The organism is Terrabacter lapilli (assembly GCF_039531305.1).
Classification (GTDB): domain Bacteria; phylum Actinomycetota; class Actinomycetes; order Actinomycetales; family Dermatophilaceae; genus Terrabacter; species Terrabacter lapilli.
This window is the reverse complement of sequence record NZ_BAAAPU010000003.1, coordinates 97311-154981: the sequence shown is the minus strand read 5'-3', so window position 1 is coordinate 154981 and position 57671 is coordinate 97311. Positions and strand designations below refer to the sequence as shown.

Sequence of the window (57671 nt, the reverse complement as noted above, 5' to 3'; positions counted from 1 at the left end):
CTGCGGCTTGATCTGGGTCTTCGTGATGCCGGGCACGCGGGCGAGGCCCGCCATGTCGATCTCGTTGTCGAAGTGGCCGATGTTGGCCACGATCGCCTTGTTCTTCATCTTCGTCATGTGCTCGGCGGTGATGACGTCGTAGCAGCCGGTCGTGGTGATGAAGATGTCGGCGGTCTCGACGACGTCCTCCATGCGGGCGACCTGGAAGCCCTCCATCGCGGCCTGCAGCGCACAGATCGGGTCGATCTCGGTGACGATGACGCGCGCGCCCTGGCCGCGGAGCGACTCGGCGCAGCCCTTGCCCACGTCGCCGTAGCCGGCGACGACCGCGACTTTGCCGCCGATGAGGACGTCGGTGGCGCGGTTGAGGCCGTCGATGAGCGAGTGGCGGCAGCCATAGGTGTTGTCGAACTTGCTCTTGGTGACCGCGTCGTTGACGTTGATCGCCGGGAAGAGCAGCTCGCCGGCCTCGGCCAGCTGGTAGAGGCGGTGGACGCCGGTGGTGGTCTCCTCGGTGACGCCCTTGATACCGGCGGCGACCGTGGTCCACTTCTGCGGGTCGGTCGCCATGGTCTGGCGCACGAGCTCCTTGAAGACGCCGAACTCCTCGGAGTCCTCCTCGGTGGTGGGCGGCACCTGGCCGGCCTTCTCCCACTCGAGGCCCTTGTGCACGAGCATCGTGGCGTCGCCGCCGTCGTCGAGGATCATGTTCGGACCCTCGCCGCCCGGCCAGGTGAGGATCTGGTCGGTGCACCACCAGTACTCCGGCAGCGTCTCGCCCTTCCAGGCGAAGACCGGGACGCCCTGGAGGTCGTCCGGGGTGCCGTCGGGGCCCACGACGACGGCCGCGGCGGCCTCGTCCTGCGTGGAGTAGATGTTGCAGGAGGCCCAGCGGACCTCGGCGCCGAGCGCGGTGAGCGTCTCGATGAGCACGGCGGTCTGCACGGTCATGTGCAGCGAGCCGGCGATGCGCGCGCCCTTGAGCGGCTGTGCCTCGGCGTACTCCTCACGGATCGCCATGAGGCCGGGCATCTCGTGCTCGGCGAGTCGGAGCTGGTGTCGGCCGGCCTCGGCAAGGCTCAGGTCGGCAACCTTGTAGTCGAAGGACATGAGTGATCGCTTCCTTTGATCGTCGGTGTGCAGACCCGGCGCGCCCCTCTGGGCTGTAGTGGCGGGTCATCACCCACGCCGGCAGTGGCCCAGTCTAGCGGCGGGCCCCGCTCGGGCTCGAATGCGGCGTCGAACCCCGACGTCGGGTCAGTGCGCCGCCGCGGCCTCGTCGTGCTTCTTGCGGCGCGGCACGACGTGCAGGACGGCGACGATGACGGCGCCGACCACGAGACCGACGAGCGCGGACGCCAGCGTGTTGACGACCCAGGCGAGCAGGCCGCCGACGCCGGCCACCGCGTGCACCGCGTCCTCGAGGTGGTGCACCTGGGCATAGGGCCAGTGCCAGCCGAGCTCGTCGACCCCGACCAGCAGGATGTGGCCACCGACCCACAGCATGGCGGCGATCCCGACCGTGGAGAGCACCGAGAGCAGCCGCGGCATCCCCTTGACGAGGGCGTGCCCGACCCGCTGCGAGGTGCCCGACTCGCGCCTGGCGAGCGACAGCCCGACGTCGTCCATCTTCACGATCAGGCCCACCACGCCGTAGACCAGCACGGTGATGAGCACGGCGACGATGGCCAGCACGACCAGGCGCGAGAGGAAGGGCTCGCTGTCGACCTCGTTCAGCGCGATCACCATGATCTCCGCCGAGAGGATGAAGTCGGTGCGCACGGCGCCCGAGACGACCGCGTCCTCGTCGACCTCGCCCGTCCCGGCCTGCTCCTCACGGTGCCCCGAGAGGATCTCCCAGACCTTCTCGGCACCCTCGTAGGCGAGGTAGGCGCCGCCGACCATGAGGATCGGCGTGAGCAGCCACGGGAGGAACTGGCTCAGCACCATGATCACCGGGAGGATGACCAGGAGCTTGTTGCGCAGCGAGCCGACCGCGATGCGCCGGATGATCGGCAGCTCGCGCTCGGGGGCCAGCCCCTCGACGTAGCGGGGCGTGACGGCCGTGTCGTCGACGACGACTCCGGTCGCCTTGGCGCTGGCCTTGGCGGCGGCGGCGCCCACGTCGTCGACGGACGCGGCGGCGAGCTTCACGAGGGCCGCGATGTCGTCGAGGAGCGCTACGAGTCCGCCTGCCATGGCGTCATCCTAGGGTGGTCTGGGAGTCACCTGAGAACGCGGGCGCGTCGAGGCGCAGGCCCAGCAGGGCGTTCTCGACCACCTCGGCGAGGGCCGGGTGGATCCAGTACTGACCCCTCGCGAGGTGCTGGACCGTGGTGCCGAACGCCATCCCCTGCACGAGCGGCTGGATGAGGGTGGTGGCCTGCGGCCCCATCAGGTGGGCGCCCAGCAGCAGGCCGGTGGACGGGTCGGCGATGAGCTTGCACACGCTGGTCGTGTCCTCCATGGCCCAGCCGTATGCCGTGTCGCCGTACGCCTGCACGTACGTGACGTGGGCGAGTCCCTGCTCGACGCACTCCTCCTCGGTGAGCCCGACCGTCGCGATCTGGGGATGGCTGAAGACGCCCGAGGGGACCCGCCGGTGGGGCAGCGGCCGCAGGTCGTCGTGGTGGACGAGGTTGTGGGCGATCGTCCTCGCCTCGGCGTTCGCGACGTGCTTGAGCTGGTAGGGCGCGCTGACGTCGCCGAGGGCCCAGACGCCCGGTGCACTGGTGCGGCCGAACTCGTCGACCTCGATCCGCCCGTCCTCGAGCAGCCGCAGGCCGCCGGCGTCGGTCCCGAGCTCGGCCGTGTTGGCGCGCCGGCCGGTGGCGACGAGGAGCAGGTCCGCGTCGACGACCGCGGCGCTGTCGAGCCGCAGGCGCACGCCCGCTCCCCCGGCGCCGCGCTCGACCCCTACGACGTTGGTGCCGGTGCGCACGTCCCACTGCTCGCGCGCGAGGTCGGTGAACCGCTGGGCGATGCCGGTGTCGAGGTGGCGCAGCAGGTGGGAGGCTCGCGCCAGGACGGTGACGTGCACGCCGAAGGAGGCGAAGACGTGGGCCATCTCGGCCGCGATGAACCCGCCGCCGAGGATGGCGAGGCGTCGGGGCAGCTCGTCGATCCGCATGATGGTGTCGGAGGTGTGGAACGGCACCCCTGACTCGGTGACCACGTCCGGCACGACCGGGTGTGCCCCGGCCGCCACGACGACCTGGTCTGCGGTCAGGGTCTCCTCGCGGCCGTCCGGCAGGGCGACGGTGAGCCGCCGCTCGCCGGTGAAGCGGGCGTGGCCGAGGTAGGCGGTCGTGTTGGGCCCGTCCTGGCGGTACTTCCTCCCACCCTCCGAGATCGGGTCGATGCGCCCGAAGATGCGGTCGCGCACGTCGATCCAGCGCACCCCCTCGAGGGTGGCGTCGACCCCGTAGCGGTGCGCGTCCCGGACGTCGCGCGCGAGGTCCGCCGCGTAGACGAACATCTTGGTCGGGATGCAGCCGACGTTGAGGCAGGTGCCGCCGAACGTGCCGCCCTCGATGACGGCGACGCGCTTGTCGTCGAAGTCGGGCGTCACGAGTGCGTTGCCCGAGCCGCTGCCGATGATGGCGAGGTCGTAGTGCGGGTCCACCGGGGCAGCCTATGTGGCGGCACGGGCCCGGGCGGGCCTCCGGGGGCCGACCCACACGCGTACGCCGTCGGTGGACCCGCTCGGGGAGGCGACGCGTACGCCCCCGGTGGCCCGGGCGCAAGGGTGCCCCGGGCCCGCCGGCCTCGTCAGGCTCGACGGCCCTCGGAGCCGCGGGCACCACGGAGCAGGCGCACGTGCGGCGAGGTGGCGGGGTCGAAACCGAAGCCGAGCGCGAGGTAGGTCGCGGCGAAGTCGGTGACGGCCACGTGGTGGGCGAGCCGCAGCAGCGGCTCCGGTGCCACCGCGTCCACGAGCGAGACGCGCACGCCGGCGTCCTGCGCCACCGACACGACGGTGTCGACGAGCTCGTGCCCGACGCCCGGCGAGGTGTCGCGCAGCATCACGAGGCGCAGCGGTGGCCGGCTGGGGCCGTCCAGGAAGGGGTCGGCGAAGATGTCGTCGCTGCCGCCACCGCCCGACTGGCCCGGCGCCAGGGGACCGTCGAAGCAGGCGACGATCTGGCTCGCGGCGTCGGGCAGGCAGCCGTGGGCGACCGGGACGCGACCCGTGCGCCCGAACATGGCGGCCGCCCGGCGCGCGGTGACCTCCCCGAAGGTCCCCTCTCCTAGCACGATCGGCGTGGACTCGGCGAGGTCGGCGGCAAGGAGCTTGGCCGGGTTGACGAACGACTCGGACGCGGGGCCGGCCTCGAGGGCCGTGCGGTCGAGGACGTCGGCGAGGCTGCCCAGCGTCTCCTGGCTGACGGAGGCCAGTCCCATGGCGTCGGCGGCCAGCAGCGCGGGCGTGGCCTGCGCCCAGACCGAGGTGCGCGAGGACGAGCCGGTCATCGCGATGGGCACGTGCACCCCGTGCGCACGGGCGCACACGTCCGCCAGCGGTGAGTCGGGGGCGCCGACCGTCACGAGGAAGGCGCCTCGGCGAGAGGCCTCTGCGGCGAGGGCGAGCGTCCCTGCGGCGCGGCCGGACTGGGACACCGCGAGGACCACGTCGAGCGCCCCCACCCACCCGGGCAGCGACCCGGACGAGCAGCTCTGGACGGGAAGGGCGGACGCTCCGCGCGAGAGCGCCTCGAAGATGTCGGCGACGGCGACCGAACCGCCGGCGGCGGCGACCACGACCCCGCGGGGGCCGACGTCACGCAGCCGGTCGAGACCGGCCTCCCCGGCGGCCGCCATGGTGCTCCGGACCTGGGCACCGGCGCCCGCGAGCACGCGGAGGGTCTCGCTGGAGTCGAGGGACGCCAGGGCGCCCTCGTCGTCGAGGCGCGCCTCGTCGAACACCGCGCCCACGGTGTTCAGCTGTCGGTGCTGCGGGCGAGCTCGGCGAGCAGGACGGGGACGCCGCCCTCGACGGGATAGGCGAGTCGGCAGGTGTCGCAACGCAGCTCGGCGACCTGCGAGTCGCCGTCACCGTGGAGCGCGTCGGTGAGCTCGCCCTTGCACTGGGGGCATCGGATGATGCCGCGCAGCCACGGCTCGATGGTCTGCTGGCTCTGGCTCACGAAGCATCTCCTGCGGCGGGGTCGGACGTGGTGTGCGACGGGTCGTCGCTCGTGCTGGTGGCCGGGTCGGCCGGTGCGGCGGCGGGTCCCGACCGGATGAGGGCGAGCAGCTCGTCGCGCACGTGCTGCATCGTCTCACGGTCGGCGGCCTCGACGTTGAGCCGCAGCAGCGGCTCGGTGTTGGAGGCCCTGACGTTGAACCACCACGACGGCTGCTGGCCTTCGGGGCAGCTGACCGTGAGCCCGTCGAGCTCGTCGGTGCGCGCACCGCGCACCTGGGCCCAGGCCCGGACCTGCTCCACCACGGCGGGCTGGTCCTCGACCGTGGAGTTGATCTCGCCCGAGGCGACGTAGCGCTCGTACTCGGCGCACAGCTCGGACAGGGGCCGGTCCTGCTCGCCGAGGGCGGCGAGGACGTGCATCGCGGCCAGCATTCCGGTGTCGGCGTACCAGAAGTCGCGGAAGTAGTAGTGGGCGGAGTGCTCGCCGCCGAAGACTGCGCCGGCGCGGGCCATCTCGGCCTTGATGAAGGAGTGGCCCACCCGCGTGCGCACCGGCCGGGCGCCCTGCTCCGCGACGATCTCGGCGACGGCCGCGCTGGAGATGACGTTGTGCACGACCGCCACCTCGGCGTCGCCGCCGGCGCGCGCCCGGGTGATCTCGCGCACCGCCACGAGCCCGGTGACCGCGCTGGGTGACACCGGCTCGCCGTCGGCGTCGACGACGAAGCAGCGGTCCGCATCTCCGTCGAAGGCGAGACCGATGTCGGCTCCGTGCTCTCGCACCGCAGCCTGAAGGTCGACGAGGTTGGCCGGGTCGAGCGGGTTGGCCTCGTGGTTGGGGAAGGTCCCGTCGAGCTCGAAGTAGAGCGGCACGATCTCGAGCGGCAGCCCGGGGAGCCCGGCGCTCGTGCCGAGGACGGCCGGGACAGTGTGGCCGCCCATGCCGTTGCCCGCGTCGACGACGACCTTGAGCGGTCGGGACGCGGAGAGGTCGACGAGGCCACGCAGGAAGGCGGCGTAGTCGCCGAGGAGGTCACGGGTCGTCACCGAGCCAGGTCCGCCGGCCGGCCGTGCCAGCCCGCTCCCGCCGCCGATCATCCACTGCGCGAGGTCGCGGATCTCGGCCAGGCCGGAGTCCTGGCCGACCGGCCTCGCGGCGGAGCGGCACAGCTTGATGCCGTTGTAGCGAGCCGGGTTGTGGCTCGCGGTGAACATCGCCCCGGGCAGGTCGAGCGCGCCGCTGGCGTAGTAGAGCCCGTCCGTCGAGCACAGGCCGATGACGGTGACGTCGACTCCTCGCGAGGTGACGCCGGCAGCGAAGGCGGCCGACAGCTCAGGGGAGCTCGGGCGCATGTCGTGCCCGATGACGACGCCACGCGCGCCGTCCGGCACGGCGACGACCTCGGCGAAGGCTGCTCCGAGCGCCTCGGCCACCTCCGGGGAGAGCTGGTCGGGCACGATCCCACGTACGTCGTAGGCCTTGACGAAGTCTGCGAGGTGCGGCACGCCGAACAGACTAGTGCTCAGGAGTCCTTGAGGATTCGCAGGTGTCCACGACGGCCGGACTCGACGGCGCCGGAGTCGGCCTCGGCGTTCGCCTGCCCGCGCGACGACGCGGTGCGCGCCTCAGACGGCCGAGCCGAACGGGGGCGCCCCGCCTCCCGCACCGCGTCGGCGAGCGCCAGCAGGTCGTCGGTCGCGAGCGTCGGCTCGGGGAACTCCCCGCCCACGCGCACGACGTCCCAGCCGCGGGGCGCGGTCATGCGCTCGGCGTGCTCGAGGCACAGGTCGTAGGTGTGCGGCTCGGCATACGTCGCCAGCGGCCCCACGACGACTGCGCGGTCGGCGTACGCGTAGGTCAGGGTGGCGACGGCAGGACGGGCGCATCCCGTCTTCGAGCAACCACGTGTCAGACCCACGAACGGGGACTCTAGCCCGACCTCGCGGAGACGACGAATCACCACGCCGTCCGCGCCACGATCAGAGGACGTATGCCGCCGGGCGGGGTGAGACCTCGGCACGGGGCGTCGGAGTCGGCAGCGACGCCCGCCGATCTAGAGTGGAGGCGTGGACACTGCCGATCCCCGCACCTCCGGGCATCGCCGACGCGACCGGCACGGTCGTGGCCGGCGCGGGCCGCTGGCGTGGCCACCGGTGCCGGCGATGGCCTCGCGCCGCGACGAGTTCGACGACTTCGTGCTGGACGCTGCCGCCCGACTCGAGGCGACGTGTGGGCGCGCTTTCCCCGCAGTGGAGTTCGCCGTCGAGGACGTCCCGCGTGGCCCGGCGCCATGGGACCACCGCGAGGTGCCGCTGGGACGGCTCTACCCGGCGACGAGCGCGCGCCCGGCGCGCATCGTGGTCTACCGACGGCCGGTCGAGACCCGCGTCACCGACCGCCGTGACGTCGCTGCGCTCGTCGCCGACATCGTGACGGAGCAGGTCGCCGGCCTCCTCGGCGTGTCTCCGGAAGAGCTGGACCCCGGCTTCGGCGAGTGACCGGTCGGGGCCCTGCTAGTTGCGCACCTGGCGCACGGGCACCGACTGCGCCCGCACGGGCGCCTCGCTGAGCGAGGCGACGGAGAAGAACGGCACGCCCCCGTCAGCGCCGGCGACGGAGACGGCGCCGCGCACCGTTCCGGTGGTCGGCACCACCCATACGGCGTCTGCGTTCCCCGCGTCGACGACCGCGGTCGAGTCGGCAGCGACCGGCACCGTGGACACCCGCGCGTCGTCGCCCGAGCCGAGCCGCACCCGCACGGTGGCCGGGGCCGAGCCCGCGGTGAGGAGAAGCCGTTTGGTGGTTCCCTGCAGGCCGGGCAGCACGACCCCGGCGACGCCCCGCAGTTCCGGCGTGGCAGGGGTCCAGGCGAAGTCACCCATCCGGTCGGCGGTCGTGGCGCGCCGCTCGGTCCAGGCGGCGGCCACCAGCGCGTGGTCGGACCGGATGCCGAGACCCATCGGGCCGGCGTTGCGCGGGACGGGGACGTCGACGGTGCCACCGGCGGGCACTCGCACGGCCCGCAGGTCGTCAGGTTGGACCGGCCCCTTGCCGGTGAGGAGGCGAACCCGGGCCAGGGCCTCCGTGTCACCGGGGTTGGCCAGCCGCAGCCACACCGCCCCGCCGGTCTCGACGCCCGGCACGACGAGATCGGTGCCGGGAGAGGCGGCACGCGTGGCGTCGTCGATCCCCCGGCCGGTGGCTCCGTCGATCCACTGCTCGTCGAGGACGGCGGAGACGACCCCTCCCGTCGCACTGACGTGCACCACCGGGGACGGCTCGTCGGGCGCGACCGCGTCGAGTGAGAGGACCTCGCGCGACAGGGGTGCCACCGAGACCGTGCGGCCGGAGGCAGCGTCGATGCGCCCGGTACGGCCGAGGACCTCCAAGGAGACGGAGACTGCGTTGGCACCGGGGTTGGTGACGATGACGCGCTCGGTGCGGGACGCGCCGGCGCCGCCGCCCACCAGCCACGCGTCGGAGGACGGCAGCTGGCAGGGGGTGACAGCCAGGCCGCGGTCGTCGTCGCCGCCGTGGCGCCAGACCTGGGTGGCGACAAGCCCGGGAGCCAGGGCGCCGCGGGCACGCACGAGCACGGAGGCCGGCGCGGTCGAGCCGGCCGACACCACGGCGCCACGCTCGGAGGTCTGGCCGAGGCCGTCGGACGACGGTCCCCCGAACAGCTGCACGGTGCCGGAGGCCGTGGCGGGCGCGCCGGCCACGACCCCGGGCGCCGGTGAGGCGGCGGCCACGGTGACCGTGCCCTTGACGTCTCGCAGGCCGCTCGCGCCGAGACGCTGCTGGCCCGGGCACACCAGCGAGGCCTGGTCGACCAGGACGCTCGAGGTCTCGGCGAGGCCGGCCCGCCCGCCCGCGGCAGCAAGCTGCAGCGAGCCACCGACGCGGGTTGCGCCCACGGCGAGGCCGGCGGCGGCCAGCGCCACCACCCCGGCTCGGACGATCCCGGTCACGTTGGTCACGAGCGTCTCCTGGAACGTCGGTTGCCGAAGGGCACGGCCATGAACACCACGAACCCGAGCAGGACTGCCTGCCCGAGCCGCCACCAGGGCCGTGCAGCGGCCAGGTCGACCGCGAGCGTCCCGGCCGTGGGCGGCACGGCATACGTGGGCTGGGCGGCTCCGGCCACGGGCTCGAGCTCCCGGCCGTCGAAGGTCACGAGCGCCTGCTGGGACCACTCCGCGGGCTCGGCGAGCACGAGGAAGCGCGGGGCCGCGCCTGCCGGCAGGGTGGCGTCCACCGCGGCGTGGGGCCCGGAGGTGGGCACGACCTGCAGCAGCCCCCCGTCGGCGTCCACGAGACGCGCACGGGAGGGAGCCGTGGTGGGAGCGGCCCCGGGTGCGGCCGGCAGCGGCTGCACCTTCCACAGCGTGCCCCGCTCGCTGGTGCCGAGCCGGCTCAGCCCCTGGGCGGAGTCGAGGCGGCGCGCGAGCGGCGAGTCGGCGCTGCCACGGACCTGGACGAAGCCGATCCCGAGGCGGGCGAGGGCCCGGGAGTCGAGCGAGTCGGCGGAGCGTCCACCCACGATGTCGGCGACGGCGTTCACGAGGGGCGTCTCGTCGGCGTCCGGCGCCCGGTCCAGATCGCGGAGCAGCTCACCCGGCTCCTGGCCGGCGAGCACGAAGTCGACGACCTCGTCGGAGGGACGCAGCAGCAGCAGCCGGTTGCCCAGGGCGCCGCTGCCCTGCTCGACGGCCACCGCAGGCAGCGTGGCCTGGCCGACCGAGAGCGTGCGCCCGATCCCGTCGACGCCCCACACGGCCGCGCCGCCGACGAGGGGGACGACCGCGAGCACGACTGCCGCGGTCGCCGCGACGAAGCCCCACCGGCGACGCGGACCGCCGAGCGTGGCCAGCACAAGACGGCTGCCGGCGAGGAGGCCGACGACCAGGCCGGCGAGCCACAGCTGCACGCCGAGGCCCGACCACAGGTGCGCGGGGGCAGATTGGCCGACACCGGTCTCGGCCGACCCCAGGACCACGTGCGCGGATGCGAGCGCGCCGGCAAGCCCGACCAGGGCCAGCAGGCCACCGACGGCCAGACCGAGGGACTCGGCCCGGTTGCGTCCGCGGGTCGCGAGGCCGAGCACTCCGAGGACCACGAGCGGCGCCCCGAGCCAGACGGTCCAGCCGGCCGCGCCCGGCTCGCCCAGGACGAGGGAGAGCACCCCGGGGACACCGCGGTCGTCGGTGGTCGAGAGCAGGCCGGGCCCCGACAGCAGCAGGCGAGGGTCGTCGACGAAGCGCGCCACCCACGGCCCGAGCAGCGCGGCGGGGACGACGAGCAGGACCAGGGCCCGGACGCGCCGCAGCCCGGGGCCGAGCACGAGCAGGAGCAGGGCCGCGACCAGCGAGAGCGCCAGCAGGGGCGGGGCGAAGGCGCCGAGCACCGCGGTCGCGAGAGCCGTCGCGAAGGTGGCGGTGAAGGTGCCGTCGCGCCGGGCGGCCAGGCAGAAGCCGGCGAGGACGAACGGCAGCAGGATGTGCACGACCGACACGGTGACGCGGCCCTGGGCCAGAGCGGTGGCCGCCACTCCCGCGGTGCCCCAGGCCAGGGCGGCGACGGCACGGGCGGTGCGCGAGGAGGTCACCACGCGCCCGGCGAGGTACGCCGACCAGGTGGCGAGCACCGGGGTGAGGAAGAGCAGCCACGCGACGGTGACCCCTGCGCTCGACCGGCTCTCGGCCACGCCCGGCAGCCGCTCGGCGAACCAGGTGAGCGCCGAGAGCACCGCGAGGTGGGGCCCGGACTCGGCACCGGTACCGAAGCCGGCGCCGTGCCAGGCGTCGCGGAAGGCGTGCCAGAGGCCGTAGGCGTTGGTGGTGACCGGCCGCAGCTCGCCTCCGGCGACTCCGGCGTTGGTCGGGGACAGTGCACCCGCACGCAGGGGGTCGCGCCAGGCGGCCACGGTGGCGACCAGCACGGCCACGACCGCAAGGAAGCCGGGGTGGGTGACGATCCGCCGCGGGAGGGACGCGGGCAGGTTGTCGAGCGACTCCGACTCGTCGGCGACCGGTCCGGTCTCGGCGCTGGTCGCGAGCACCTCGTGCCGGGCGCGCGTGCGCTCCGGCGTGATGGCGTCCTGGATGTGGTCGAGGGTGGTGCGCGCCGCGACGGTCGGCGGCACGAAGAGCGTGCCGAGGTGGTCCCGTCGCAGCCGCTTGGTCGAGCGGCCGCGCCAGCGCGCCCCGAAGGTGGCGAAGGGGTGCAGCAGTGCGGTCACGTCGGTCAGCTCGCGCCAGGCCTGGCGTGGGCGCTTGGCGACGAGCAGCGTCACGGACGCCACGACGGCGGACAGCGCCATCCAGACGGCCAGGAAGGGTGCTGCGAGTGGCGAGCACCGGGCCAGGGTGACCTGTCGGGCGGCCCGCCGGCCGCGGCGCTCGAGCTCGCGCGGTCTGGCCACGCCCGGCCGCTCGCCGTCGAGGCCCGCGGAGGCCTCGCGGACGACGGCTGCGGGGACGACCACGACGCGGTGACCGGCCAGCTGGGCCCGCCAGCCGAAGTCCAGGTCGGCTCCGTGCTCGACGAAGGCGGGGTCGAACCCGCGCAGGTCCTCCCACACCGACCGACGGACCAGCATGCCGCTCGTGCTCACGGCGAGCACGTCGGCGCGGTTGTCGTACTGCCCCTGGTCGGCCTCGCCACGCGCCGGGGACGCGAGTCGGCGTCCGGTGCGGGTGATCTGGATGCCCATCTCGACGAGGCGCCGGGGGTCTTCCCAGCTGACGATCTTCGGGCCGGCCACGCCCACCGACTTCGAGCGGAGCCCGGCCTGGAGCAGCTGGGCCAGGGCGTTGGCCCGGGGCACCGTGTCGTCGTGCAGCACCCACACCCAGCGCGCCGAGGAGTCCCCGTCGACGGCGTGGGCCTCGACCCCGCGCTGAACCGCTTCGCCGACGGCCACCCGTTTCTCGAGGTGCAGGACCTCGACCGACGGGATGGCCCGCCGCACGCCCGAGTGGGCGTGGGCGATGGCTGCGGAGGTGTCGGTGCTCGCAACGTCGACGATGACGAGCCGGGCGGGCGCCAGCGTCTGGGCGGCCAGGCCGTCGAGACACTGCGCCAGCCACGCGGCTCCGTTGTGCACCACGACGACCGCGTCGACCGTCCCGTTCGTGCGCGGCCCGGTGGAGGGAGGGGCGGACGGCGACACGTACGACGCACCACCCGTCGTGGCAGGGGTGCTCAGGTCTCGGGCGAGCTCGTCGGGCACAGCGGGAGCCTTCACCCGGACGCCGGGAACGGGCCGGGCTTGCACGTCACGGTCAGACCGCGCGCTTCTTCAGCTTGCGGCGCTCCCGCTCGGACAGTCCGCCCCAGATGCCGAACCGCTCGTCGTTGGACAGGGCGTACTCGAGGCACTCGGACCGCACCTCGCACCCGACGCAGACCTTCTTGGCCTCGCGCGTGGAGCCGCCCTTCTCCGGGAAGAACGCCTCCGGGTCGGTCTGGGCACAGAGCGAGCGCTCCTGCCAGGAGAGCTCACCCTCCTGCTCGCCCGTGTCCGACCAAACCACCATCAGCTCGTGCATGACCCCTCCTCGACCCTGACTGCACCTTTGTGTCAGCACTTGCATCGAGCGGCACCGCCATCCGGGAGGTTGGGACAAGACGATCCCCAGCTCCCAGCCACGTGACCCCGACCGATAACAACAATGGAATTACATGCGTGTCATACCCATCCCGTCAAGCGAGTTGGTGATATTCGCCCCACGACTTTGTGAACGGACACCCGGGCGGCCCCCGGCGAACGGCGTGCTGAGAGGATCGACGCATGCGCATCACCGCCCTGGCCGGAGGAGTCGGCGGCGCCCGGTTCCTCCGCGGCCTGCTCCACCACGCCCGACAGACCGCCGCGGCCGCCGAGGGCCGCGGTGCCGCCGACCACCTCGAGCTGACGGTCATCGGCAACACCGGTGATGACATCACCCTCTTCGGGCTGCGCGTGTGCCCCGACATCGACACGCTGCTCTACACGCTCGGCGGCGGCATCCACGAGGGGCAGGGCTGGGGACGAGCGGACGAGACGCACCACCTGGCCGAGGAGCTCGCGGCCCTCGGCGCCGAGCCGCAGTGGTTCACGCTGGGCGACAAGGACTTCGCGACCCACGTCTACCGCTCGCAGCTGCTCGGCCAGGGCATGCCGCTGAGCGCAGTCGTCGAGCGGCTCTCCGCCCGCTGGGGGCTCGGTGAGCTCGGCGTGCGACTGCTGCCGATGACCGACACCCCTGTCGAGACCCACGTCGTCGTGGACGACGGCGGCGACCAGCGCGCCATCCACTTCCAGGAGTGGTGGGTGCGCCACCGGGCCGCGCTGCCGGCCGAGCGCTTCGTCGTCGCCGGGCTCGACCGGGCGACCCCTGCCCCTGGCGTGCTCGACGCCATCCGCGAGGCCGACCTCGTCGTCCTGCCGCCCAGCAACCCCGTCGTCTCGATCGGCATCATCCTCGGGGTCCCCGGCGTGCGTGACGCCCTGCGCGGCACCCGCGCCCCCGTCGTCGGCGTCTCGCCCCTCGTCGGAGGCCGTCCGGTCCGCGGCCACGCCGACGTGTGCCTGCGGACCATCGGTGTCGAGGAGTCCAGCGCCGGGGTCGCCGGCCTCTACTCGGACTTCCTCGACGGCTGGCTGGTCGACGAGGACGACGCGATGCCGGACAGGCGCGGGCTCGAGGTGGTCCGCCGCCCGCTGCTGATGAGCTCGGTCGAGGCCGCCGCGGACATGGCCGGCGCAACCGTCGACCTCGGCATGCGGCTGCGTGCCGCGCGGGCCACCGCGTGACCACGCCCGTCGTCGTCACGCCACTGACCGGCATACCCGAGGTCCGCGAGGGCGACGACCTCGCCGACGTGCTCCAGGTCGGGCTCGACCACTCGGGGGTGCGGCTCGCCGACGGCGACGTCGTGGTCGTCTCGAGCAAGGTCGCGAGCAAGGCCCTCGGCCTGGTGACGCACGACAGCGACAAGGACGAGGTGGTCCGCGGCGAGAGCGAGTACGTCGTCGCCGAGCGCGCGGTCGGTGACCGGGTGACCCGCGTGGTGCGGGCCAAGGCGGGGCCGGTCATGGCCGCGGCCGGCGTCGACGGCTCCAACACCGGGGACCGTGGCGGCTGGCTGGTCCTCCCCCACGACCCCGACGACGTCTGCCGGCAGCTCCACGAGGCCCTGCTGGCGCGGCACGGCGTGCGCGTCGGCGTCGTGCTGAGCGACACGGCCGGACGGCCCTGGCGCGTCGGCCAGGTCGACTTCGCGATCGGAGCGCACGGGCTGCACGTCCTCGACGACCTGCGCGGCGGGGCCGATGCCGACGGCCGGCCGCTCGAGGTGACGGCTCGGGCCGTGGCCGACGAGCTCGCCGCTGCGGCCGACCTCGTCAAGGGCAAGGTCTCCGCCGTTCCTGCCGCCGTGGTCCGCGGAGTGGCCGGCGTCCTCGTGGACGACCCGGGCGAGGAGCACCCGGGCGCGCGGGACCTCGTGCGCACCGGGCCGGGTGACTGGTTCGGCTACGGGCGCGTGGAGGCCGTGCGGGCTGCGCTCGGCGTCGAGCCCGGCAGCCGTGAGGCCGCCTCCGTGGGCATCGCCCAGGCCGGCCCCGAGAGCCGGCGCGAGGCGCTGTCACGGGCGGTCCGCACGGCCCTGCACGGCTTCGAGTCCGGCACCGCCGACGTCGGCCAGCTGTCCGTGACCCTCGGGGCCGAGAGCTCCTACGAGCTGGGCCGGCTCGTGGCCCGGCTCCAGGCGGCGCTGTGGTGCGAGTGGCTCGTCGGGACGGCCGGGCCCCCCGCGGCCGACGGGCTCTCGACCGTCGTGCACGTCTCGGCCGCGCCGCTGCCCTGAGCCTGCCCTGAGCCCGCCCTGAGCCCCCTTGAGCCGGGAGGCGCTTCGGGCTCACCCGACGGTGAAGACCACCTTGCCGAAGACGTCGCCGTCGACCATGCGAGCGAACCCGTCGCGGGCCTGCTCGAGCGGCATCACCGAGTCGACGACCGGCTCGATGCCGCGCTGCTCCACGAACCGGGCGAGCTGCCCCAGCTCCTCGCGGCTGCCCATGGTGGAGCCGACCACCCGCAGCTGCTTGAAGAAGATCTTCGTCAGCTCCGCCTTGGCCGGGGCGTCGCCCGACGTCGCGCCGGAGATGACGATGGTGCCGCCCGGGCGCAGCGAGTTCACGGAGTGTGACCAGGTCGCCGCCCCGACGGTCTCCATGACGGCGTCGACGCGCTCCGGGAGGCGCTCGCCCGACCCGAACACGCGGTCGGCGCCGATCTCCAGGGCTCGCTTCCCGCGGGCCTCGTCGCGAGAGGTGGCCCACATGCGGTAGCCCGCGGCCGCCCCCAGCTGGATGAGCGCGGTCGCGACCCCGCCGCCGGCACCCTGGACCAGCACGGTGCCGCCGGGCTGCACTCCCGAGTTGGTGAAGAGCATGCGGTATGCCGTGAGCCACGCGGTCGAGAGGCACGCGGCGGTCTCCCAGGCCATCGACGCAGGCTTGGGCACGACGTTGCCGGCCGGGATGAGGACCTTCTGCGCCAGGGTGCCGTCGTGCAGCTCGGAGAGCAGGGTGCGACGCGGGTCGAGGGTCTCGTCGCCGCGCCAGCCGTCCGACGGGATGACGGCGTGGACGATCACCTCGTTGCCGTCGGCGTCCACGCCGGCGCCGTCGCAGCCGAGGACCATGGGCAGCCGGTCGGCCGGGAGACCCACGCCGCGCAGTGACCAGACGTCGTGGTGGTTGAGAGCGGCCGCGCGCAGGTCGACCACCTCCCACCCCGGGCGCGCCTCGGGATCCGGCCGCTCCCCGACCACGAGGCCGGAGAGCGGGTCGGAGGCGGACTGACTGGCGGCGTAGGCAGCGAGCATTCCTGCACCATAGTGACCGGGACCTCGGAGAGGCCCGGGTAGGGTCCTGCCCGTGACTGACAACACCCCTGTGCGCAGCGCGGACCCGCACCTGCCGTCGATGACGCGGGGCAGCGACCTCGAGGCCGCCACCCCCGTCGCCACGGACCGCCGAGGCGTCGACGCACAGGCCGTCTCCCTCGTCGCGGTCTTCACGGCGCTGCTCGTCGCTGCGGCCGTCGTGCCGGGCATCCCGGTCGGTGGGCTGGGGGTGCCGATCACCCTGCAGACGCTGGCGGTGATGCTGACGGGTCTCGTGCTGGGGCCGGTGCGCGCCGGCCTCGCGGTCCTGCTCTACCTGCTCCTCGGGTTCGTCGGCCTGCCGGTCTTCAGCCGCGGGCAGTCCGGCCTGCAGGTCCTGAGCGGACCGACGGCCGGCTACCTCGTCTCCTTCCTGCTCGCGGCGCTGGTCGTCGGGCTGGCGGCCCGCCTCGTCCTGCGTCGCACGCGGCGGACCCTGTGGGTGCCGCTGCTCGTGACCGCCTCCTTCGTCACCACCGTGGTCGTGGTCCACGCCCTGGGCGTGGTGGGCCTGATGGTCAACCTGCGGCTGCCCCTGCAGGCTGCCATCACTGCCGACCTGCCGTTCCTTCCCGGCGACCTGCTCAAGGACGTCGTCGCCGTGGTCGCCGCGGTCGCGGTGCACCGCGCCTTCCCGGACGTGCTGGTCCGCCAGGCCCGGCGGGCATCGACGCGCCGGTGAGCACGACCCGGTCGATCGACCCGGCGGCGTCGCGGCTGCTGGCAGCGTGACCCGGGTCAGCCTCGAGGGGGCCACGGTGGCCGTGCCTGTCGACGGGCCGCCCGGCCACCGCACGCGTACGATCCTGGGGCCGGTCGACCTGGTGCTCACGGAGGCTCGCGTCAGCGTCATCGGCGCCAACGGCTCGGGCAAGTCGACGCTGCTGCGCCTGCTCAACGGGCTCGTCAGCCCGACGTCCGGCGCCGTGTCGGTCGACGGGCTGGACACCGTCCGGCACGGGTCCCGGGTCCGGCGCCGGGTGGCGTTCGCGTTCACCGACCCCATCTCGCAGCTCGTCATGCCGACGGGTCGTGAGGACGTCGAGCTCTCGCTGCGCCGGCTGCACCCCTCTCGGAGGGAGCGCCAGCTCGCGGCCGAGGGGGTGCTGGACCGCTTCGGCCTCACGGCGCTGGCCGACCAGAGCGTCCACGACCTGTCCGGCGGCGAGCGCCAGCTGATGGCGCTCGCGGTGGTCCTCGCCACCGAGCCCGCACTGCTCGTCCTGGACGAACCGACCACCCTCCTCGACCGCCGCAACACCCAGCGACTGCGCGCGCTGCTCGACGGCCTCCCCCAGTCGGTCGTGCTCGCGACGCACGACCTCGAGCTCGCTCTGGGTGCCGACCGCACGCTGGTCGTCGATGCCGGGCGCATCGTCTTCGACGGCTCCCCCACCGAGGCGGTGCGCCACTACCTCGCGCTCGTGGACCAGCCGTGAGCACCGCGGGGCTGTTCACCGCCCATGTCCCGGGGTCATCCCCGGTGCACCGGGCGCCCCTGTGGCTCAAGCTCGTCGGCGTCCTCGCGGTCGGAGTGGTGCCGTGGCTGACCACGTCGCTGGGCGCGATGCTCGTCGTGACCGCCGTCGTCCTCGGGATCGCGGTGCTGGCCCGGCTGCCGGCGGACCGACTGCTGCGGTCGCTGCGGGGGCTGCTGCCGGTGCTCGTGCTGCTGCTCGCCTTCCAGTGGTGGGCGAACGGGCCGACGTATGCGGTTCGCGTCGTCCTCGGGATCGTCAACGCATACCTCGCGGCGGGCGTGCTCACAGCCACGACGCCGGTCACCGACCTGCTCGACGGGGTCGTCCGGGCGGCCCGGCCGCTGCGGCGGGTCATCGACCCAGAGGTCGTGGCTCTCACCCTCGGGATCGTGGTGCGGTCAATCCCGTGGGTGGCCGGGTCCTTCTCGAGCGTGCGGCAGTCGGCGCGCGCCAGGGGGCTCGAGCGCAGCCCGCGGGCTGTCGTGGTGCCCACCGTGGTGCACGTCGTCGCGTTCGCTCGCGCGACCGGCGAGGCGCTGGCAGCCCGCGGCCTCACCGATCCGCCCGAAGCCGTGCCGGGCCCCGCCCGGCACGACGGTCCCCCCGGCCCTGACCGGCCCGGGGGGCACCGACTGCCCTGACGCCCTGGCTAGCTCACGCCGTCGCGGTCGACCAGGGCCGACACCGCCTCGGCGACGGCCGGCGCCACTCTCTCGTCGAAGACGCTCGGCACGACGCGGTCGGGCGTCGGTTCCTCCACGAGCCGAGCGATCGCGCGAGCGGCCGCGAGCTTCATCTCCTCGGTGATGCGTCGGGCGCCCGAGTCCAGCGCTCCGCGGAAGATGCCGGGGAAGGCCAGCACGTTGTTGATCTGGTTGGGGAAGTCGGACCGCCCCGTGGCGACGACCTCGGCGAACCGGGCCGCTGTCGCCGGGTGCACCTCGGGATCCGGGTTGGCGAGCGCGAAGATCACGGCCCGCGGAGCCATCCGCATCAGGTCGCGCTCGGGGACCGTGCCGCCGGACACGCCGATCAGCACGTCGGCGCCTGACAGCGCATCCCCCAACGTCCCGGTGACGCCCCGCGGGTTGGTCACCATCCGCAGCTGCTCCTTGTGCGTGGGGAGGTCGAGCCGGTCGGGGCCGAGCACACCGCGCGAGTCGACGACGACGACGTCGCGCACGCCGGCCGAGACCAGGATGCGGCTGACAGCGACTCCGGCTGCGCCGGCTCCCGACACCACGACGGTCAGCTCACCGAGGGCCTTGCCGACGACCCGCGCCGCGTTGAGCAGCGCCGCGAGGGTCACGATGGCCGTGCCGTGCTGGTCATCGTGGAAGACCGGGATGTCGAGCCGGTCCTGGAGGCGGCGTTCGATCTCGAAGCACCGCGGGGCGGAGATGTCCTCGAGGTTGATGCCGCCGTAGGTGGGAGCGATCCGCACGACCGCCTCGACGATCTCCTCGACGGTGCCGGTCTGCATGCACACCGGCACGGCGTCGACGTCCGCGAAGTGCTTGAAGAGGACCGCCTTGCCCTCCATGACCGGCATGGCCGCGAGCGGGCCGACCGCTCCCAGGCCGAGCACGGCGGTGCCGTCGCTGACCACGGCGACGGTGTTGCGGCGACTCGTGTAGAGCGCCGCCAGGGCCGGGTCTGCCGCGATGGCGCGGGACACCTGGGCGACACCGGGCGTGTAGAGGAGGGCGAGGTCGGACGCGTCTCGCAGCTCCGACGTGGCGTGTACCCCGAGCTTTCCGCCCAGGTGGGCCCGGAACACCGGGTCACTGGGGTCGAAGAGCTGGTGGGCGGGCAACGCACTCATGCTGGAACACCTCGTTCGCATGGAGAGAAGAGGGCAGGAGGCCCTCACTGGTGGAGACAGTGCCGGGGTCTGGCCTGCAAGCTCGTTCTCGCGACGGGGGTTGCCCGAGGTCGCCATGATGGCATGCGGCAACGCCTCGACCCAAGGTCCGGACGCCGGGTGTGACGGCTCTCTCAGACCGCGATGGCGTCGTCGAGCGACTTGAGCAGCGCGTCGACGACCCGGGGGTCGTACTCGTAGCCGAGCCCGAGGTAGATCCGCTCGATCGCCGCCTCCCGGGCGCGCAGGGTCCGAGCACCGGCGGTGAGGTCCTCGTAGGCGTTGGCGACCTTGATGATGCGGCTGCTCAGAGGGATCTCCTCCCCGAGCTCACGCACCTGGCGATACGGCGTCGTCTGGTGCTCCAGGATCTGGGCGGCACCCTCGAAGACACCCGTCTCACGGACGATGGCGACGGTGTCGGCCTCGATGCGGCGCTGGTCTGCCGGCGCGGCGAGCACCGTCGCGCCACCGGGGATCGGCTCGACGAGTGCCACCTGCCCGATGTCGTGCAGCAGCGCGGCGTACTCGAGGTCGAGCAGCTCCCGTTCCGAGAGCCCGAGCTCCCGGCCCAGGCGCACGGCCAGCTCGGCCACGCGCTCGGAGTGTCCCGCGGGGGTGTAGCCGGCGGCGTCGGTCAGGCGCGACAGGGTGCGGATGCTCTGCAGGTAGGTGGCGCGGATGCTGACGTAGCGGCGGAACGCGAAGAGGGTCAGCACGAGCGGGATGAGGAAGAGCGGCAGGGCCGCGATGCCGAGGGGCGGAGCCGCCAGGGCGATGAGCACGCCCGTGACCGCGACCGCCGCCGAGAGCGCGAAGGAGGAACGGAATTCCGCGACGAAGGTGCGACCGACGTTGACCCCCGCGGACAGCCCCCGCACGACTGAGGTGAACAAAGCGTCCGCCACCAGCGCCACAAGACAGATGGCGAGCAACAGCACTGCCTGCTGCCACGGGACGGCTGTCATCATTCCCAGCGGCGAGGCCGGCGTCTGCGCCATGACCGCGCAGCGGTACACCAAGGTGACCACGGCGATGGCGACGAAACGACCGGCGGTGTCCACCAGGCTCGTGTCCCGTCGCGCAGCGACGCGAACGGTCGTCCCCAGCGCCATCGAGACAGCCGTCACGGCGAGGACGGACGGAGCGCCGTAGGAGAGCTGGATACCACCGGGGAGCTCGGTGGCCAGGGCGAGTCCGAAGGCGGCAGCCATGGCGATCGGGGCGGCGCCGCGGAAGCCCGGTGCGGAGATGTGAAACCACTCGCCGACGACGATGGTCACAGCGAAGGCCGCGACGAACCAGACGGTGAGCCCGTCACTCAGCACACGGATCCCGTCCGAGTTGACGGCGACCAGGACCGACGTGATGAGACACAGCACTCCGAACGCCCCAGCCAGCGGCTCGCGGCGTAGCGCGCCGTTCACGAGGGGACCTCCACGGGCGCGGACGCCGGCCAGCCGTGCTTGTCGAGGGCCGCGACCGCGGCCTCGACGACCTCGGGGTCGAAGCGTCCGGGGTCGGAGCGCAGCACCCCGAAGGCGTGGTCCATCGACACGTCGGCCTCCTCGGGCTGGTCACGGAGGGCGTCGTCCACCCCGGCCGCCACCGCGACGATGCGCGCGGCCACCGGGATGTCATGACCCGCCAGCCCGTCCGGGCGGCCGCTGCCGTCGAACCGCTCGCACTGGTGGCGGATGCCGGACCGCGCGCTCTCCAGGAAGTCGATGCCCTCGATCATCCGCGCGCCGACGACGCACTGACCGTCGATGAGCCTTTGCTCAGCGGGGCTGAGGGACGCTCGCGGCCGACGCAGCAGCCGGGTGGGCACTCCGAGGTGGCCGATCTCGTGGAGGGTCGCCGCGTACCGCACGGTCCCGATCTGGCCGGGTGGCAGGCCGAGCTCCTCGGCGATCCACTCCCCCAGGTTGGCCACGCGGCGGCTGCGCGCGACCGCCGCGGGCTCCTTGGTGCCAAGGGCCGTCACCAGCGTGTCCACGGTTCTTTCGTGGGAACGCAGCTCCTCGCCGTACTGGATGAACGCCCACCGGGCCGCGAGCAACGGCGCGAGAACGAGTAGAGCGCTGAAGGCGCCGAGACCCGCCGGGAACCAGAGGACGACGAAGAGCAGGCCGATGACGCCATAGCCGACGTACGCCACGCCGGAACCACTGAGGACGCGGCGCAGCTGCACCGCGAAAGAGATACCTCTGGCCAGGTGCAACACGCCCGAGAGCAAGATGGCATTGAGGAGGCAGGCCACCACGTCCGCCGCCAGGAGGGGTATGCCGACGTGCCGCCCCAGGTCGTAGGTGCTCATCCCTGACAGGCCAGCGCCCTGGACGCCGCCCAGAAGACGGTAGCTAAGGGCAGCCGCTGCACCGACGACGGCGCTCATCGCGGCGTTGAACACGGTGACGATTCGGCCGGGCCGCTGCCGGTCGACCAGCATGGACACGCCCCCGACGAGCCAGGCACCGAAGATTCCGACTACGGCGGCCGACGCCACCAAGATGATCGAGAGGAACGAGAATGCGATGCGGAGGCCGGCTTCGGGCTCTCGGATCTGATAGGCGACAACGCCCATGAGGCAGAGCAGGACTATGGGCCCGAGCTCGGGCCGGGGCAAGGCAAACCAGGACATGACGCCCACGGTCAGCGCAACCGCCACGACGAGCCCCAGGTAGGCAGGCAGCCAGCGCGATGGAGCGGTCGGCGTGGCTGTCGATGGCACGGGACTCACCGTAGTCAAACGTCGTCGGATCCCGGTACGGGACCCGACGACGTTTGAGTGTCGCGTTATGCTCAGCCGCCGTTCCAGCTCCAGATGTTGGCCAGGGAGGTGAGCGCGTTCATGGTGAAGTCGGGGGTTGACGCGAGGGCCGAGAGCAGGGCAGCGAACATGTGGGGGCTCCTTGTTGCATAGATGTTCCGGATGCGTGCGCCATGGAGGGGCGTTGCTCGCGGCAGCACAGAACACTGAGTTTTACCTCAGTAGTCAGGATGCCAACGTAGGCCAGGCGCACGGAAGCAGATCCGACCCTTTGGGGCGGATCTATACCAAGATTTTACGGTTCGGACCGTATCTGCGGGCGCGAATTGGCCACTTCGGCCGGGTGTGGAAGAATCGGCGCTTCGGTGTCCGAACGGGAACCGAGCAAGAGTACGACCCAAGGAGAGCCGACGATGAGCAAGCGCGCCCGCAAGCGCCGCTCCCGCAAGGGCAACGCCGCCAACCACGGCCGCAAGCCCAACGCCTGAGCCGCAGACGTCAAAGGCCCGCACCCGATTGCTCGGGGCGGGCCTTCGTCGTGTCCGGGCAGAACGCCGGCGACGGGGTCGGGTCAGCCGCGGTCGACCTGGATCATGGTCATGGAGATCCGCGACATGATCGTCAGGCGCAGCGCCTCGGGCGCACGCTCCGAGCCGCACGACCGCTTGATGAGCGACTTGAGCGTCGTGTCGAGGTCGTACTCCTTGAGGCAGGGCCCGCACTCGTCGAGGTGCGCCTGGATCTTGGCGACCTCCTCGGGACCGAGCTCGCCGTCGAGGTACTCGTAGACCCGCAGCAGCGCCTCGGAGCAGTCGGTGTGCGTGTCCGCGCCCTGCGTGGGGGTGGTGGTGTCCGGCCTGTCGGTCGTCTCGTCACTCACGACCGGCCTCCTTTCGAGCTCGCACCGGTGTCCGCCCCGGCGGAGGCCCCGGCCGCGACGAAACCGCGCTCGGCGGCATACTCCGAGAGCAGGTCGCGCAGCTGGCGTCGCCCGCGGTGCAGGCGGCTCATGACGGTGCCGATGGGCGTGTCCATGATCTCGGCGATCTCCTTGTAGGAGTAGCCCTCGACGTCGGCGAAGTAGACCGCGAGGCGGAACTCCTCGGGGATCGCCTGGAGGGCACGCTTGACGTCGCTGTCCGGAAGGTGGTCGAGCGCCTCGGCCTCGGCCGAGCGCAGACCCACGGAGGTGTGCGACTCGGCCCGCGCCAGCTGGTAGTCCTCGATCTCGGCGGAGTCGGACTCGAGCGGCTGGCGCTGCTTCTTCCGGTAGCTGTTGATGTAGGTGTTGGTGAGGATGCGGTACATCCACGCCTTGAGGTTGGTGCCCGGCTTGTACTGGTGGAAGGCGGCGTACGCCTTCGCGAACGTCTCCTGGACCAGGTCCTCGGCGTCGCTCGGGTTGCGGGTGGTGCGCAGCGCCGCGCTGTAGAGCTGGTCGAGCAGCGGCATCGCCTCGCGCTCGAAGCGCTCGCGGCGGTCGGGCTCGCTCTCGGTCGCGACGTCGACGGTGGCGTCACCGCGCGTCGGCTCGTCGGCGTCGCCGACCACCGCTGCGAGGCTCGCCCCGTCCCGCGACACGTCGCCTTGCGACACGCCGCCTCGCGTGGCGCTGTCCCGCGTGGCGCGGTCGCTGCGCGGCTCGGCCACCTGCACGGCGGCGCTCGGGTCGGTCTTCTTGTCCTTTGCCATCGCCCCCCAGCCTAGACCGGTGGGCGGCGCGAACCGGTCGTGCACGACCTGCACGACGGACTCGGTGGTCCCGCTCTCGGGGGCTCGGGTGGGGCAGCTGACCATGCCCGGTGCAACGACACCTAACCGGGCAGCATTCCCACCACGCTCGTGAGGGCGCTCGTGAGCGCGCTCCGCGAGCCCTTCGGGAAGCTGTGGCCACCGGGGACCTCGAGCAGGGTCGCCCCGGCCGGGAGGTGGGCCCGCACCTCCTCGGGGGTGCCGAAGGCGTCGACCTGGCCCTGCACGACCCAGCTCGGGTCGGGCGCGAGGGCGAGCTCGTGGGCGCGCAGCTTCTCCGGCTGGCCGGGCGGGTGGAGCGGGAAGCTGAGCAGCAGCGCCGCGTCCGCCTCGAGCGGCCCTACGGTGCGACAGGCGACGCGGGCTCCGGCGCTGCGCCCGCCGAGGACGAGGGGACGCGGCAGCTTCCCGCGCCCGGTGGCGAGCGCCTCGACGATCGGGACCCAGGCGGCGTCGAGCGTCGGCGGTCGGCCTGCCACGCGGCGACCTGCGACGAGCCACGGCTGCTCCACGAGTGCGACGGCCCACCCGGCCCCGACGAGCACCTCGCGAGCGATGGCGAGGTCGATGGCACCGAGCCCTCCCCCGGCACCGTGCCCGAGCACGACGGTGCCCCGCGCGCGGGCGGGGCGGTCGACGTGCGCACGGCCAGGACCCCCGGGCGTCTCGATCTCACGCACGTCGCGGCGGATCGAACCGGTCACCCGGCGAGCACCTCCCCGGTCATCGGGTCGACGACTCCCTCGAGCTCCGACGCGGGGACCGGCTCGACCAGCTCGGGCCCGTTGTTGCGGGTGGCGCCGACGGCGCGGCTGACCGGGTACGCCTCGAACCGGCCGGTCCGGGCGAAGTCGAGGACCTCTTGGACGAACTCGGGGTCCTTCTCGTCCGGGTCGAGCCACCGCGGCCACTGCTCGCGCTCGAGGACGAGCGGCTGGCGGTCGTGGATGCGGTCCATTCCGGGGTCGGCCGCCGTGGTGATGATCGTGAAGGTCGTCAGCCACGCACCCGGGTCGCCATCGGGCAGGCTGCGGTCGCGCCAGAACTCGTAGAGCCCGGCGAACCCCACCTTGTCCCCGTCGGCCCGGTGGATGAAGAACGGCTGCTTGCGCGGCTTGCCCTTGGCATCGACGGCAGTCGGCGAGACCTGCCACTCGTACCACCCGTCGGCCGGCACGATGCAGCGCCGCGAGAGCGCCGCCTTGGCGAAGGCGCCCTTGCCCAGCACCGACTCGGCGCGCGCGTTGGTCATGCGCAGGCCCATGCTCACGTCCTTGGCCCATGACGGGACGAGCCCCCAGGTGAGCAGCCGGAGCTGGCGGGTCGCTGCCGGCTCCGCCTCGTCGTCGCCGCGCGGGTGGCGCGTCAGCACGACGGGAGCCTGCTTCGACGGGGCCATGTTCCAGTCGGGCTGGCCGGGAGGCGGCGTCTGGGGGTTCTTGAGGATGCTGCGCGCGGGGTCGCCCGTGTGGTCCTCGTCGACGTCGAACGCCTCGACCAGCTCGTCGGGCCGCGCGCTCGCGGCATACCTCCCGCACATGCGCCACAGCGTATGCCGCCGGGTGGCAACCGGGCGGACGTCCGACGGACCTCCGGGTGGTGTCCGCGGGCGCGGCCGGCATCCCGCGCGGCGGGGGTATGTCGATACCGTATGTGTCCACCAGGTCCACGATGGCTGCGGCGCGCTCCGGCGGGCTGGCGGCCACAGGAGGAAATCGCATGATCGTCCGCCGTCTCGCCCGTCCGCTGCTCGCGTCCGTCTTCGTCGCCGCAGGGGTCGAGGCCCTGCGCAACCCGGCCGCGCGCACCGACCAGGCCGCCCACCTCCTCGAGAAGGTGCCCGGGCAGGTGCCGGGAGCAGAGGCCGCGGCCAAGGACCCGGACCTGTTCGTGCGCGTCAACGGGGCTGCGCTCCTCGGCGGCGGGCTGCTCCTCGCGACCGGCCGCCTGCCGCGCCTGGCCTCCACGGTCCTCGCGGCATCGGTCGTCCCCACCACGGCGATCGAGCACGCCTTCTGGGAGGAGACCGACCCCTCCCGCAAGGCGCAGGCCCGCAGCCTCTTCTTCAAGAACGTGGGCCTCCTCGGTGGGCTGCTGCTCGCCGCTGTCGACACCGAGGGTCGCCCCGGCCTGGCGTGGCGTGCCCAGCACGCCACGAAGACGACGCGCCGCCAGGCGCGGCACGCCCAGCGGACCGCCAAGCGGGAGGCCCGCATCCTCGCCCACCGAGCCCAGGACGTCGTGAGCTGACTTGAGTCCCGCCGACCATTCCCCTCCCTCCCCGTCCGCTCCGTCCACCGGGCTCCACCGTCAGACCCTGACGGTGGAGCCGGACTGGGCGGCCCCCGTCGCCCGCGGCCCCCTCGACGCGACGGTGGTGCTCCCGGGCAGCAAGTCCCTGACCAACCGCTACCTCGTGCTGGCGGCCCTCGCGAGCGACCGCTCGCGGCTGCGTGCCCCGCTGCGCTCGCGCGACACGCTCCTGATGGCCGACGCGCTGCGCTCGCTCGGGGTGCGCATCGACGACGTGACCGCCGACGGTGACACGGCGGACTCCGCGGTGCCGGACTGGGTCGTCACGCCACCAGAGCGGCTGCGCGGTGACGTCTCCGTCGACTGCGGCCTGGCCGGGACGGTGATGCGCTTCCTGCCCCCCGTCGCCGCCCTCGCCGACGGCCCCGTGCGCCTCGACGGGGACCCGCAGGCACGCGTACGCCCCATGCGGCCCGTCATCGAGGCGCTCCGAGCGCTCGGCGTGGCTGTCGACGACGACGACGGGCACCTGCCGCTGACGGTGAGCGGGCGCGGGCAGGTGCGCGGAGGGACTGTCACCCTGGACGCCTCCGCATCCTCCCAGTTCATCTCCGCGCTCCTGCTCGCCGGTGCGCGTTACGGCGAGGGCCTCACGGTGCACCACGCCGGCGAGCCGGTGCCGAGTGAGCCCCACATCCTCATGACGGTCGAGACGCTGCGCGACGCGGGCGCCATCGTCGACGACAGCGAGCCCAACACGTGGCGCGTCGAGCCGTCCGAGATCAACGCCCTCGACGTGACCGTCGAGCCGGACCTGTCCAACGCAGGGCCGTTCGTCGCGGCCGCGCTCGTGGCCGGTGGCACCGTGCGCGTGCCCGGCTGGCCGCAGCACACCACCCAGGCCGGTGACCTGCTGCGCGAGATCCTCGACACGATGGGCGCCGACGTGCGCCTCGACCGCACGGGGCTGACCGTCACCGGCAGCGGCGAGCTCGTCGGCATCGACATCGATTTGCACGACGCGGCAGAGCTGACGCCCACGGTCGCCGCCCTCGCGGCGCTCGCCTCCACGCCGACGTGGATCCGGGGCGTCGCCCACATCCGCGGGCACGAGACCGACCGGCTCGCCGCCCTGACCGCCGAGCTCGGCGGTCTCGGCTCTGGCGTCACCGAGACCGCCGACGGGCTGCGCATCTCGCCGGCACGCCTGCACGGCGGGCGTTTCCGCAGCTACCACGACCACCGCATGGCGACGGCCGGTGCCATCATCGGCCTGCGCGTGCCCGGCGTCGAGGTCGAGGACATCACCACCACCCGCAAGACCCTGCCCGACTTCGTCGGCCTCTGGCAGGGCATGCTCGACAGCTCGGCCCAGGCGGTACTCCCCCGATGAGCTGGCGCGACCTCGACGAGGGGGACGTCCGGGTCCGCCCGAGCCGCAAGGGATCCCGCCCACGCACCAAGGAGCGGCCGGCGCACGCCGACGCCGTGGTCGCGATGGTCATCGGCGTCGACCGCGGGCGCTACACCTGCCTCATCCCCAAGGGCGCGCTCGGCAAGAAGGAGCCCGAGCGCGTGGTCACGGCCATGAAGGCCCGCGAGATCGGCCGCACCCGTGTCGTCGTCGGCGACGACGTCGCGCTCGTCGGCGACCTGGCCGGGGGCCCCGACGCCCTCGCCCGGATCGTGCGGATCGAGGAGCGTCGGTCGGTGCTCCGACGCACGGCCGACGACACCGACCCCTACGAGCGCATCATCGTGGCCAACGCCGACCAGCTCGTCATCGTCACCGCGCTGGCCGATCCCGAACCGCGACCGCGCATGGTGGACCGCTGCCTGGTCGCCGCCTACGACGCCGACCTCGAGCCGTTGCTCGCGCTCACCAAGGCCGACCTCGTCGACCCGAGCGAGTTCCTCGCGAACTACACGCCGCTCGAGGTGGAGCACGTCGTGACCTCGTGGCGTGACGGCGAGTTCTCCGGCCTCGAGGAGCTGCGGGCCCGCCTCTCCGGGAAGGTGTCCGTGCTGGTCGGACACTCCGGCGTCGGCAAGAGCACCCTCGTCAACGGCCTCGTGCCCGGGGCGCTGCGCGCGACCGGCGTGGTCAACGACACGACCGGCCGCGGCCGCCACACGTCGACCAACGCCGTCGCACTGCGGCTGCACCGCCCCGACGGCTCCGACGACGGCTGGGTCATCGACACCCCGGGCATCCGCTCCTTCGGCCTGGCCCACATCGACGTCGACCGCATCATCGACCACTTCCCCGACCTCGCCGCCGGGACGAAGGACTGCCCCCGCGGCTGCACCCACGACGAGGAGGAGTGCGCGCTGGACGCCTGGGTCGCAGGGGGCCACGCCGGCCCGGCCGGCGCCTCCCGGCTCGCGTCGCTGCGCCGGCTGCTCGCGAGCCGCGCGGGCGAGGAGCACTGAGCCCCGCGGCATACGGCCTGCGGCGTGGCGCGGACGCGTCTTCCCGCTAGGTTGACCCGGTGACCTCCTACGACGACGACCTCAGGCTCGCCCACGTCCTCGCCGATGCCGTCGAGCGCGTGACCATGACGCGCTTCCGTGCCGCGGACCTCGTCGTGGAGAGCAAGCCCGACCTCACACCGGTCACCGACGCCGACCGGGGCGCCGAGGAGCTGGTCCGGTCGCAGCTGAAGCGGACGCGCCCTCGTGACGCCGTGGAGGGCGAGGAGTTCGACACGACGGGGCACGGTTCCCGCCGGTGGATCATCGACCCGATCGACGGGACCAAGAACTTCGTGCGCGGCGTGCCGGTGTGGGCGACCCTCATCGGCCTGGTCGTCGACGCCAAACCGGTCCTCGGGCTCGTGGCCGCGCCTGCCCTGCAACGCCGCTGGTGGGCCGCCACCGGCTCCGGCGCCTGGACCGGCCGCTCGATCTCCTCGGCGCGGCGCATCTCGGTCTCGCAGGTGGGCAGGCTGGGCGACGCCTCGCTGTCCTACTCCTCGCTGTCCGGCTGGCGGGTGCGCGGCCGCCGCGACGACTTCCTCGACCTCATGGACGACTGCTGGCGCACCCGCGCCTACGGCGACTTCTGGTCCTACATGCTCGTCGCCGAGGGCGCCGCCGACATCGCGGCCGAACCCGAGCTCGCCGTCCACGACATGGCCGCGCTCGTCCCCATCGTCGAGGAGGCGGGAGGGCGCTTCACGGGGCTGGACGGCAAGGACGGGTGCTGGAGCGGCAACGCCGTGGCCACGAACGGCCTGCTCCACGACGAGGTGCTCTCCCGCATCGGCATGTCGTCCGACTGACGCCCGCGTGGTGGCACCCCGCTCGGCGGACTCCGCTGCGTCCTCTAGCCTTCCGGCATGAGCGCCGCCGCTGACCGTCCCGATCCATCGGCCGGGTCCGTCGAACCGGCTTCCGTCCGCGCTGCCGACGTCCGCGCTGCCGACGCCCGGGACGCCGGGACCCTGGCCGCTGTCGCGGCCGTGACGTTCGAGCTCGCCTGCCCGCCGTCCATGACGCGGGAGCGCATCGACGCGTTCGTGTCCGAGGTCCTCTCCCCCGCACGATTCGCCGAGTACCTGGCTGACCCCGCCCGCCACCTGCTGCTCGCCGAGCGGGACGCGACGGCGCTCGGCTACGCGATGCTCGTCACCGGCGAGCCGCAGGACGCCGACGTGCGCGCCGCGATCCGGGCCCGGCCCACCGTCGAGCTGTCGAAGATCTACGTCCTCCCCCGCGCCCACGGGACGGGCGCCGCGTCGCTGCTGATGTCCCGGGCGCTCGAGTGGGCAGCCGGCGCGGGGGCGTCAGGAGTGTGGTTGGGCGTCAACCAGCAGAACGAGCGGGCTCAGCGCTTCTACGCCAAGAGCGGCTTCGAGCGCGTCGGCACCAAGCGCTTCCTCGTCGGCGGCGCGTTCGAGGACGACTTCGTGATGGAGCGCCGGCTCCCGCCACTCCCCTGACCGAACGCGCCGACCGAACGCCGCCTCAGGGGTCGGTCACGACGGTGACGTCACCGAGCCCCAGCGCCTCGAGGTCCTTCAGGTGCGCCCCGGCGTCGCCGGCCATCACGATCGTCCACCCGGCCCCGGGAGCCCCGTCCCCGATTCCCGCCCCGCGGGCGAAGCGGTCGTATGCCGCCTGCACGCGGTCGCGGTCGACGGTGGCGAGGTCGCGGAGGTTGGCCGTCGTGAACTCCGTCGTGCGCCCGTCGAGCGCCATGCTGACCGCCTCGTCCGCGATGGCGTCGGCGGTCGCGTAGCGACCGGGCGCCGTCTTGGAGATGAAGTCCACGCCCGAGCGGACCTCCGTGTCGCGAAAGCCGTCCCGGCCGCTCTCGAGGATCTCGACGAGCAGGCGCAGGGACTCCGCGGTCGAGTCGGCCCGCACGGACCCCGACGTCAGGAACACGCCGCCGCGCCGACGGGGCCGGAAGCTCGACCGGATCCCGTAGGTGTAGCCCTTCTCCTCGCGCAGGACGGCGTCGATGCGGGCGTTGGGCGAGCCGCCGAGGACGAAGCCGAGCACCGGGTAGGGAGCCCAGCCGCCCTCGACGGACCGGTCGGGCCCGGGGGCGCCGATGACGAACTCCGTCTGCACGGAGCCGGGGCGCGACACCAGCACGATCCGACTGCGGTCCGGGGCGAGGGCGGCGGCGTGCTGCAGGTGGGTCTCCCGGTCGCCGGGGCCCCTGTCCCAGCCGCCGAGGGCCCGCTCGACGAGCGTGGGCACGTCGAGGCCCTCGAGGTCACCCGCCACGACGACGGTGACGCCGGCCGCGACGACGTGGCGGGCGTGGAAGGCCGCCACGTCCTCTCGGGTGATGGCCGACACCGTCTCGCGGGTGCCCCCCGTGGGCCGCGAGGAGCGGTCGTCGGGGGCGTAGAAGGTCCGGACGAACTCGAGTCCGGCACGGTGGGCGGCCACCGAGCGCTCCTGCTCGATCTCGGCGATGCGGGTGCGCATCTGCCGGGCCACCTCGGCCTGCGGGAAGACCGGCTCGGTGAGGATCTGGCGCAGCAGGTCGAGGGCCGGCTCGAGGTTGCCCTTGACGACGTCGAGGTCGACGGACAGGCCGGAGTCGGCCATACCGGCACCGAAGCTGACCCCCTTGCGCTCGAGCAGCCGCGCGAACTCCTCGGCCGAGTGGTCGGCCGTGCCCTCGTCGAGGGTGCGCGCCATGATCGAGGCGACGCCTTCGAGCTCGCGGGGCTCGTCGCGCAGCGAGACCGGAAGCCCCAGTCGGACGGAGACGACGTACTGGCCGGGCACGTCGTAGGTGACGAGGCGCAGGCCGTTGGACAGCTCGTGCGTCGTGCCTGTCGGGAAGTCCCACGGCTCCGGCGGAGCGACGACGGGGCGGGCGACGGCGGTCATGCGGCCTCCTCCGGGTCCTTCTCGGTGCGCTCGCCGCCCTCGGCGCGGTCTGCGGTGTCCTGCTCCTCGGCGTCGGCGTCCGTGCCGGCCAGGTAGCGCACGACGGCCCGTGACTGCGGGTCGAGCCAGGCCTGCGCGGCGACCCGCGCCTGCTCCGCGGTGACAGCACGGATGCGGTCCACGAAGCTGTTGACGTAGCCGGCGTCACCGGTGAGCAGCGCGTGGTGGCTGATGTGGTCGGCGCGCTCATCGATGCTGGCCAGGGCGCTGAGCCAGGAGCGTTCGGTGTCGGCGATGACCGACTCGAGCTCGGCGGCATCCGGGCCCTCCTCGAGGAACCGGCGGATCTCCTCGCACACGGCCGCCTCGATGTCGTCGACGTCGGCGCCGGCGGCGACGTCGACGGTGATGGTCGCGAGCCCCGACCCGTCGACGAGCCCCATGGTCCAGCCGCCCACGGCCACCGCCGTCTCGTCGCCCCGGACGAGCCGGCGCACGAGCCGCGAGCTCGCGAGCCCGCCGAGGACGTCGACGGCGACCTGGCAGGCGAGGTAGTCGGGGGTGGTGTCGACGGGGAGGCGGAAGGAGATGTAGAGGCGGTCGTTGGGCACGTCCCCGACGCGGTCGAGGTGGACCGGCTCGGCCAGCGGCGGCAGCTGCGGGTGGCGCTCGCGGTGGTTCAGCTCGATCGGCGCCAGCGGCCCGAAGTACTTCTCCGCGGCGGCGAAACCCTCCTCGGGGGTCACGTCACCCACGAGCGTCAGCACGGTGTTGTTCGGCCCGTAGTGGGCCCGGAAGAAGTCGTGCACGTCGTCGAGGGTCGCGGCGTCGAGGTCCTCCATCGACCCGATGGTCGGGTGGTGGTACGGGTGCCCCTCGGGGAAGACGGTGGCGTAGATGTCGATGAGGGCCGAGCCGTACGGCACGTTGTCGTAGCGCTGGCGCTTCTCCTCCTTCACGACGTCGCGCTGGTTGTCGAGGTTCTCTTGCGTGACGGCATCGAGCAGGTGGCCGTGCCGGTCGGCCTCCAGCCACAGGGCCAGCTCCAGCGCCCCGGTGGGCACGGTCTCGAAGTAGTTCGTGCGGTCGAACCACGTCGTCGCGTTGAGCCGGGCGCCCTCGTCCATGAGCGCCGAGAAGTGCTCACCGGACGCGACGTTGCGGCTGCCCTGGAACATCAGGTGCTCGAAGAGGTGGGCGAAGCCGGTTCGGCCCGGGGCCTCGTGCCGGGACCCGACGCCGACCCACAGGTTCACCGCGACGTTGGGGACCGTGTGGTCCTCGCTGACGATGACCCGCAGGCCGTTGGCCAGGGTGCGCTCCGCGAGGGGATAGGAGATCGCTGTCACGGGCCGACCCTATGCGACGAAGCCGAAGACGTGACGGCTCCCGGCCATCCGGCCACCCCCGGGACGTATGCCGCATGGCCGACTTATCGGTAACGCTTGGTTATGCTGATAGCGCCGTCCATTAGATATCGCTATGCTGCGGGCCATGGGAGGCGCACCAGAACAGGACCTGCTGGCCACGATCCGTGCGAGCGTCATCGGGGAGGACCAGGTCATGTACGGCCCGTACGGCCCACGCCGGGTGACCTACGCCGACTACACCGCCTCCGGTCGCGGCCTCGGCTTCATCGAGGACTTCATCCGCGACGAGGTGCTCCCCCGCTACGCCAACACCCACACGGAGAGCTCCGGCACGGGGCTGCAGACCACGCGCCTTCGGGAGGACGCCCGCCGGGTGATCCGCGACTCGGTGGGGGGCGACGACGAGACGGTTGTCGTCTTCGCCGGGTCGGGCTGCACCGGCGCCATCGACAAGCTCGTCGGCATCCTCGGCCTGCGCATCCCCTCGAACTTCGAGGACCGTTGGCACGCCAGCCGGCTCGTCCCGGCGGACCAGCGGCCGGTCGTCTTCATCGGTCCCTACGAGCACCACTCCAACGAGGTCATGTGGCGTGAGTGCGTCGCCGACGTCGTCGTCATCCCCCAGGACCTGGACGGCCACGTCGACATCGAGGTGCTGCGGGAGCGGCTCGTCGAGCACTCCGACCGACCGCTGCTCATCGGCTCCTTCTCCGCCGCCAGCAACGTGACCGGCATCGTTACCGACACCGACGCCATCTCCTCGCTGCTGCACGCCCACGGGGCGCTGGCCTTCTGGGACTACGCCGCAGCGGCGCCGTACGTCGACATCGAGATGTACGGCCGCGGCGGTCGCGGCGTGGCCGACCCGACGGCATACAAGGACGCCGTGTTCCTCAGCCCGCACAAGTTCATCGGCGGCCCGAGCACCCCCGGAGTGCTCGTCGTGCGCCGCGAGCTCATGACCAACAGGGTGCCCGACGTGCCCGGTGGCGGCACCGTCGCCTACGTCAACCCGGATGACCACGACTACCTCGCCGACCCGGCCCACCGCGAGGAGGGCGGCACGCCGGCCATCATCGAGTCGATCCGCGCCGGGCTCGTCTTCAAGCTCAAGGAGGCGGTCGGCACCTCGACCATCCGGGCCCGCGAGGCGTACTTCCTCGAGCGGGCCGTCTCGGCGTGGCACGAGGAGCCCGCGATCGAGATCCTGGGCAACCTCGACGCCGAGCGCCTCTCGATCGTCTCGTTCGTCGTGCACGGCCGCGACGGCCGCTACCTGCACCACAACTTCGTCGTCGCGGTCCTCAACGACCTCTTCGGCATCCAGGCACGGGGCGGCTGCTCGTGTGCCGGGCCCTACGGCCACCGGCTGCTCGGCATCGACCTCGAGCGCTCGCACGAGTTCGAGCGCGAGATCGGCCGTGGCTGCGAGGGCATCAAGCCCGGCTGGGTGCGCGTCAACTTCAACTACTTCATCTCCGACGTGGTCGCCGACTACGTCATCGAGGCGGTGCGGCTCGTGGCCCGCGACGGCTGGCGCCTGCTCGGCGACTACGACTTCGACCCCGCCACCGGCCTCTGGCGCCACCACGACGGCCCGGTCGAGCCACCGCTCCGGCTGCACCAGGTCACCTTCGAGCAGGGACGCCTCACCTACCCCGCGCAGCACGAGCGCGCCGGTGAGGAGGCGCTCGCCGGCCACCTCGAGCAGGCCCGCGAGATCCTCGCGGCAGCCACCCCCGAGCCGTCCGACGAGGCCCACGTCAACGTCGACTTCGACCACCTGCGCTGGTTCGAGCTGCCGGTGCAGTCCCTGTCACGCTGACCCGGCGCCGGCGCGCCGGGCGGCGGCCGGCGGCGGACCGGCGCGCGTCAGCCCTTGACGCCGCCCTCGTTGGCGCCCCGGATGAAGTAGCGCTGCAGCGCGAAGAAGAGCAGCGCCACCGGGATCGTCGTCAGCAGGGCCGTCCCGAGCTTGAGCGGGTACTGGGTGCCGGCGCCGAGCTGGCCGCTCGTCAGGCTGGCGAGGCCCGTGACGAGGGTCTGGTGCTCAGGCGTGCCTCGCGTCACCACGAGGAAGTGCGAGAACTCGTTCCAGGAGCCCTGGAACGACAGGATCGTCAGCGTGATGAGGGCCGGCCTGGCCATCGGCAGCACGACCGACCAGAAGGTGCGGAAGATGCCCGCCCCGTCCATCCGGGCCGCCTCCTCGATGGAGACCGGCACCGAGTCGAAGAACTGCTTCATGATGAAGACGCCGGCGGCGTCGACGATGAGCGGCAGGATCATCGCGGCATACGTGTCGTAGATGCCGAGGTAGTTGACCATGAGGAACTTCGGGATGAGCAGGGCCACGCCGGGCACGGCCATCACCGCGAGCACTCCAGCGAACACCGCTCTGCGGCCGCGGAACTGCAGTCGTGACAGGGCGTAGCCGGCGAGGGAGTCGAGGAAGACGCGCCCGGCCGTGACGACGACGGTCACGAGAACCGAGTTGCGGACCCACGTCGTGACCGGGACCGCATCGTCGCCGCCCTGGCCGAAGATCCGCTGCCACACCTGCGCGGTGAACGGGTTGGGCACGAGGGAGAGCGGGTTGTTCGCCGCATCCGGGTCGGTCTTGAACGACGTCGCGATCTGGATGAGGAAGGGGTAGACGAACAGCACGGCGAAGGCGAGCACCGCGACGTAGAGCACGATCGTCTTGACCGGGTGGGACCTGCAGGCGTTCACTTCCGACCTCCCAGTCCGAAGAGGGGCTTGCGCTCGTCCTTGTCGGTCAGCACGTACCGCTGGACCCGGGTCAGGACGATGATGATGAGGAAGACGACGAAGGCCATCGCGGCACCGGAGCCGTAGCGGAAGTTGCCGAAGCTCTGCTGGTACGACAGGAAGGCCGGGCTGAGCGTGGTGCCGGCCGGCGCGCCCTTGCCCATGACGTAGATCTGGTCGAAGACCTGCCACGTGCCGATGAGGCCGAGGGTGATGACGAGGAACAGTGCCGGCCTGATCATCGGCAGCGTCACGTGCCGCAGCTTCTGCCACCCCGTCGTGCCGTCGAGGGCGGCGGCCTCCTCGACCTCGACGGGAAGGTCCTGCAGGGCCGCGATGAACATCAGCATGAAGGTGCCGGACGTCGTCCAGATGACGAGGAAGATGACGACGAACATCGCGACGGACGGGCCCGAGAGCCAGTCCCACAGGCTGCGCCCGAGGATCTGGCCCTGCGCCCAGTCGGGGTTGTCGACGCCGACGGCGTTGAACGCCAGGTGCAGCAGCCCGCGGCTGTCGTTGAACCACTGCGGACCGTCGATGCCGAAGAAGCCGAGGAACGCGTTGACGACGCCGGTGTTGGAGAAGAGGAAGAGGAACACGGTCGCGATGGCGATCGAGCTCGTCACCGACGGGAAGTAGAACGCGGTCCGGAAGAAGCCCCGGCCCCTGAGCCGCGCGCTGTTGACGAGCAGGGCGAGGGCGAGGGCCAGGACCGTCTGCAGCGGCACGACGAGCAGCACGTAGTAGAAGGTGTTGCCGATCGACTGCATGAAGTTGTCACGCGTCAGCCCGTCTCGGGCGAAGAGGTCGGTGTAGTTCTTCAGGCCCACGACATCGGTGCCCTGACCGACGGCGAAGGGGTTGGAGTTCCCTTGCCAGTTGGTGAAGCTCACCCACAGCGCCATCCCGATGGGGATGACGAGGAAGAGTCCCAGGATGATCACCATCGGGGCCACGAACAGCCATCCGGCCGTGCCTTCCCGACCCCGTATGCCGCCCCGGCTGCGGGTGCGCAGCCCACCGGGTGCGCCGGCCTGCCCGGTGGGAGTGCCGGCGGAGGTGGCTGCCACCTGTCCGGTCTGTGCTCCAGCCGGGGTGACGACGTCCTCGGCCGGACCTCGTGCGTCGATGCGCGCCATGGGACTCCTCTGAGCTTTCGGGACTGAGCTTTTCGGGGACTGAGCTTTCGGGGACTGAGCTTTCGGGGACTGAGCGTTCGGTGACGGGTGGGGCGTGGTGCCCGCCCCACCCGGAGGGACCGGGCGGCGCGGGCACCAGCCCGACGGGTCAGCCCGCCAGGGCGGCCGTGCCGTTCTTCTGCAGCTCCTCGAGCCAGGCGTTGGGGTTGCCACCCTTGCCCAGCGTCGCGAGCTGGGAGTTGAACTTCGCCATCACGTCGTCGAAGCCGGGGAGGTTGACCGGGCCCTGCGCGTACTGGCCGCCGGCGACGAAGGCCTGCGACTCGGGGTACTTCTGCGCGAAGGCCTTGGCCCCCTCCTGGGTGGAGGGCATGACGCCGAAGGCGTCGGCGAAGGCCATCTGCTGGTCCGTCGTGATGAGCGACTTGACCAGCTCGACGGCCTGGGCCTGGTGCTGCGACTTGGCCGCGATCCCCCAGCAGTTGCTGAAGAGCAGCGTCCCCTTGCCGGCCGGCCCCGCGGGCAGCTCGACGACCTTGTACTTGAGGTTGGGGTAGTCCTTCTTGGCGCCGCTGATCCAGTTGCCCTCGATCGTCATGGCCGCCACGCCCTTGCCCAGCGCCTCGCCGCCCCAGCCGGTGGCCGGGGAGGTGTCGGAGCTGAACTTCAGGACGCCCTCCTTCATCAGCTTCTGGACCTCCGCGAGGCCTTCCTTGGCCGGGGCGCTGGTGGCCGTCATCGTCTTGCCGTCCGGCGAGACGATCCAGCCGCCGGCCTGCTTGATGAAGGCACCGCTGCGGTTGACGTCGTTGCCCATGACGAGCCCGGTGACCTTGCCGGAGGTCAGCTTCTTGGCCACCGTCTCGAGGCCCGCCCAGTCCTTCGGGATGTCGGCGTCCGTGAGGCCCGCCTTGCTCCAGAGCTCGGGGTTGATCACGAGGGCGAGCGTCGAGTAGTCCTTGGGCGCGCAGTAGAACTTGTTGTCGTAGGTGAACGTCTGGACCAGGGCGGGCAGGAAGTTCGCGTCCTTGACCTGGTCGCCGTAGGCGTAGAGGTTGCCGGCCTTGGCGAAGGTGCCGACCTTGGACGCGTCGGTGTAGAAGACGTCGGGCGGCGTCGTCGAGGCGAAGGCCTGGCCGAGCTGCTGGCCGAGGTCGGAGGCCGCGATGACCTCGACCGTGTTGCCGGACTTCTTGGCCCAGGCATCGGTGGCCTTCTTGACCGCGGCGGTCTCGGCGTCGCCGGAGCTGCCGATCATGACGGTCAGCTTGACCGGGCCCTTGGCGCTGCTCTGCGGTGCGTTGTTGCTCGTGCCACTGCTGAACCCTCCGCCGCCGCAGGCGCTCAGGGCGAGCGCCCCGGTGGTGGCGAGGGCGAGGACGGCTGCACCGCGCGTGGTGCGTGCTCTCATGTCACTTCTCTTTCGGTGTGGTGCGGTCGCCCGCAGGATTCGAGCTCGACCGGACGACGAGCTCTGGGGGGAGGAGCAGACCGCCCGCTGGGTCGCGGGAGGCGGAACGGGTGCCGAGCACGTGGAGCACGCGGTCGGCCACCTGGGCGAGGGGCTGATGGAGGCTGCTCAGGTCGAGCGCCTGGGCGATGTCCGTGTCGTCGAAGCACACGAGGCCGAGGTCGGCACCGGGGGTGAGGCCGCGCTCGGCCAGGACGCGCCAGGCGCCCAGCGCGAGCCCGTCGGAAGCGCAGACAAGGGCTCCCCCACGGCCGAGCGCGTCGATGAGGCCGGCTGCCGCCCACGAGGCCGGCTCGAGGGCTTGCGGGCTCACGGCCTGCCACTCCGGGTTGGCCAGACCCAGCTCTGTCGTGGCGCGCACCCATCCCGAGCGACGGTCGTCGCCGACGGGTGAGCCCTCCGGCCAGCCGAGGTAGCCGATGCGCTCGTAGCCCTGGGCGGCCAGGTGGTGGACCGCTGCCTCGATGCCGGACGCGCCGTCCACGTCGACCCACGCGGTGATGCTCGGGTCGTCCCAGAGGCGGCCGAATGCGGCATACGGGATGTCGTGCGCGTCCAGCCAGGCCGGCCGGGGGTCGCCGCGGCGGGTGTCGGTCAGGACGAAGCCGTCGACGACCCGGCTCGCGACCAGGCGCTCGTACGAGTCGGTCGGCGCCTCGGGGTCGGTCGCCGTGAAGGGGACGACGTGGGAACCGTCGACGGCCGCCCGTGCCGTCAGCTCGACGAGGAAGGTGTCGAGGATCGCGCCGAGCCGCCCGAAGCCCAGGGGGCTGAGCTCGAGTCCCCACGCACCCGCCCGCTCCTGCTTGAGGTTCCGTGCCGCGCGACTCGGCTGGAACCCGAGGCGTCGGATCTCGGTCTGGACCCGCTCCAGCGTGCTCGGGGCGACGCGCTCGGGGCTGTTGACGACGTTGCTGACGGTCTGGCGGGAGACCTGCGCGGCACGCGCGACATCGACGATCGTGGCCCGTCGCGCGGGAGAAGAGCTCGTGGTCACCCTTGACGCCGTCTCTTGTGAGTGGAACGTTCAAATCGCACGATTTGAGCGCATAAATGACGAAACGGATACTGTGCTGTCGGCGCGGGAGTGTCAAGAGGGGCAGCTAACCCTCCTGGTCGTCGTCGCACGAGCAAACCCGAGCAGGAGGGCCAGTGGCAGGGCACACGAACGAGAACGCCGGCGGCGCAGCGGCATCGGGGGCCGACCCGTCCTCGGGTCAGCAGCCGTGGCTGCACGACCTCGCGATCTGCGTCGACGGCAACGGCACGGCCCTGAGCGACGCCGACGGCGCGATGACCGGCCGGGGCGCGCACGGCTTCTTCGTCGACGACCAGCGCGTCGTCTCCCGCTTCACGGTCTCCCTCGGAGCGTCCCGGCCGGTGAAGGTCGCGCACTCGAGCCGCGGGCCCGGCAGCGAGTTCTTCACCTCCGTGCGAGGTCTCGGCGACCCCGGGCCCGATCCCACCGTGGAGCTGCACCGCCGACGGCGCGTGCGCGGGGGCTCGATGGACGAGCACATCGTGCTGGCCTCCCGTGCCTCCCGCACCGTCGAGGTCCCCCTCGTGGTCACGATCGGAGGTGACGGGTCGGACATCGGTCCGGTCAAGGCGGGTGTGGCGACCGGAGAGCTCCTGGAGCCCCACGTCGGGCCCTCGGCCGACGAGGTCGCGGTCGGCTCGAGCCAGCCCCCCGTCGCGACCGTTCACTGGCAGACCGACACGCTGCGGACCGTGGTGACCTTCTCCCCCGCTCCGGAGAGCCTCGAGGTGGGCCCCGACGGAGCCGTCGCGACGTTTCCGCTCTCCGTCGCCGCGGGGGCCCAGGCGCAGGTCGACGTCCACGTGCGGACCGAGCGCCGCCTCGCCGGCCACTTCGCGGCGGACCGCGGCTCGGACGCCGTCGACTGGCCGGAGGCCCTCCGGGTCGACGCGAGCGACCCGCGTCTCCGGAGGCTCGTCGACGCGTCGCTGGCCGACCTGCGCAGCCTCCTGCTGCGTGATCCCGCCGACCCCGGCGACGTGTTCGCTGCGGCCGGAACCCCTTGGTATCTCACGCTTTTCGGCCGGGACTCCATCTGGACGGCGAGGATGATGCTGCCCCTCGGAACCACCCTGGCGGCCGGAACCCTGCGCGCCCTCGCGCGTCGGCAGGGCACTGCCTGGGACGCGGAGACGGCGGAGGCACCCGGCAAGATCCCGCACGAGCTGCGCCGGACGACCTACGAGGACGCGACGGTCGACTTCACCCTGCCGACGGTCTACTGGGGCACGGTGGACGCCACGGCCCTGTGGATCTGCCTGCTGCACGACGCCTGGCGCTGGGGGATGCCGGCCGAGGAGGTGCGGGACCTGCTCCCCCACCTGCGGGCGGCCGCCTCGTGGCTCACCGACCACGCCATGCCGGACCAGGACGGCCTCATCAAGTACGTCGACGAGACCGGACGTGGACTGGCCAACCAGGGCTGGAAGGACTCCGGCGACTCGATGCGCTTCCGGGACGGTTCGCTCGCCGTCTCGCCCATCGCTCTCATCGAGGCCCAGGCGTATGCCGTCGAGGCCGCTCGCGCAGCGGCGACCCTGCTGCGCGAGCTGGGTGAGGCGACTCCGGCCGGCGTGCTGCCCGACGCGGCGCCCGACGCGGCGCCCCAGTCGGACGCTGCGCGTGCCGCCCAGCTGGAGGAGTGGGCGGCCACGCTGCGGGAGCGCATCCGAGCGCGGTTCTGGGTCGGCCCACCGGAGGGCCGCTACCTCGCCATGGCCATCGACAGCTCGTCCCGGCCGGTGGACGGGGTCGGGTCCAACATGGGTCATGCACTGGGCACCGGAGCCCTCACACCCGTCGAGGCGCGGCGTGTCACCGACCTGCTGGTCGGTGACACGATGCTCGGCGACTTCGGCATCGCCACCCTCGCGACCGACAACGGCGGCTTCAACCCGATCGGCTACCACACGGGCTCGGTCTGGGTCCACGACACCGCCATCTGCGCCCTCGGCATGTCCCGCGAGGGCCATGGTGCACAGGCCGCCACCGTGGTGCAGAAGCTCCTCGACGTCGGGGAGGCCTTCGACTACCGCTTCCCCGAGCTGTTCGCCGACTCGGCGACGATCGGGCAGTGGGCCCCCTACCCGGCCTCGTGCCGCCCGCAGGCCTGGGCCGCGGCGTCAGCGGTGGCGATGCTCACCGTCGCGCTCGGGATCACCGTCGACGCCCCTGCTCGTCGGGTGACCGTGCGGCCCTCGTCACCGCAGCCGTTCGGAGCCCTCACGGTCACCGGCCTGCGGATCGGCGACGCGACGGTGTCCGTCGCGGTGGACGCCTCGGGCGAGGTGACGGTGGAGGGCCTCCCTGCGGACTTCGCGCTGGTCGTGCTCGACAGCGAGCGCGACGACGCGCTGGTGACCAGCGCCTGAGCGTGCCGAGATCGGCGGCCGTCACTCGTCAGTGCAGGAACGACTTGGCGACGACCATCAGCACGCCCAGCAGCGCGGCGGCCAGGGACTCCCGAAAGGCGGCGGCTCGGCTGCTGCCGACATACCGGCCGGCGATGTAGGCCACCCCTCCCAGCTCGACGACCGTCAGCCACAGCGCCAGGTCGACGGCAAGCGAGGCCTTGACGCCCACGAGGGACGTGACGACGAGGAGCACCAGGGCAGGCACCCCACCCAGAAGCACCCGGGACTCGTGACCGGCCGCCGCCCGCAGCCGGTGTGACAGCGGTGAGCGCCCGTCGCGGAACGGGCCGGCGAAGACCCGGACGTAGATGTCGGCGAGCCAGTAGACGGCCACCACGAAGAGGCAGGGTCCGATGACACCGTAGGCGGTGGCGACATGGCCGGCCGTCGCGCTCATGACGGCGCCCGTGAGGATGGCCCCGTAGAGCAGCCCTGCCGGGTTGCCCTCCGCCATGCGCCGTGCGACCCGGCGCGACACCGTCTCGCCGGCCATGTGCGCCTCCTCGGCCCCGGATGCGAACGTCAGGACGGCCAGCATCTCGCGACATGCGGCCCTCGTCACCCTCTTGGCCGATCTCGGGATAACCCGTCGCCGATCTCATCTCCGAGGGGTGATCCGCTGCGCCGGCCCGTGCTGTGCCATGGGGAAAACACCGATCGGAGGCTCTCATGTGTCGTTGGCTCGCCTACTCAGGTTCCTCAGTGCTGCTGGAGGATCTTCTCTACAAGCCGGAACACTCCTTGATCGTCCAGAGCATGAGCTCCACGATGGGCGCCGAGCCCGTCAACGGTGACGGTTTCGGAGTCGGGTGGTACGGAGAGCGGGACACGCCCGGGGTGTTCCGGAGCATCGAGCCGGCCTGGAACGACCGCAACCTGCGCGACCTGTCGGCCCACGTCCGGTCGCCCCGCGTCTTCGCCCACATCCGCGCCGCCATCGGTTCGCCGGTGCAGCAGACGAACTGCCACCCCTTCCGCCGGGGACGGTGGCTGTGGATGCACAACGGCTTCGTCGACGGGTTCCACGCGATGAAGCGCGACCTCGCGATGGCCCTCGACCCCGACCTCTTCGCCGACCTCGAGGGCACCACCGACTCGGAGATGCTCTTCTTCCTCGCGCTGACCCACGGCCTGAACGACGACGCCCCCGCAGCGGTCGCCCGGACGGTCGGCCTGGTGGAGGAGTCCGCCCGGCACCACGGCATCGCCTTCCCGATGCAGGGGACCATCGCCACGACGGACGGCGAGACCACGTGGGCGTTCCGCTACTCCAGCGAGGGCCGGTCGCGCTCGCTCTTCCACAGCACCGACGTGTCGACGTTGCGGAAGCAGTACCCGGATATGCCGGAGCTGCACCTGCTGTCGGACGACGCCCGCCTCGTCGTCTCCGAGCCCCTGCGCGACCTGCGCGGCGCGTGGCAGGAGGTCCCGGAGGCCAGCTACGTCGCCATCCGTGGCGGCGAGGAGACGATCCGCCCGTTCAAGCCGCTCGTGCCGGCCGGCACCGCCTGAGCTCCAGGCGGAGGGCCCCGGGGCTGCTGCCCCGGGGCCCTCCGCTGCCCCTTCCCTCGCCCGCCGAGTAGTCCTGCACGGGCACCGCACCGTCGGTCGGACTCCCCGTCACGCACATCCCCTGGTGAGGATGGGTGCCGCGCCCGAGCCGGCTCAGCGGCCGGCCGACACCGGGACAGCGGGCTCGGCAGCCGTGGCGGCCGCGGGGAGCGCCGGGGGTGGAGGCGCCATCCCCCGCGCCGGCACGGAGGGATGCTCCGCCGGCATACCTCTCTCCCGTCGGTCCAGCTGGGCATCGAGGGTGATGGCCGCGTCGATGAGGGCCAGGTGCGTGAAGGCCTGCGGGAAGTTGCCGATCTGCTCACCCGTGAGCGCGATCTCCTCCGAGAACAGGCCCAGGTGGTTGGCGTACGTCAGCATCTTCTCGAACGTCACCCGGGCCTTGCTCAGCTCACCGGCGCGCGCCAGCGACTCGACGTAGGCGAAGGTGCACAGCGAGAAGGTGCCCTCGGACCCGCGCAGGCCGTCGGGAGAGGCCTCGGGGTTGTAGCGGTAGACGAGGCTGTCGGTGACGAGCTCGCCGTCCATGGCCTGCAGGGTCGAGATCCACCTCGGGTCGTTCGGCGTGATGAAGCCGACCGTCGACATGCGCAGCAGTGCGGAGTCCAGGACCTGGGTGTCGTAGTGCTGGACGAAGGCCTGGCGATCGGCGCTCCAGCCCCGCTCCATGATCTGGTTGTAGATCGCGTCGCGCTCGGCGCGCCATCTATCCACCGGGGCCGGGCGTCCGTGACTGGTGGCGAGCCGGATGCCCCGGTCGAGCGCCACCCAGTTCATCAGCCGGCCATAGGTGAAGTCCTGTCGGCCGCCACGGGTCTCCCAGATCCCCTCCTCCGGCTGGTCCCAGTTCTCGGCGACCCAGTTGAGCGCCTCGCAGATGCGGAGCCAGCCGTCGTGACCGGCGGTGAGCCCGCGCTGGTCCATGAAGTAGATGCTGTCGAGGGCCTCCCCGTAGATGTCGAGCTGGAGCTGGTCCGCTGCACCGTTGCCGATCCGGACGGGGCTGGAGCCGCGGTAGCCCTCCCAGTGCTCGAGGACCTCCTCGCTCAGGTCCGAGGAGCCGTCGATGCGGTACATGATCTTCAGTGGACCGCCACCGCCCCCTTGGTACTGCTCGTCCAGGCGGCGGCGAAGCCACTGGCCGAGGGCTGCCGCCTCCTCGGTGAAGCCCATGCCGAGCAGCGCGTAGACGGAGAAGGAGGCGTCGCGCACCCACGTGTAGCGGTAGTCCCAGTTGCGTTCCCCACCCACCTGCTCGGGCAGGCCCGCCGTCGGTGCGGCCACCAGGCCGCCGGTCGGCGCGTACGTCATCAGCTTCAGGGTGATCGCCGAGCGGTTGAGCGCCTCTCGCCATCGACCGGTGTAGGTCGACTGCGCCAGCCACGCCTCCCAGAAACGCACGGTGTCGTCGTGCAGCTGCCAGGCCTCTGCCACGCGGACCTGCCGGGCCGGTCCGGCCGTGCCGGTCTCGAGCAGCATGCCGCGCGTCTGTCCGTGGGTCAGCCTGACCTGGGCGTGGAGGTCACCCTGGTCGTCGACCTCGAAACGGCCGAGCCGCTCGTCGTCCGGCTCCTTGATGAGGTGGACCGTCATCGAGGTGTGCGGTCCCTGGAACACGACGCCGTGCTCGGCCACGTGGGTCTCGTGAGCCTCGCGGCCGTAGTCGAAGCGAGGGGCGATGTCGACGGCGAAGGTCATCTCGCCCCGGACGCAGCGCACGATGCGGACGACCCGGTGGATGTCGGTCGCCACCTTGCTGCTGGTGGTCGGCATGAAGTCGACGACCTCCCCCACGCCCTCCTCGGTCATGAAGCGGGTCACCAGCACGGCGGTGTCGGGGAAGTAGAGCTGCTTGCTCGTGAAGGCCTCGACGGTGGGGCGCACCCGGAAGTGGCCGCCCTTCTCGTGGTCCAGCAGCGCCCCGAAGATGCTCGGGGAGTCGAAGCGCGGCGCACAGAACCAGTCGATGGAACCTTCCGTGCTCACCAGCGCGCTCGTCTGGAGGTCACCGATGAGGCCGTGGTCGGCGATGAGTGGGTAGTCGGGCATCTGGTCAGTCCTCTTGCTTGCGTCCTCTTGCGGATGTGGATCGGCCGCCTGTGCCCTCTGCGGGCAAGGCGGCCGTCCGGTTGCGCGCCGCCGCCTCCGGTACGGGGGCGTCGGCGCGCTGACTCACCGACTCCTGCGAAGGCGGCGTTCTCGGCGGACTCAGCGTCGGTCGCGGCGGTCCTCGCGTCGGTCTTCGCGACGGTCGTGCCGTCGGTTCACTCCGTGCGCGACGACGACTGCGCCACCCACGGCTGCTGCGGTCCTGCGCCTGCGTCGGGCTGCCAGGGGCATGTCAGACTCCTTCCTTCGCGTCGGCCTCGATGGCCGCCAGCACGGCCTGCGTCGGGATGCGGCCACTCGCGACCAGCTGCCCGCCGGCGTGACGCACAGCCGATCCGAACGGCGCCGCCCACGTGTTCTCCCACACGAGCACCACGGCCGAGTTGCCGGGCTCGATGGTCTCCGCGAGGTCGCTGACGTCCTGCTCCGAGAGCACCATGGCGAGCTCTGCCTCGGAGGCGCGCAGCTCGCCCAGCTCGCTGTCATCGAGGTCCGAGATCTCGCCCATCTCGAGCGTCCCGTCCTCGTCCTTCCTCAGGAACACGAGGTCGAGCACCCGCACCAGTCCCCGCTCCACGAGGTCCTGCAGGTGTGGGGCGACCTGGCCCCTGCCGTAGTCGGTCCCGGGAAACTGCACCACCATCCAGTCCACCGGACCGAGCTCGTCCATTGAATCCGTCATCTGCTGACCTCCGCTGTGTCCTTGGTCGTTCGGGCTCCTCCACAGTCGCCGCAGCGCGCGGCTGCCCGCATCACTCGTGCGGAGTGAGGTGTCACCACAGCCGGGGAGATCGGCACGGGGCCCACCCGGGTGCGCGTGGATCGACCGGGTCGGCTTGCAGGGGCGTCCGGCTGCGGCATTCGGCGGCGGCATTCGGCTGCGGCATTCGCCGGCGTCATGCGGCGGCGGCATCCGGCTGCTCAGCCAGCCGGATGACGGGACCCGGGAACACGACAGAGGCCGCTCACGGATCTCTCCGTGAACGGCCTCTGTCGTGTTCCTACTGTGTAGCGGGGGCAGGATTTGAACCTGCGACCTCCGGGTTATGAGCCCGGCGAGCTACCGAGCTGCTCCACCCCGCGTCGGCAAGAGCAACGTTACGCGAAAGCCCGCACAGGACCAAATCGGGCCGACCCGGCTCCCCTCCCGGGACCCCCGAGACGACGAAACCCGCTGGTGCAGCGCAGTGTTCGCGCTGCACCAGCGGGCTTCCGACGTGGCCGCGTCAGGGCTTGGTCGTCGGCACCGACTGCGGTGACGCCTGGACCGCGCGCTTCAGCGCGTCCTTGAGCTTGCTCTGGGCCTCGCCGTATGCCGCGAAGTCGCCCCGCTTGAGCGCGGCCTCGCCCTGGGCGTACGCCGTCTGCGCGTCCTTGAGCGCCTGGGTGAGCGCTGCCGCGTTCGGGGTCCCGGACGGGCTGGTGGCGGTGCTGCCCGGGCTCGGGGTGCTGCCCGGTGCCGGGGTCGGCGGCAGCGACGGAGTCGTGCCGTTGTCGCCTGCCGCGGCGCCGGACGACCCGCCGAAGAGGTCGTTGAGCGCCAGGTCGAGCGAGGTGGCCCAGGCGATCTTGCTGCCGAAGGCGACGGCGACCGCGACGAGTCGCGGGTAGGAGCCCGACTGCGAGCGTGCCTGCGAGTAGATCGGCTGGACATAGAGCAGCCCGCCGCCCACCGGAAGGGTCAGCTGGTTGCCGAAGATGACGGCGTTGCCGTTGGAGTTGGTCGTGCCGATGTACTGGGCCAGGGTCGTCGGCAGCTGCGGGTCCTTGGACGACACGGCCGAGCTGCGCATCTCGTTGTAGACCTGGCCGGGCCCGCTCACCGGACCACCGCCCATCTCGAGCAGCCGCATCGTGCCGTAGCCCGGTGACTTCTTGCCGTCCTGCGACCCCGCGTCGCCGTCGACGGCGAGGAAGCCCGAGAGCACGTTCCGGTCACCGGTCGGCATGAACGTCGACGTCAGCGAGAAGGCCGGCTTGGCCTGGTCCGGCATCGCGAGCGAGAGGTAGTACGGCGGCTGCGGCAGGGCCTCCGCCTGCGTCGGGTCGTCGGGCACCCGCCAGAAGTTGTTGCCGCCGTAGAAGGAGCCTGGATTGGTGTCGTGGTACTTCTCCAGCAGCTTGCGCTGGACCTTGAAGAGGTCCTCCGGGTAGCGCAGGTGCGACATGAGCGAGCCCTTGATGTCGCTGAGCGGCTTGACGGTGCCCGGGAAGATCGACATCCACGCCTTGAGGACGGGGTCCTGCTCGTCCCACTGGTAGAGCGTCACCGTCCCGTCGTAGGCGTCGACGGTGGCCTTGACGGAGTTGCGGACGTAGTTGACCTGGCCGCCCTGCACCGCTCGCACGGAGTTGCGCGTGCTCGTGACGGCGTCCTCGGTGGCCTGGTCCAGCGTCGTGTTCTCGGAGTAGGGGTAGTCCGAGGAGGTCGTGTAGCCGTCGAGGATCCACAGGACCCGGCCGTCGACCACCGCGGGGTAGGCGTTGCCGTCCAGGGTGAGCCACGGCGCGACGCGCTGCACGCGCTCGCGCGGCGTGCGGTGGTCGAGGATGCGGGAGTCGCCGGTCACCGCGTCCGAGAGGAGGAAGTTGATCTCGCGGTACTTCACGGCATACGCCAGCCGCTTGAGGCCGTCGAGCGGTACGCCGCCGGTCCCTGCGTACGTGTAGTTGATCTGTCCCGTGCCCTTCGGGTCGGGGTAGTCGAACTCCTGCTTGTTGCCGCCCACCAGGGAGTACTCGGGGGAGCTCTCGCCGAAGTAGATGCGGGGTTCGTACTTGCCGAGCGCTCCCTGCGTGCCGATCTGCGACTCGAGGAAGTCGGGGCTGCCGTCGCTCTCGCGGGTGTTGCCCTTGGCTGCCACGACGCCGTAGCCGTGGGTGTAGACGGTGTGGTCGTTGAGCCAGTTGCGCTGGCCCTCGGGCACGCCGCGCAGGTCGAGCTCGCGGGCGGCGATCACGGTGTCCTGACGCTTGCCGTCGATGACGTAGCGGTCGACGTCGAGCACGTCGGCGAACTGGTAGTAGCCCTTGCTCGCCTGCAGCTGCTTGAACGTGGGACTCACGACGTTGGGGTCGATGAGGCGGATCCCGGGAACCGTGTCGGCGTCGCTGCGCAGCGCGTTCGGCTGGGCCACGGTCTTCGTGTCGTAGGAGGAGACGTCGATGCTGTTGAAGCCGTACGCCGCCCTCGTGGCCGCGATGTTGCGCTCGATGTACGGGATCTCGAGGGACTTCTCGGACGGACGCACCTTCAGCGACTGCACGAGCGCCGGGTAGATGCCGCCGACCGCGACGACGATGACGGCCAGGACGGCCACACCGACGAGCGGCAGCCGCCACGAACGGGTCCAGATCGTCGTGAGGAACATGATCGCGCACATCACGGCGGCGACCGCGAGGATGCCCTTGGTGGGGATGTCCGCGTGGGCCTGGGTGTACTGGATGCCGGTGATCTTCGTCGACTCGGCCGTGGCGAGGTTGTAGCGGTCGACCCAGAAGCCGACGGCGCGCACCAGCACGAGCGCAGCCGCGATGACCGACAGGTGCACGCGGGCTGCCTGCGTCGAGCGCATCTTGCTGCCGGCCACGATGCCGCCGTAGAGGTAGTGCGTGAAGGCGGCGGTGATGAAGCCGATGACGAGGACCATCGTCAGGAACGCGATGACGAAGTTGATCCACGGCAGGTCGAAGACGAAGAAGCCGATGTCGAGCCCGAACTCGGGGTCCTTGCTGCCGAACGGGTTCGAGTTGCGCCACAGCAGGAAGGTGTCCCACTGGGTCGCGGCCGAGAGCCCCGCGAAGAGGCCCACGGCCAGCGGCGCCGCGACGGTCGCCGTGCGGCGCATCGGCTCCACGAGCTCGCGGTAGTGCTCCATCGCCTGGGTGTCGGGCGACGGGGCGTAGATGGGGCGGCTGCGGTAGGCGAAGTGGATGCTCGACCACACCATGGCAGCGGTGAGCAGCCCGCCGACGAGCCCGAGCAGCACCTTCGTGACGAGCTGCGTGCTGAAGACGCCGGTGTAGCCGACGGACTGGTACCACAGCACCTCGGTCCAGAACTGCGCCGCGATCCCGATGACGACGAGCATCGCGGCCGCGACGACGAGCGCCGTGACGAGCGGGCGTCGCGTCGGGGCCGGCCTGTCCGCGTCACCTCTTCGAGGTGGGCCGGAGTCGTCGTCGTTGAAGTTGCCCGGCGGGGGGCCGAAGTTGCTGTTGCTCACGTGGAGTGCCTTGGGTGCTGGGGCGGGCAGGTCGTCGGGCAGACCCGGGGCGGCCTACTCTGGCTGCCTGCGGAAACCATAACCCGCTCTCCTAGGTCTCCCGCCGAGAGCGCAGCAACGTGACCCGCGCGAGACCGGGCGCGACACCGGCCACTTCACCGGGGCCGTATGCCGGTAGGTCCGGGCTGTCTGCGTACGTCCCCCTGCGCCCGGCGGCGACGCACGCGCGTGCGGGCGCGGAGACGGCATACGGCAGCATGGTGGTCGTGAACTCACAGCCCGTGATCGACCCTCTCGCCATCGCCGCGCTCGACACCGAACGCCACGTGGCGGCAGCGGGGTGGGACCAGCCGGCCCGCCTCTTCGCCCTCGTGCGCACCGCCGACCTGCTCGAGCGGGAGCCGCAGCTGCGCGCGCAGATGGGCCCGGCCGACCTCGCCGAGGGCGCGCTGACGGCCATCGAGCAGGAGGGACTGCCGGCGACCAGCTCGCTCGAGTCGCTGCTGGGGCGTCTCGCGTGGCCCGTCGAGGTCGACGGCTGCGCCTTCGCCATCGAGCGGATGGTCGTGCCGCCCGAGGCCGAGCGTGAGCTCCCGTCGCGCGGCGACGATGCCGTCGAGCAGCTGGCCGCGCACCCGGACCGCAAGGACGTGCGCCTGCTCGTGGCGGTGCTCCGCGACGGGTCGTCCATCTGCCTGCTGCGGCAGCGGGACCACGACTCCGACGACGCCGTCGCGACGGGCAAGGACATCGCGCCCGGCCTCGTCGAGGCGCTCAAGGCCTCCTTCGAGGACTGAGGCCGAGGGCTGGTGCAGCGCGCCAGGCCCTCACCGGCGGGCCCGCGCCCTGCTCAGCAGTGCGGCAGCGAGCCGGTCTGGCCCTTGGCGATGCCTTCGACGGCGGTGCGGGCCTCGGCGAACGTGCCGACCTTGACGACGGTGAGCCCGTCGGGCACGTGCCCGACGACCTCGTCGCAGTTGCGGGCCGGCGCCAGGAAGTACTGCGCGCCGTCGGCCCGGGCCCCCGCCAGCTTCTGGCGGATCCCGCCGATGGGGCCCACGTTGCCGGCGTCGTCGATCGTGCCGGTGCCGGCGATCTGGTTGCCCCCGGCCAGGGCCCCGGGAGTGAGCTTGTCGTAGATCCCGAGCGAGAACATCAGCCCGGCCGACGGGCCGCCGATGGCGCCTGCGTCGATCGTGACCTTGGCCGGGAAGTCGTGGGTGAGCCCGAGGATGACCCCGAGCGCGGTGCGGCCACCCTGCCCGGTGATCGTCGGGACCTGCACCGTGCGCTCCTTGCCCTGACGGGTGACCGTGACGGTGACCGGCTGGCCAGGCTTGGTCCGTTGCAGCACGTCGCGCACCTGCTGCGTGTCGGTGACGTTCTCGTCACCGATGCGCTGGAGCCGGTCACCCACCGCGAGCAGCCCCTTGGCCTTGGAGCCGTCGGTGATGCCGGCGATGGCCACGTGCGTGGGCACCTTCTTGCCGAGCGCCCGCAGGGCGACGGCGGTCGCCTCCTCCTGGGAGCCCTCCATCTGGATGGCGTTCTCCTCGGCGACCTGCTCCTTGGTGACCTGGGGGTCGAAGACCTCGTCGACCGGCAGGACCTCGCGGGCCGGGTCGATCCACGCCCGCAGCACGTCCCAGACGTCCACCGGGTAGCCCGGACCGCCCTCGACGCGGACCGTGGTGAACCGGAGGGCGCCGTCGGTCGGGTAGGTCGGAAGGCCGGAGACCGAGATGATCGGCTTGCCGCCGTCTCCCGACGCGCCGAGGGTGTTCTCGGTCGGCCCTGGGCTCATGACGGCATACGGCAGGTGCACGAGCGAGCCGACGACGACGACCACGAGGAAGGCGAAGAAGACCGCGAGCACGATCTTGTTGCCCCGCGTGAGCCGGCCGCGGCCGCCCTCGTCGGGCACCTGGGCGCGCGAGGGCGACTCGGTGCCGGCAGGCTGCTCCGGCACCCGCTTGATCGTCCTCACGGAAGGCCGACCCACTCGTCGGCGCCGTCAGCGAACCTCTGGTGCTTCCAGATCGGGATGGTGGCCTTGAACTCGTCGATCAGCTCACGGCAGACGTCGAAGGCCTCACCGCGGTGCTCGGCACTGACGCCCACGACGACGGCGACGTCACCGACCTCGAGGTGTCCGACACGGTGGACGACGGCGATCCGGACCGACCGGCCGTCTGACGCCAGCCGCTCGGCCAGCGCCCGGGCGGACTCGGCGGCCTGCGGGTGCGCGGAGTAGTCGAGCGCCGCGACGGGCTTGCCGTGCCCGCCGTCCTGACCGTCCTGACCACCCTGGCTGGTGGCGTGCGGGCCGTCGTGGTCACGTACGGTGCCGACGAAGAGGCACACCCCTCCGGCTCGCGGGGAGGAGACGCTGGAGAGCACCTCGTCGACCGACAGAGGCGTCTCGCGGATCTCGGCAAGGGTGACCGTCACGTCGGCAATCGTATGCCGCGGCGCCGGCGCCCGCGTGCGGTCGCCGTGGGCCCGGGGTGGCCCGGCTCCGGCGCGGCTCGGGCCGGGCTGGGTCACGGGGAACCAACGGGCGTCATCCATGGTTGTCTTGTGTAGGGCCACATGGCCGACACAGAGCGTGGACACCAGAGCTTCGACACCAGAGTTTCGAGTGGGGATGAGCAGGCATGGCCGACGACCGTGGACGCGGTGACGAGACGCACGGCGAGCGCGACGACGAGCCCGGCGACGAGCCCGGCGCGGGACAGGGCGACGAGCGCGGGCACGACGATGCAGCAGGGCCCTCGGATGCAGGGCAGGAGCCCGGCGAGTCCCCCTTCGGGCTGCCCCTGAACCGGCCCGGTTCGGGGTCTCCCGGCAGCGGGAGGGGTCCGGCAGGGTTCGGCGCCGGAACCGGCGGGTTCGGCGGCGCCGGCGGTGGTTTCGGCGGTGGCGGCGGCTTCCCGGGCCTGCCCGACCTCGGCGGCATGGACCCGTCCGACCTGGGCGCGATGCTCGAGCGGGTGCTCGGCGAGGCCGCCGACAACCCCGAGCTGGCCGAGGCGATGAAGAGCATGGGGGTCGACCCCCGCGACCCGGCCACGCAGGCGGCGATGCGGGCGCAGCTCGGCACCTTCATGGCGGCGCAGCAGTCCCCCACCGGCTCCCGTGACCTCGCCACCGACGTCGCCCGGCGCCACGTCATGGCCGTGGAGGGCAACGACGTCCACGACGAGGCAGCCGCACGCGCCGTGGCCGATGCCGTCGCCGTGGCCACGCTGTGGCTGGACGAGCAGACCACCCTGGCGTCCCCGGCCTGGCGCGCGACCGGCCTGAGCCGCGCCGAGTGGGTCGAGGCGACCATGCCTCGCTGGTTCGAGCTGATCGAGCCGGTGTCCGACGGGGTGACGGCGGCCACCTCCGACGCCATGCGCAAGCAGGTCGGTGAGCTCGGACCGGAGGCGTTCGGTGAGGCGCTGCCCGAAGGCCTCCCGGAGGGCTTCGACCCTCGGGAGATGGTGGAGCAGTGGGCGCCGATGCTCGGCAACCTGAGCCGCCAGATGTTCTCGGCCCAGCTGGGTCAGGCCGTCGGCACCCTCGCCACCGAGGTCGTGACGGGCACCGAGGTCGGCCTGCCGCTCACCGAGCCCGGCGTCGTGGCCCTGCTGCCCGGCAACGTCTCCCAGCTCGCCGACTCCCTCGAGATCGACGTCGCCCAGGTGCGCCTCTACCTCGCGGTGCGCGAGGCGGCACGCGTGCGGCTCTTCGCCGAGGTGCCGTGGCTCGGTCCGCAGCTGCTCTCGGCCGTCTCCGACTACGCGCGCAACATCACCATCGACACCGAGGCCATCGAGTCGGCGCTGTCGACGATCGACCCCTCCGACCCGGAGGCACTCCGGTCCGCCCTGCAGGGCAACCTGTTCCGGCCCCAGCCGACCCCGGCGCAGCGCGCGGCCCTCGACCGCCTGGAGACGCTCCTCGCCCTCGCCGAGGGCTGGGTCGACCACGTCACCGACCGCACGACGGCGCGCCACCTGCCCCAGTCCGCCGCCCTGGCCGAGACGATCCGACGCCGCCGGGTCGGCGGCGCCGCCCAGAAGACGTTCGCCGGGCTCGTCGGCCTGGAGCTGCGCCCGCGCCGCCTGCGCGATGCCGCGAACCTCTGGGCGGCGCTCGAGAGCGCCGGAGGCGCGGAGCTGCGCGACGGCCGGTGGGCACACCCCGATCTCGCGCCCACGTCGGCCGACCTCGACGACGTCATCGGCTTCGTCGAGCGGGCCACCGGCGAGAGCGGCACGAGGACGCTCGGCGAGGGCTCCCCGGCCGAGTCGGCCGAGGGCCTCGGCGATGGGCTCGGCGAGGGCCTCGGCGCAGACCTCGACTCGGTGCTGAAGGGCATCCTCGAGGAGGCCGACCGAGAGCGCGGCGGCACCTCCAGCAGCGACTCCGGCGACTCCGGCGACTCCGGCGACGAGGACGGCGGCGGACAGCACGGCGCCGGCGGCGACGCAGGCCCGACCCGGTGACGGGGCCGTCGAGCCCCGCTGCCGACCTGTCCTCCACCGACGGCCGGGACGGCGACGCCTGGCGCCGGCTGCACGCCGATGCCGTGGCGCGGCTGCAGTCGTGGGCTGCGCCGGACGAGCGGCAGGAGCAGCTGCGCATCGAGTTCCTCGAGCACCTGCGTCGGCACCCGGATGCCCTCAGCAAGGGCGGCCCGCCGGCACACCTGACGGGCAGCGTGATCGTGCTCGACCAGTCGGTCAGCTCGGCGTTGCTCACGTTGCACCGCAAGGCGCGTCAGTGGTTCCAGTTCGGCGGCCACTTCGAGCCCGGTGACGCCACCGTCTGGCACGCGGCGACCCGTGAGGCGCGCGAGGAGTCCGGGATCGCGGAGGTGACCGCACTGCCCGAGATCGTCCAGCTCGACCGTCATGTCCTCGTCGGCGACTTCGGCACGTGCCGTGAGCACCTCGACATCCGCTTCGCCGCGGTGACGCCGCGCAGTGCCGAGGGTGCGGTCAGCTCCGAGTCGATCGACGTGCGCTGGTGGCACGTGGACGCCCTGCCGGAGGGCACGAGGGACGATCTGCGTCCACTCGTCGACGCGGCGCGTGCGCTGTTGCCTGCGCACTCCACCGACTGAACGCAGGCCCGAGGGGGTCGGAGGCCCCGCCCTCCATGCGCTGCTGAGTGCCGTGGACCAGGGCACGCTCTGCTTGGCCGCGCCACGATACGGGTACTGGCTTGCCGTGCAAGAGCATCCCGTCCCGTACCGCACCATCTGGGCCACCATCGGCATGGTGGTGCTCGCCGGCCTCGCCCTGCTCCTCGTCTACGACGTACGCCGGGTGCTCGTCTGGATCGTCGTCGCACTGTTCTTCGCGGTGGCGCTCTATCCGGTCGTCAACTTCCTGGAACGCCGTTACCCCAGGCTTCCGCGGTCGGTGGACACACTGCTCGTGTTCCTCGCGGTGTTCCTCGTCCTCGCCGGCCTGGCTGCCATCTTCGCGGTCCCCCTGGCGCGGGAGGCCAACGACCTGGCAGGCCAGCTGCCCCAGCTGATCGCCGACGCCCGAGCCGGCCGTGGTCCGGTCGGAGAGCTGCTCCAGCGGACCAACGCGCTCGAGTGGGTGCAGCAGAACCAAGCCCGGATCAGCGAGTACGGCCGCAGCCTCGCCACCCCGGCGCTGGGCCTTGCCAAGGCCGCCGCCACCACCGTCGCGGCCGTCGTCACCATCTTCGTCCTGGCCTACCTCATGGTCCTGGAGGGCCCCAGGGCGGTCGACGGGGCGCTCGGGCTGGTCGGCGACGAGCGGCGGGCCGCACGAGTCCGGAGCGTCGGGCACGACTGCGCGAAGACCGTCACCGGCTACCTGTCCGGGAACCTGCTCATCAGCGTCATCTGCGGGGTGCTGACGTACATCGTGCTCAAGGTGCTCGGGGTCCCGTTCGCGGGACTCATCGCACTCTTCGTCGCGATCGTGGACCTCATCCCGCTCGTCGGCGCGACCCTGGGCGCCGTCGTCGCCATCGCTGCCGGCTTCGTGCACTCGGTCACCGCCGGCATCGTCCTGGTCATCTTCTTCGTGCTCTACCAGCAGCTCGAGAACCACCTGCTCCAGCCGGTCATCCTCTCCCGCACCGTCAAGCTCAACCCCTTGACGGTGCTGGTCTCGATCCTCCTGGCCGTGGAGCTGGCCGGGATCCTCGGCGCCCTGCTGGCGATTCCCGTGGCCGGGATCATCCAGACGGTCGCCCGCGACGTATGGGACCACCGGAAGGGACGGCTCAAGCAGACACCGACCGTCGGTGAGGACCGACGACCTGCAGGCGCGGACGCGCAGCAGACGGTCGGGCTCCAGCCCGATGCGGGCTCCGCGACCGACGCCGACTGACGCGCCGGCGGATCCGTCGCCGCACCGCCCGACGTCGTTGCGCGAGAGAGGCTTTCACGCCCGAAGAGGCCACGCGGCATACGCGGGCGTATGCCGGGTGGGCGGTACTCCGGCAGCGCTCACTCGTCGCTGAGGTCGAGTCCCGCTGTGGCAGAGACGCCCTGGAGGTAGCCGCGGGCTCGCTCGAGACGCGAGTAGCCACGCAGCAGAGCCCAGAACTCGGGGCCGTGACCCGGCTGGAGCAGGTGCGCCAGCTCGTGCAGCAAGACGTAGTCGACGACCCAGCTCGGCATGCCACGGAGCTTGTCGGACAGGCGGATCGAGCCCTCGGCGGGGGTGCACGAACCCCAGCGCGACCTCTGGTTGGACACCCACCGGACGCTCGAGGGCACGGCCCGCCCGTCGAGGTACTCGCGGGACAGGGCGAGCGCACGCTGCGCGAGGTCGCCGTCGGTGCGCTGGCGTCGCTGCTCGGACGCGGCCACGCGGGCGACCATGGTGCGCACCCACTCCCCCTCCTCGGCCCTGCTCATCCGCGCCGGGACGAGCACGACGAGGCGCCCCTCCTGACGGTAGGCCGAGACCGTGCGACGTCGCTTGGGGCTGCGGCGGACCTCGACGGTCACCCCGTCGACCACCGTGTGCACCACCTCGCGCCCCGTCGTCGTCATGAGGGCAGGGTAGGGCAGCCCGGTGACAGCGGCCCCGAAGACCGGCCGGAGACGTCCTGCCTGCGGCTCCTTAGCGCACCGGCCACGGGCGCGCCAAGCGGGGATGAGCATGATTTCGTGCTCAGCGTGCCTTAGGGTTGAACGAGTCGAGGCGCCCGTCGGATGGGTGCCGTCTACAAGGAGACACCAATGGCTGACGAGACCTACAAGGGCGAGTTCTACTGCGTGAAGTGCAAGGAGAAGCGCGAGGCCGAGGGCAAGGTTGTCGTTTCCGACAACGGTCGCCGCATGGCCAAGGGACAGTGCCCCGTCTGTGGCACCAACCTGAACCGCATTCTGGGCAAGGCCTGACCAGGTCGCGGCGGCGTCGCTGAACGCCGCAGTCGAGGGGGCGGGACCACACGGTCCCGCCCCCTCGCGCATGCCCGGGCGCCTTCGCCACCCGTCCCGGTGCCGTGGACGGCGGCCGCTGTGGACGGCGGCCGCTGTGGACGACGGCCGCTGTGGACGACGGCCGCGCGGGCAGGGCTGCGGCTGCCAGCCTGACGACCCGAGGGTGGCGCTGCAGGCGGTGCCACCGGGTCTGGAGGTCCCGATGTCCGCTGCTGCCGTCCCGCCCCATCCACGCGTCCCGGTATGGCTGCGGCCCTTGACGCGACGACGCGGTGAGGTCCAGTTCGGTGTGCTGCCAGGCGGTCCCGTCGTCACCGGGATCACCGACACGGAGGCCACCCTCCTCGCGCGGCTCGACGGGTCCCTCCCCCTGACCTCCACCGACCGGTTGGCGGCCGAGGCAGGAGTGCCGCCCCGGCGGTGGCGTGCACTGCTCGATCTGACGACACGGCTGGGAGTCCTCGCCGACCGCGACGCCGACGTCTGCGGCCGCTTCCGCATGCCGGGACGGGTGGTGGTCGACGGGTCCGGCGACGTCGCCGCCCGCATCGCCGA

At 72.2% G+C, this 57671-nt stretch carries 52 protein-coding genes and 1 tRNA gene (2 of these 53 cut by a window edge); 21 read left to right on the top strand and 32 right to left on the bottom strand.

Annotated features, from left to right (window positions below):
- The 7 genes from ahcY to ABD241_RS02055 all read right to left on the bottom strand — a co-directional run.
- On the bottom strand, positions 1-1110 hold the 5' portion of the coding sequence (gene ahcY / locus ABD241_RS02085) for an adenosylhomocysteinase (RefSeq protein WP_344057953.1). 327 nt of this gene lie to the left of the window's left edge; 1110 of the gene's 1437 nt are visible here — the first part of the coding sequence; it begins with the start codon at positions 1108-1110; its stop codon lies off the left edge, out of view.
- A gap of 147 nt (positions 1111-1257) precedes the next feature.
- The gene (locus tag ABD241_RS02080; RefSeq protein WP_344057951.1) at positions 1258-2199 is read right to left on the bottom strand and encodes a DUF808 domain-containing protein; all 942 of its coding nucleotides are present in this window, start codon (positions 2197-2199) and stop codon (positions 1258-1260) included.
- A 4-nt stretch (positions 2200-2203) separates the two neighbouring features.
- The gene (locus tag ABD241_RS02075; protein WP_344057949.1) at positions 2204-3625 is read right to left on the bottom strand and encodes a mycothione reductase; all 1422 of its coding nucleotides are present in this window, start codon (positions 3623-3625) and stop codon (positions 2204-2206) included.
- Between the two features lie 146 nt (positions 3626-3771).
- A complete protein-coding gene (locus ABD241_RS02070; protein WP_344057947.1) occupies positions 3772-4935 on the bottom strand; it encodes an SIS domain-containing protein in 1164 nt (387 codons plus the stop codon).
- 5 nt (positions 4936-4940) lie between these two features.
- Positions 4941-5147 carry a Trm112 family protein gene (locus tag ABD241_RS02065; RefSeq protein ID WP_142221145.1) on the bottom strand — a complete coding sequence of 69 codons (207 nt, stop codon included), beginning with the start codon at positions 5145-5147 and terminating at the stop codon, positions 4941-4943.
- A complete protein-coding gene (locus ABD241_RS02060) occupies positions 5144-6655 on the bottom strand; it encodes a phosphomannomutase/phosphoglucomutase (RefSeq protein WP_425580654.1) in 1512 nt (503 codons plus the stop codon). Before ABD241_RS02060 ends, ABD241_RS02065 begins: the two co-directional genes overlap by 4 nt.
- Positions 6656-6672: 17 nt before the next feature.
- The gene (locus ABD241_RS02055; protein WP_142184626.1) at positions 6673-7068 is read right to left on the bottom strand and encodes a DUF3499 family protein; all 396 of its coding nucleotides are present in this window, start codon (positions 7066-7068) and stop codon (positions 6673-6675) included.
- A gap of 148 nt (positions 7069-7216) precedes the next feature.
- Between ABD241_RS02055 and ABD241_RS02050 the strand changes: the two genes are divergently transcribed.
- Positions 7217-7648, top strand: a complete 432-nt coding sequence (locus ABD241_RS02050; protein ID WP_344057941.1) for a metallopeptidase family protein — start codon at positions 7217-7219, stop codon at positions 7646-7648.
- A gap of 15 nt (positions 7649-7663) precedes the next feature.
- Here ABD241_RS02050 and ABD241_RS02045 read toward each other — a convergent pair whose 3' ends face one another.
- From ABD241_RS02045 to ABD241_RS02035, 3 genes are read right to left on the bottom strand one after another with little or no spacing between them, the layout of a single operon-like run.
- Positions 7664-9130, bottom strand: coding sequence for a DUF5719 family protein (locus ABD241_RS02045; protein WP_344057939.1), 1467 nt, complete (start codon positions 9128-9130; stop codon positions 7664-7666).
- Positions 9127-12384 (bottom strand): glycosyltransferase, encoded by a 3258-nt coding sequence (locus ABD241_RS02040; protein ID WP_344057937.1) that lies wholly within the window; start codon positions 12382-12384, stop codon positions 9127-9129. The genes ABD241_RS02045 and ABD241_RS02040 overlap by 4 nt, the downstream gene beginning before the upstream one ends.
- A 52-nt stretch (positions 12385-12436) precedes the next feature.
- Positions 12437-12703 (bottom strand): WhiB family transcriptional regulator, encoded by a 267-nt coding sequence (locus ABD241_RS02035; protein ID WP_020143018.1) that lies wholly within the window; start codon positions 12701-12703, stop codon positions 12437-12439.
- A 242-nt stretch (positions 12704-12945) separates the two neighbouring features.
- Here ABD241_RS02035 and cofD point away from each other — a divergent pair, with 242 nt between their 5' ends.
- Both cofD and ABD241_RS02025 read left to right on the top strand, forming a co-directional pair.
- A complete protein-coding gene (gene cofD, locus ABD241_RS02030; RefSeq protein ID WP_344057935.1) occupies positions 12946-13950 on the top strand; it encodes a 2-phospho-L-lactate transferase in 1005 nt (334 codons plus the stop codon).
- The gene (locus tag ABD241_RS02025) at positions 13947-15005 is read left to right on the top strand and encodes a coenzyme F420-0:L-glutamate ligase (RefSeq protein ID WP_344057933.1); all 1059 of its coding nucleotides are present in this window, start codon (positions 13947-13949) and stop codon (positions 15003-15005) included. Before cofD ends, ABD241_RS02025 begins: the two co-directional genes overlap by 4 nt.
- A 51-nt stretch (positions 15006-15056) precedes the next feature.
- Here ABD241_RS02025 and ABD241_RS02020 read toward each other — a convergent pair whose 3' ends face one another.
- Positions 15057-16028: a zinc-binding dehydrogenase gene (locus ABD241_RS02020; RefSeq protein ID WP_344057931.1), complete on the bottom strand. Its 972-nt coding sequence runs from the start codon at positions 16026-16028 to the stop codon at positions 15057-15059.
- Between the two features lie 52 nt (positions 16029-16080).
- Between ABD241_RS02020 and ABD241_RS02015 the strand changes: the two genes are divergently transcribed.
- Genes ABD241_RS02015 through ABD241_RS02005 form a run of 3 tightly spaced genes read left to right on the top strand, consistent with a single transcriptional unit; the run spans position 16081 to position 18210 of the window.
- Entirely contained in the window at positions 16081-16770 is a 690-nt protein-coding gene (locus tag ABD241_RS02015; RefSeq protein ID WP_344057929.1) for a biotin transporter BioY, read from the top strand.
- Between the two features lie 46 nt (positions 16771-16816).
- Positions 16817-17527 carry an energy-coupling factor ABC transporter ATP-binding protein gene (locus tag ABD241_RS02010; RefSeq protein WP_344057927.1) on the top strand — a complete coding sequence of 237 codons (711 nt, stop codon included), beginning with the start codon at positions 16817-16819 and terminating at the stop codon, positions 17525-17527.
- On the top strand, positions 17524-18210 hold the full coding sequence (locus ABD241_RS02005) for a CbiQ family ECF transporter T component (RefSeq protein ID WP_344057925.1): 687 nt from the start codon (positions 17524-17526) through the stop codon (positions 18208-18210). Before ABD241_RS02010 ends, ABD241_RS02005 begins: the two co-directional genes overlap by 4 nt.
- 8 nt (positions 18211-18218) lie before the next feature.
- Here ABD241_RS02005 and ABD241_RS02000 read toward each other — a convergent pair whose 3' ends face one another.
- From ABD241_RS02000 to ABD241_RS01990, 3 genes are all read right to left on the bottom strand, one after another.
- On the bottom strand, positions 18219-19394 hold the full coding sequence (locus ABD241_RS02000) for an NAD(P)-dependent malic enzyme (protein WP_344057923.1): 1176 nt from the start codon (positions 19392-19394) through the stop codon (positions 18219-18221).
- A gap of 173 nt (positions 19395-19567) precedes the next feature.
- The gene (locus ABD241_RS01995; protein ID WP_344057921.1) at positions 19568-20860 is read right to left on the bottom strand and encodes an HD-GYP domain-containing protein; all 1293 of its coding nucleotides are present in this window, start codon (positions 20858-20860) and stop codon (positions 19568-19570) included.
- On the bottom strand, positions 20857-22167 hold the full coding sequence (locus ABD241_RS01990; RefSeq protein ID WP_344057919.1) for an HD-GYP domain-containing protein: 1311 nt from the start codon (positions 22165-22167) through the stop codon (positions 20857-20859). The genes ABD241_RS01995 and ABD241_RS01990 overlap by 4 nt, the downstream gene beginning before the upstream one ends.
- Positions 22168-22619: 452 nt before the next feature.
- Here ABD241_RS01990 and ABD241_RS20645 point away from each other — a divergent pair, with 452 nt between their 5' ends.
- Positions 22620-22694 (top strand): 50S ribosomal protein bL37, encoded by a 75-nt coding sequence (locus ABD241_RS20645; RefSeq protein WP_369791897.1) that lies wholly within the window; start codon positions 22620-22622, stop codon positions 22692-22694.
- A gap of 83 nt (positions 22695-22777) precedes the next feature.
- Here ABD241_RS20645 and rsrA read toward each other — a convergent pair whose 3' ends face one another.
- The 4 genes from rsrA to ABD241_RS01965 form a co-directional block, all read right to left on the bottom strand.
- Entirely contained in the window at positions 22778-23086 is a 309-nt protein-coding gene (gene rsrA / locus ABD241_RS01980) for a mycothiol system anti-sigma-R factor (RefSeq protein ID WP_344057915.1), read from the bottom strand.
- Positions 23083-23898 (bottom strand): sigma-70 family RNA polymerase sigma factor, encoded by an 816-nt coding sequence (locus ABD241_RS01975; protein WP_344057913.1) that lies wholly within the window; start codon positions 23896-23898, stop codon positions 23083-23085. Before ABD241_RS01975 ends, rsrA begins: the two co-directional genes overlap by 4 nt.
- Positions 23899-24020: 122 nt before the next feature.
- Positions 24021-24662 (bottom strand): alpha/beta hydrolase family protein, encoded by a 642-nt coding sequence (locus ABD241_RS01970; protein ID WP_344057911.1) that lies wholly within the window; start codon positions 24660-24662, stop codon positions 24021-24023.
- Entirely contained in the window at positions 24659-25498 is an 840-nt protein-coding gene (locus ABD241_RS01965) for an SOS response-associated peptidase (protein ID WP_344057909.1), read from the bottom strand. Before ABD241_RS01965 ends, ABD241_RS01970 begins: the two co-directional genes overlap by 4 nt.
- A gap of 179 nt (positions 25499-25677) precedes the next feature.
- Between ABD241_RS01965 and ABD241_RS01960 the strand changes: the two genes are divergently transcribed.
- From ABD241_RS01960 to ABD241_RS01940, 5 genes are all read left to right on the top strand, one after another.
- Positions 25678-26208 carry a DoxX family membrane protein gene (locus ABD241_RS01960; RefSeq protein WP_142184658.1) on the top strand — a complete coding sequence of 177 codons (531 nt, stop codon included), beginning with the start codon at positions 25678-25680 and terminating at the stop codon, positions 26206-26208.
- Between the two features lie 67 nt (positions 26209-26275).
- Complete coding sequence (gene aroA, locus ABD241_RS01955; RefSeq protein WP_425580700.1) at positions 26276-27604, top strand: 3-phosphoshikimate 1-carboxyvinyltransferase; 1329 nt, start codon at positions 26276-26278, stop codon at positions 27602-27604.
- Positions 27601-28644, top strand: coding sequence for a ribosome small subunit-dependent GTPase A (gene rsgA / locus ABD241_RS01950; RefSeq protein ID WP_344057904.1), 1044 nt, complete (start codon positions 27601-27603; stop codon positions 28642-28644). The genes aroA and rsgA overlap by 4 nt, the downstream gene beginning before the upstream one ends.
- Before the next feature lie 59 nt (positions 28645-28703).
- Positions 28704-29495 carry a histidinol-phosphatase gene (hisN, locus tag ABD241_RS01945; RefSeq protein WP_344057902.1) on the top strand — a complete coding sequence of 264 codons (792 nt, stop codon included), beginning with the start codon at positions 28704-28706 and terminating at the stop codon, positions 29493-29495.
- Between the two features lie 57 nt (positions 29496-29552).
- Complete coding sequence (locus ABD241_RS01940) at positions 29553-30155, top strand: GNAT family N-acetyltransferase (protein ID WP_344057900.1); 603 nt, start codon at positions 29553-29555, stop codon at positions 30153-30155.
- Positions 30156-30180: 25 nt separating this feature from the next.
- On the opposite strand, the gene ABD241_RS01935 is transcribed toward ABD241_RS01940, so the two are convergent.
- Positions 30181-31569, bottom strand: coding sequence for a M16 family metallopeptidase (locus ABD241_RS01935; protein ID WP_344057898.1), 1389 nt, complete (start codon positions 31567-31569; stop codon positions 30181-30183).
- Positions 31566-32918 (bottom strand): M16 family metallopeptidase, encoded by a 1353-nt coding sequence (locus ABD241_RS01930; RefSeq protein WP_344057896.1) that lies wholly within the window; start codon positions 32916-32918, stop codon positions 31566-31568. Before ABD241_RS01930 ends, ABD241_RS01935 begins: the two co-directional genes overlap by 4 nt.
- A 145-nt stretch (positions 32919-33063) precedes the next feature.
- Here ABD241_RS01930 and ABD241_RS01925 point away from each other — a divergent pair, with 145 nt between their 5' ends.
- On the top strand, positions 33064-34764 hold the full coding sequence (locus ABD241_RS01925) for an aminotransferase class V-fold PLP-dependent enzyme (RefSeq protein ID WP_344057894.1): 1701 nt from the start codon (positions 33064-33066) through the stop codon (positions 34762-34764).
- Positions 34765-34811: 47 nt separating this feature from the next.
- Here ABD241_RS01925 and ABD241_RS01920 read toward each other — a convergent pair whose 3' ends face one another.
- The 4 genes from ABD241_RS01920 to ABD241_RS01905 all read right to left on the bottom strand — a co-directional run bounded on the left by ABD241_RS01920 (position 34812) and on the right by ABD241_RS01905 (position 39321).
- Positions 34812-35672, bottom strand: a complete 861-nt coding sequence (locus ABD241_RS01920; protein WP_344057892.1) for a carbohydrate ABC transporter permease — start codon at positions 35670-35672, stop codon at positions 34812-34814.
- Positions 35669-36853 carry a carbohydrate ABC transporter permease gene (locus ABD241_RS01915; protein WP_344057890.1) on the bottom strand — a complete coding sequence of 395 codons (1185 nt, stop codon included), beginning with the start codon at positions 36851-36853 and terminating at the stop codon, positions 35669-35671. The genes ABD241_RS01920 and ABD241_RS01915 overlap by 4 nt, the downstream gene beginning before the upstream one ends.
- Before the next feature lie 148 nt (positions 36854-37001).
- Entirely contained in the window at positions 37002-38264 is a 1263-nt protein-coding gene (locus ABD241_RS01910) for a sugar ABC transporter substrate-binding protein (protein WP_344057888.1), read from the bottom strand.
- 1 nt (position 38265) lies between these two features.
- Positions 38266-39321, bottom strand: coding sequence for a LacI family DNA-binding transcriptional regulator (locus ABD241_RS01905; protein ID WP_344057886.1), 1056 nt, complete (start codon positions 39319-39321; stop codon positions 38266-38268).
- A gap of 155 nt (positions 39322-39476) precedes the next feature.
- Between ABD241_RS01905 and ABD241_RS01900 the strand changes: the two genes are divergently transcribed.
- Positions 39477-41735 (top strand): glycogen debranching N-terminal domain-containing protein, encoded by a 2259-nt coding sequence (locus ABD241_RS01900; protein ID WP_344057884.1) that lies wholly within the window; start codon positions 39477-39479, stop codon positions 41733-41735.
- Positions 41736-41763: 28 nt separating this feature from the next.
- Here ABD241_RS01900 and ABD241_RS01895 read toward each other — a convergent pair whose 3' ends face one another.
- Entirely contained in the window at positions 41764-42270 is a 507-nt protein-coding gene (locus tag ABD241_RS01895) for a hypothetical protein (RefSeq protein ID WP_344057882.1), read from the bottom strand.
- A 263-nt stretch (positions 42271-42533) separates the two neighbouring features.
- On the opposite strand from ABD241_RS01895, the gene ABD241_RS01890 reads away from it, so the two are divergent.
- Positions 42534-43289 (top strand): class II glutamine amidotransferase, encoded by a 756-nt coding sequence (locus ABD241_RS01890; protein WP_344057880.1) that lies wholly within the window; start codon positions 42534-42536, stop codon positions 43287-43289.
- Positions 43290-43442: 153 nt separating this feature from the next.
- Here ABD241_RS01890 and ABD241_RS01885 read toward each other — a convergent pair whose 3' ends face one another.
- From ABD241_RS01885 to ABD241_RS01870, 4 genes are all read right to left on the bottom strand, one after another.
- Positions 43443-45398: a glycoside hydrolase family 15 protein gene (locus ABD241_RS01885; protein WP_344057878.1), complete on the bottom strand. Its 1956-nt coding sequence runs from the start codon at positions 45396-45398 to the stop codon at positions 43443-43445.
- 292 nt (positions 45399-45690) lie between these two features.
- The gene (locus ABD241_RS01880; protein ID WP_344057876.1) at positions 45691-46140 is read right to left on the bottom strand and encodes a DUF6325 family protein; all 450 of its coding nucleotides are present in this window, start codon (positions 46138-46140) and stop codon (positions 45691-45693) included.
- A gap of 327 nt (positions 46141-46467) precedes the next feature.
- Positions 46468-46541, bottom strand: a tRNA-Met gene (locus ABD241_RS01875).
- Positions 46542-46684: 143 nt separating this feature from the next.
- Positions 46685-49684 carry a UPF0182 family membrane protein gene (locus tag ABD241_RS01870; RefSeq protein WP_344057874.1) on the bottom strand — a complete coding sequence of 1000 codons (3000 nt, stop codon included), beginning with the start codon at positions 49682-49684 and terminating at the stop codon, positions 46685-46687.
- 266 nt (positions 49685-49950) lie between these two features.
- Between ABD241_RS01870 and ABD241_RS01865 the strand changes: the two genes are divergently transcribed.
- The gene (locus ABD241_RS01865; protein WP_425580652.1) at positions 49951-50481 is read left to right on the top strand and encodes a PPA1309 family protein; all 531 of its coding nucleotides are present in this window, start codon (positions 49951-49953) and stop codon (positions 50479-50481) included.
- 53 nt (positions 50482-50534) lie between these two features.
- On the opposite strand, the gene ABD241_RS01860 is transcribed toward ABD241_RS01865, so the two are convergent.
- Together ABD241_RS01860 and ABD241_RS01855 are read right to left on the bottom strand one after the other, a co-directional pair.
- Complete coding sequence (locus tag ABD241_RS01860) at positions 50535-51671, bottom strand: YlbL family protein (RefSeq protein WP_344057872.1); 1137 nt, start codon at positions 51669-51671, stop codon at positions 50535-50537.
- Entirely contained in the window at positions 51668-52135 is a 468-nt protein-coding gene (locus ABD241_RS01855) for a molybdenum cofactor biosynthesis protein MoaE (RefSeq protein ID WP_344057870.1), read from the bottom strand. The genes ABD241_RS01860 and ABD241_RS01855 overlap by 4 nt, the downstream gene beginning before the upstream one ends.
- A 206-nt stretch (positions 52136-52341) precedes the next feature.
- On the opposite strand from ABD241_RS01855, the gene ABD241_RS01850 reads away from it, so the two are divergent.
- The 3 genes from ABD241_RS01850 to ABD241_RS01840 all read left to right on the top strand — a co-directional run bounded on the left by ABD241_RS01850 (position 52342) and on the right by ABD241_RS01840 (position 56052).
- Positions 52342-54180, top strand: a complete 1839-nt coding sequence (locus ABD241_RS01850; protein WP_344057868.1) for a zinc-dependent metalloprotease — start codon at positions 52342-52344, stop codon at positions 54178-54180.
- Complete coding sequence (locus ABD241_RS01845; RefSeq protein ID WP_344057866.1) at positions 54177-54800, top strand: NUDIX hydrolase; 624 nt, start codon at positions 54177-54179, stop codon at positions 54798-54800. Before ABD241_RS01850 ends, ABD241_RS01845 begins: the two co-directional genes overlap by 4 nt.
- A 106-nt stretch (positions 54801-54906) precedes the next feature.
- Positions 54907-56052 carry an AI-2E family transporter gene (locus ABD241_RS01840; RefSeq protein WP_344057864.1) on the top strand — a complete coding sequence of 382 codons (1146 nt, stop codon included), beginning with the start codon at positions 54907-54909 and terminating at the stop codon, positions 56050-56052.
- 119 nt (positions 56053-56171) lie between these two features.
- Here the strand turns inward: ABD241_RS01840 and ABD241_RS01835 are convergent, their stop codons facing one another.
- Positions 56172-56723: a M48 family metallopeptidase gene (locus ABD241_RS01835; RefSeq protein ID WP_344057862.1), complete on the bottom strand. Its 552-nt coding sequence runs from the start codon at positions 56721-56723 to the stop codon at positions 56172-56174.
- Between the two features lie 189 nt (positions 56724-56912).
- Here ABD241_RS01835 and ABD241_RS01830 point away from each other — a divergent pair, with 189 nt between their 5' ends.
- Together ABD241_RS01830 and ABD241_RS01825 are read left to right on the top strand one after the other, a co-directional pair.
- Positions 56913-57074 carry a DUF5679 domain-containing protein gene (locus tag ABD241_RS01830; protein ID WP_020143053.1) on the top strand — a complete coding sequence of 54 codons (162 nt, stop codon included), beginning with the start codon at positions 56913-56915 and terminating at the stop codon, positions 57072-57074.
- A 298-nt stretch (positions 57075-57372) separates the two neighbouring features.
- Positions 57373-57671, top strand: partial view of a hypothetical protein gene (locus ABD241_RS01825; RefSeq protein WP_344057860.1) — the 5' end (the start) only. It continues 640 nt past the right edge of the window; the window shows 299 of its 939 coding nt (coding positions 1-299); the start codon lies at positions 57373-57375; its stop codon lies beyond the right edge, outside the window.

Bases quoted from the DNA above. Each gene is read 5' to 3' on its own strand.
- ABD241_RS02080 (WP_344057951.1), bottom strand. From the start codon at position 2,199: ATGGCAGGCGGACTCGTAGCGCTCCTCGACGACATCGCGGCCCTCGTG.
- ABD241_RS02035 (WP_020143018.1), bottom strand. From the start codon at position 12,703: ATGCACGAGCTGATGGTGGTTTGGTCGGACACGGGCGAGCAGGAGGGT.
- cofD (WP_344057935.1), top strand. From the start codon at position 12,946: ATGCGCATCACCGCCCTGGCCGGAGGAGTCGGCGGCGCCCGGTTCCTC.
- ABD241_RS02020 (WP_344057931.1), bottom strand. From the start codon at position 16,028: ATGCTCGCTGCCTACGCCGCCAGTCAGTCCGCCTCCGACCCGCTCTCC.
- ABD241_RS02000 (WP_344057923.1), bottom strand. From the start codon at position 19,394: ATGAGTGCGTTGCCCGCCCACCAGCTCTTCGACCCCAGTGACCCGGTG.
- ABD241_RS01975 (WP_344057913.1), bottom strand. From the start codon at position 23,898: ATGGCAAAGGACAAGAAGACCGACCCGAGCGCCGCCGTGCAGGTGGCC.
- ABD241_RS01965 (WP_344057909.1), bottom strand. From the start codon at position 25,498: ATGTGCGGGAGGTATGCCGCGAGCGCGCGGCCCGACGAGCTGGTCGAG.
- ABD241_RS01960 (WP_142184658.1), top strand. From the start codon at position 25,678: ATGATCGTCCGCCGTCTCGCCCGTCCGCTGCTCGCGTCCGTCTTCGTC.
- rsgA (WP_344057904.1), top strand. From the start codon at position 27,601: ATGAGCTGGCGCGACCTCGACGAGGGGGACGTCCGGGTCCGCCCGAGC.
- ABD241_RS01940 (WP_344057900.1), top strand. From the start codon at position 29,553: ATGAGCGCCGCCGCTGACCGTCCCGATCCATCGGCCGGGTCCGTCGAA.
- ABD241_RS01935 (WP_344057898.1), bottom strand. From the start codon at position 31,569: ATGACCGCCGTCGCCCGCCCCGTCGTCGCTCCGCCGGAGCCGTGGGAC.
- ABD241_RS01925 (WP_344057894.1), top strand. From the start codon at position 33,064: ATGGGAGGCGCACCAGAACAGGACCTGCTGGCCACGATCCGTGCGAGC.
- ABD241_RS01915 (WP_344057890.1), bottom strand. From the start codon at position 36,853: ATGGCGCGCATCGACGCACGAGGTCCGGCCGAGGACGTCGTCACCCCG.
- ABD241_RS01910 (WP_344057888.1), bottom strand. From the start codon at position 38,264: ATGAGAGCACGCACCACGCGCGGTGCAGCCGTCCTCGCCCTCGCCACC.
- ABD241_RS01895 (WP_344057882.1), bottom strand. From the start codon at position 42,270: ATGGCCGGCGAGACGGTGTCGCGCCGGGTCGCACGGCGCATGGCGGAG.
- ABD241_RS01890 (WP_344057880.1), top strand. From the start codon at position 42,534: ATGAGCTCCACGATGGGCGCCGAGCCCGTCAACGGTGACGGTTTCGGA.
- ABD241_RS01885 (WP_344057878.1), bottom strand. From the start codon at position 45,398: ATGCCCGACTACCCACTCATCGCCGACCACGGCCTCATCGGTGACCTC.
- ABD241_RS01880 (WP_344057876.1), bottom strand. From the start codon at position 46,140: ATGACGGATTCAATGGACGAGCTCGGTCCGGTGGACTGGATGGTGGTG.
- ABD241_RS01850 (WP_344057868.1), top strand. From the start codon at position 52,342: ATGGCCGACGACCGTGGACGCGGTGACGAGACGCACGGCGAGCGCGAC.
- ABD241_RS01835 (WP_344057862.1), bottom strand. From the start codon at position 56,723: ATGACGACGACGGGGCGCGAGGTGGTGCACACGGTGGTCGACGGGGTG.
- ABD241_RS01830 (WP_020143053.1), top strand. From the start codon at position 56,913: ATGGCTGACGAGACCTACAAGGGCGAGTTCTACTGCGTGAAGTGCAAG.